At 48.3% G+C, this 57,671-nt stretch carries 44 protein-coding genes (1 of these 44 running past the window's edge); 17 read left to right on the forward strand and 27 right to left on the reverse strand.

What is annotated here, in order from left to right; genetic code table 11:
• Positions 1–149: 149 nt before the first annotated feature.
• Positions 150–860, reverse strand: a complete 711-nt coding sequence (locus tag QUB64_RS17205; protein ID WP_333271957.1) for a phosphatase PAP2 family protein — start codon at positions 858–860, stop codon at positions 150–152.
• Between the two features lie 159 nt (positions 861–1,019).
• On the opposite strand from QUB64_RS17205, the gene QUB64_RS17210 reads away from it, so the two are divergent.
• Positions 1,020–2,099, forward strand: coding sequence for a M23 family metallopeptidase (locus QUB64_RS17210; RefSeq protein ID WP_442921670.1), 1,080 nt, complete (start codon positions 1,020–1,022; stop codon positions 2,097–2,099).
• A gap of 267 nt (positions 2,100–2,366) precedes the next feature.
• Here QUB64_RS17210 and QUB64_RS17215 read toward each other — a convergent pair whose 3' ends face one another.
• On the reverse strand, positions 2,367–2,513 hold the full coding sequence (locus QUB64_RS17215; protein ID WP_333271963.1) for a hypothetical protein: 147 nt from the start codon (positions 2,511–2,513) through the stop codon (positions 2,367–2,369).
• A gap of 1 nt (position 2,514) precedes the next feature.
• A complete protein-coding gene (locus QUB64_RS17220; RefSeq protein WP_293124983.1) occupies positions 2,515–2,748 on the reverse strand; it encodes a hypothetical protein in 234 nt (77 codons plus the stop codon).
• A 180-nt stretch (positions 2,749–2,928) separates the two neighbouring features.
• On the opposite strand from QUB64_RS17220, the gene QUB64_RS17225 reads away from it, so the two are divergent.
• Positions 2,929–5,130 (forward strand): NAD(P)/FAD-dependent oxidoreductase, encoded by a 2,202-nt coding sequence (locus QUB64_RS17225; protein WP_333271968.1) that lies wholly within the window; start codon positions 2,929–2,931, stop codon positions 5,128–5,130.
• Between the two features lie 181 nt (positions 5,131–5,311).
• Here the strand turns inward: QUB64_RS17225 and QUB64_RS17230 are convergent, their stop codons facing one another.
• The 3 genes from QUB64_RS17230 to QUB64_RS17240 all read right to left on the reverse strand — a co-directional run bounded on the left by QUB64_RS17230 (position 5,312) and on the right by QUB64_RS17240 (position 7,862).
• Complete coding sequence (locus tag QUB64_RS17230) at positions 5,312–6,640, reverse strand: hypothetical protein (protein WP_333271970.1); 1,329 nt, start codon at positions 6,638–6,640, stop codon at positions 5,312–5,314.
• Positions 6,641–6,870: 230 nt separating this feature from the next.
• On the reverse strand, positions 6,871–7,536 hold the full coding sequence (locus QUB64_RS17235; protein ID WP_333271972.1) for a (2Fe-2S) ferredoxin domain-containing protein: 666 nt from the start codon (positions 7,534–7,536) through the stop codon (positions 6,871–6,873).
• Between the two features lie 80 nt (positions 7,537–7,616).
• The gene (locus QUB64_RS17240) at positions 7,617–7,862 is read right to left on the reverse strand and encodes an Asr1405/Asl0597 family protein (RefSeq protein WP_333271975.1); all 246 of its coding nucleotides are present in this window, start codon (positions 7,860–7,862) and stop codon (positions 7,617–7,619) included.
• A gap of 355 nt (positions 7,863–8,217) precedes the next feature.
• On the opposite strand from QUB64_RS17240, the gene QUB64_RS17245 reads away from it, so the two are divergent.
• The gene (locus QUB64_RS17245) at positions 8,218–8,760 is read left to right on the forward strand and encodes a Dps family protein (protein ID WP_333271978.1); all 543 of its coding nucleotides are present in this window, start codon (positions 8,218–8,220) and stop codon (positions 8,758–8,760) included.
• A gap of 213 nt (positions 8,761–8,973) precedes the next feature.
• Here the strand turns inward: QUB64_RS17245 and chlP are convergent, their stop codons facing one another.
• The gene (gene chlP, locus QUB64_RS17250) at positions 8,974–10,194 is read right to left on the reverse strand and encodes a geranylgeranyl reductase (protein ID WP_333271981.1); all 1,221 of its coding nucleotides are present in this window, start codon (positions 10,192–10,194) and stop codon (positions 8,974–8,976) included.
• A gap of 600 nt (positions 10,195–10,794) precedes the next feature.
• Between chlP and QUB64_RS17255 the strand changes: the two genes are divergently transcribed.
• Complete coding sequence (locus tag QUB64_RS17255) at positions 10,795–11,187, forward strand: hypothetical protein (protein ID WP_333271983.1); 393 nt, start codon at positions 10,795–10,797, stop codon at positions 11,185–11,187.
• 411 nt (positions 11,188–11,598) lie between these two features.
• On the opposite strand, the gene QUB64_RS17260 is transcribed toward QUB64_RS17255, so the two are convergent.
• Positions 11,599–12,000, reverse strand: coding sequence for a type IV pilin protein (locus QUB64_RS17260; protein ID WP_333271986.1), 402 nt, complete (start codon positions 11,998–12,000; stop codon positions 11,599–11,601).
• 77 nt (positions 12,001–12,077) lie between these two features.
• Positions 12,078–12,239, reverse strand: a complete 162-nt coding sequence (locus QUB64_RS17265) for a hypothetical protein (protein ID WP_333394144.1) — start codon at positions 12,237–12,239, stop codon at positions 12,078–12,080.
• Between the two features lie 440 nt (positions 12,240–12,679).
• On the opposite strand from QUB64_RS17265, the gene QUB64_RS17270 reads away from it, so the two are divergent.
• Positions 12,680–14,098 carry an NB-ARC domain-containing protein gene (locus QUB64_RS17270; protein WP_333271991.1) on the forward strand — a complete coding sequence of 473 codons (1,419 nt, stop codon included), beginning with the start codon at positions 12,680–12,682 and terminating at the stop codon, positions 14,096–14,098.
• A 378-nt stretch (positions 14,099–14,476) separates the two neighbouring features.
• On the opposite strand, the gene QUB64_RS17275 is transcribed toward QUB64_RS17270, so the two are convergent.
• Together QUB64_RS17275 and hisD are read right to left on the reverse strand one after the other, a co-directional pair.
• Complete coding sequence (locus QUB64_RS17275) at positions 14,477–14,902, reverse strand: universal stress protein (RefSeq protein WP_333272169.1); 426 nt, start codon at positions 14,900–14,902, stop codon at positions 14,477–14,479.
• Between the two features lie 196 nt (positions 14,903–15,098).
• On the reverse strand, positions 15,099–16,412 hold the full coding sequence (gene hisD, locus QUB64_RS17280; protein WP_333271994.1) for a histidinol dehydrogenase: 1,314 nt from the start codon (positions 16,410–16,412) through the stop codon (positions 15,099–15,101).
• Between the two features lie 837 nt (positions 16,413–17,249).
• On the opposite strand from hisD, the gene rpsT reads away from it, so the two are divergent.
• Positions 17,250–17,549, forward strand: a complete 300-nt coding sequence (gene rpsT / locus QUB64_RS17285; protein ID WP_333271997.1) for a 30S ribosomal protein S20 — start codon at positions 17,250–17,252, stop codon at positions 17,547–17,549.
• Between the two features lie 236 nt (positions 17,550–17,785).
• Positions 17,786–18,565, forward strand: coding sequence for a TatD family hydrolase (locus QUB64_RS17290; protein WP_333272000.1), 780 nt, complete (start codon positions 17,786–17,788; stop codon positions 18,563–18,565).
• Positions 18,566–18,916: 351 nt separating this feature from the next.
• Here the strand turns inward: QUB64_RS17290 and QUB64_RS17295 are convergent, their stop codons facing one another.
• Positions 18,917–19,060: a hypothetical protein gene (locus QUB64_RS17295; RefSeq protein WP_333272002.1), complete on the reverse strand. Its 144-nt coding sequence runs from the start codon at positions 19,058–19,060 to the stop codon at positions 18,917–18,919.
• A gap of 102 nt (positions 19,061–19,162) precedes the next feature.
• On the opposite strand from QUB64_RS17295, the gene rpoB reads away from it, so the two are divergent.
• The 3 genes from rpoB to QUB64_RS17310 all read left to right on the forward strand — a co-directional run bounded on the left by rpoB (position 19,163) and on the right by QUB64_RS17310 (position 25,731).
• Entirely contained in the window at positions 19,163–22,546 is a 3,384-nt protein-coding gene (gene rpoB / locus QUB64_RS17300; RefSeq protein WP_333272004.1) for a DNA-directed RNA polymerase subunit beta, read from the forward strand.
• 133 nt (positions 22,547–22,679) lie between these two features.
• Positions 22,680–23,768: an HNH endonuclease gene (locus tag QUB64_RS17305; RefSeq protein ID WP_333272006.1), complete on the forward strand. Its 1,089-nt coding sequence runs from the start codon at positions 22,680–22,682 to the stop codon at positions 23,766–23,768.
• Positions 23,769–23,856: 88 nt separating this feature from the next.
• Positions 23,857–25,731: a DNA-directed RNA polymerase subunit gamma gene (locus QUB64_RS17310; protein WP_333272008.1), complete on the forward strand. Its 1,875-nt coding sequence runs from the start codon at positions 23,857–23,859 to the stop codon at positions 25,729–25,731.
• A 133-nt stretch (positions 25,732–25,864) separates the two neighbouring features.
• Here the strand turns inward: QUB64_RS17310 and QUB64_RS17315 are convergent, their stop codons facing one another.
• Positions 25,865–26,062 carry a hypothetical protein gene (locus QUB64_RS17315; protein ID WP_333272011.1) on the reverse strand — a complete coding sequence of 66 codons (198 nt, stop codon included), beginning with the start codon at positions 26,060–26,062 and terminating at the stop codon, positions 25,865–25,867.
• Between the two features lie 164 nt (positions 26,063–26,226).
• Here QUB64_RS17315 and QUB64_RS17320 point away from each other — a divergent pair, with 164 nt between their 5' ends.
• Complete coding sequence (locus QUB64_RS17320) at positions 26,227–30,363, forward strand: DNA-directed RNA polymerase subunit beta'' (protein ID WP_333272172.1); 4,137 nt, start codon at positions 26,227–26,229, stop codon at positions 30,361–30,363.
• Positions 30,364–30,748: 385 nt separating this feature from the next.
• On the opposite strand, the gene QUB64_RS17325 is transcribed toward QUB64_RS17320, so the two are convergent.
• Positions 30,749–31,144, reverse strand: a complete 396-nt coding sequence (locus QUB64_RS17325; protein WP_333272013.1) for a response regulator — start codon at positions 31,142–31,144, stop codon at positions 30,749–30,751.
• Positions 31,145–31,976: 832 nt separating this feature from the next.
• Positions 31,977–32,168 (reverse strand): hypothetical protein, encoded by a 192-nt coding sequence (locus tag QUB64_RS17330; protein WP_333272016.1) that lies wholly within the window; start codon positions 32,166–32,168, stop codon positions 31,977–31,979.
• Positions 32,169–32,589: 421 nt separating this feature from the next.
• Here QUB64_RS17330 and QUB64_RS17335 point away from each other — a divergent pair, with 421 nt between their 5' ends.
• Positions 32,590–35,142, forward strand: coding sequence for a DNA gyrase/topoisomerase IV subunit A (locus QUB64_RS17335; RefSeq protein WP_333272018.1), 2,553 nt, complete (start codon positions 32,590–32,592; stop codon positions 35,140–35,142).
• A 254-nt stretch (positions 35,143–35,396) separates the two neighbouring features.
• Here the strand turns inward: QUB64_RS17335 and QUB64_RS17340 are convergent, their stop codons facing one another.
• Complete coding sequence (locus QUB64_RS17340) at positions 35,397–35,639, reverse strand: hypothetical protein (RefSeq protein WP_333272021.1); 243 nt, start codon at positions 35,637–35,639, stop codon at positions 35,397–35,399.
• Here QUB64_RS17340 and QUB64_RS17345 point away from each other — a divergent pair.
• Both QUB64_RS17345 and QUB64_RS17350 read left to right on the forward strand, forming a co-directional pair.
• Entirely contained in the window at positions 35,631–37,073 is a 1,443-nt protein-coding gene (locus QUB64_RS17345; RefSeq protein ID WP_333272024.1) for an ABC transporter ATP-binding protein, read from the forward strand. The two genes, QUB64_RS17340 and QUB64_RS17345, sit on opposite strands and share 9 nt — an antisense overlap.
• 117 nt (positions 37,074–37,190) lie before the next feature.
• Positions 37,191–37,343 (forward strand): chlorophyll A-B binding protein, encoded by a 153-nt coding sequence (locus tag QUB64_RS17350; protein ID WP_333272027.1) that lies wholly within the window; start codon positions 37,191–37,193, stop codon positions 37,341–37,343.
• Between the two features lie 643 nt (positions 37,344–37,986).
• Here QUB64_RS17350 and rpoD read toward each other — a convergent pair.
• The 6 genes from rpoD to trxB all read right to left on the reverse strand — a co-directional run bounded on the left by rpoD (position 37,987) and on the right by trxB (position 45,272).
• The gene (gene rpoD / locus QUB64_RS17355) at positions 37,987–39,156 is read right to left on the reverse strand and encodes an RNA polymerase sigma factor RpoD (RefSeq protein ID WP_333272030.1); all 1,170 of its coding nucleotides are present in this window, start codon (positions 39,154–39,156) and stop codon (positions 37,987–37,989) included.
• 689 nt (positions 39,157–39,845) lie between these two features.
• Entirely contained in the window at positions 39,846–40,007 is a 162-nt protein-coding gene (locus QUB64_RS17360; protein ID WP_333272032.1) for a hypothetical protein, read from the reverse strand.
• Positions 40,008–41,019: 1,012 nt separating this feature from the next.
• Positions 41,020–41,904, reverse strand: a complete 885-nt coding sequence (locus tag QUB64_RS17365) for an ABC transporter permease (RefSeq protein WP_333272035.1) — start codon at positions 41,902–41,904, stop codon at positions 41,020–41,022.
• A 10-nt stretch (positions 41,905–41,914) separates the two neighbouring features.
• Positions 41,915–43,072, reverse strand: a complete 1,158-nt coding sequence (locus QUB64_RS17370; protein ID WP_333272037.1) for a glycosyltransferase — start codon at positions 43,070–43,072, stop codon at positions 41,915–41,917.
• 32 nt (positions 43,073–43,104) lie between these two features.
• The gene (locus QUB64_RS17375) at positions 43,105–43,707 is read right to left on the reverse strand and encodes a class I SAM-dependent methyltransferase (protein ID WP_333272039.1); all 603 of its coding nucleotides are present in this window, start codon (positions 43,705–43,707) and stop codon (positions 43,105–43,107) included.
• A gap of 197 nt (positions 43,708–43,904) precedes the next feature.
• On the reverse strand, positions 43,905–45,272 hold the full coding sequence (gene trxB, locus QUB64_RS17380; protein WP_333272042.1) for a thioredoxin-disulfide reductase: 1,368 nt from the start codon (positions 45,270–45,272) through the stop codon (positions 43,905–43,907).
• Between the two features lie 657 nt (positions 45,273–45,929).
• On the opposite strand from trxB, the gene QUB64_RS17385 reads away from it, so the two are divergent.
• Positions 45,930–46,937: a methyltransferase domain-containing protein gene (locus QUB64_RS17385; RefSeq protein WP_333272045.1), complete on the forward strand. Its 1,008-nt coding sequence runs from the start codon at positions 45,930–45,932 to the stop codon at positions 46,935–46,937.
• A gap of 299 nt (positions 46,938–47,236) precedes the next feature.
• On the opposite strand, the gene QUB64_RS17390 is transcribed toward QUB64_RS17385, so the two are convergent.
• The 3 genes from QUB64_RS17390 to QUB64_RS17400 all read right to left on the reverse strand — a co-directional run bounded on the left by QUB64_RS17390 (position 47,237) and on the right by QUB64_RS17400 (position 50,130).
• Positions 47,237–47,845 carry a diguanylate cyclase gene (locus tag QUB64_RS17390; protein ID WP_333272047.1) on the reverse strand — a complete coding sequence of 203 codons (609 nt, stop codon included), beginning with the start codon at positions 47,843–47,845 and terminating at the stop codon, positions 47,237–47,239.
• 127 nt (positions 47,846–47,972) lie between these two features.
• Positions 47,973–49,004, reverse strand: coding sequence for a GGDEF domain-containing protein (locus QUB64_RS17395; protein ID WP_333272049.1), 1,032 nt, complete (start codon positions 49,002–49,004; stop codon positions 47,973–47,975).
• A gap of 631 nt (positions 49,005–49,635) precedes the next feature.
• A complete protein-coding gene (locus tag QUB64_RS17400; protein WP_333272176.1) occupies positions 49,636–50,130 on the reverse strand; it encodes a DUF427 domain-containing protein in 495 nt (164 codons plus the stop codon).
• A 111-nt stretch (positions 50,131–50,241) separates the two neighbouring features.
• Between QUB64_RS17400 and QUB64_RS17405 the strand changes: the two genes are divergently transcribed.
• Positions 50,242–51,534, forward strand: coding sequence for a GH25 family lysozyme (locus QUB64_RS17405; protein WP_333272052.1), 1,293 nt, complete (start codon positions 50,242–50,244; stop codon positions 51,532–51,534).
• A gap of 423 nt (positions 51,535–51,957) precedes the next feature.
• Complete coding sequence (locus QUB64_RS17410; protein WP_333272054.1) at positions 51,958–53,916, forward strand: cation:proton antiporter; 1,959 nt, start codon at positions 51,958–51,960, stop codon at positions 53,914–53,916.
• Positions 53,917–53,964: 48 nt separating this feature from the next.
• On the opposite strand, the gene QUB64_RS17415 is transcribed toward QUB64_RS17410, so the two are convergent.
• Together QUB64_RS17415 and QUB64_RS17420 are read right to left on the reverse strand one after the other, a co-directional pair.
• Complete coding sequence (locus tag QUB64_RS17415) at positions 53,965–56,064, reverse strand: CHAT domain-containing protein (RefSeq protein ID WP_333394146.1); 2,100 nt, start codon at positions 56,062–56,064, stop codon at positions 53,965–53,967.
• Positions 56,065–56,215: 151 nt separating this feature from the next.
• Positions 56,216–57,671 carry the 3' portion of a S8 family serine peptidase gene (locus QUB64_RS17420; RefSeq protein ID WP_333272058.1) on the reverse strand. The gene runs 566 nt beyond the window's last position, so the window shows 1,456 of its 2,022 coding nt (coding positions 567–2,022); its start codon lies off the right edge, out of view; its stop codon occupies positions 56,216–56,218.

Here is a 57,671-nt window from a genome sequence, read left to right on the forward strand (position 1 = left end):
GAACCTTTTTTCTAGTTTGTAGTGAGGACTTTAGTCCTTCTTATTGCGGACTGAAGTCTTCACTACGAACCTTTTTTATGGTTTGTAGTCAGGAATGCAATCCCTCTGAAAATGCGGACTGAAGTCCTCACTACGAACCTTTTTTTTGGTTAGTTATCGAGCGTATTCTGGGATTCAGGTGACAAAAACTTTTCTTCCGCAACAGGACGAGAATCATGAAAATGCTTCCAAACTTCCAAACTTAAAATGCACGCAAGTAACCATACAAAACCCGCAATATAACCAGCAATAACATCCGTAGGCCAGTGAACTCCGAGATAAAGTCGGCTCAAACCAATACCAGCAATTAATACAACTGTCAAGCCGTAAATCAACCAGCGCTGTCTGGGAAAGCGCGCACCCAAAAAATATCCTAGCAAACCGTAAACAACCATTGAAATCATCGCGTGTCCGCTAGGAAAACTGTAAAACTTTACCTCAACCGCGCGCTCCCAAAGTTGAGGCCGATCGCGCGCAAAGATTTGTTTTAAGAGCATATTTAAACCAACCGCCCCAGCGCCTGTAATTGCGATCGTTGTAGCTTCCGATCGATGTTTCCGCACCCACAACATAATACCTAAACTCACGCTCAGCATCAGCAGCAAATTTGGTTCCCCAAAAAATGTCAAGGCGAGCATGATGCGATCGCGCACCGGATCGTGCAGGCTCCTCAGATCTAGTAAAATAGATTTATCGAAAGCGTAGGTTTCTTTTTCCAAAACCTCACGGGCAATGGTGGCAAATGCCCACATCGCCAAAGCAGCAACAGCCAGCCCGCCAAGCCGAATTATCGAAATTAGCGATCGAATTTTAGAGAGCATTTTTTAAGTAATTAACAATTAATTATCAAAAACAGACAATAATACAACAAATCTAGGAAACGAAAACGCCCGATCGCTCGTCGAGATTCCTGAGCAAGTATATTTTGAATGATTAATCGATTTTTCACTACCCACCTCAGCTTTACATCCCACCGGCGAATGATTTTACTATCAAAAAAACAGATTTCTACAATTTTGTTGACCGTGGGGTTGACAAGTATTTCAAGTTGTGGTAAAAACACGGGAGTTAATGCGCCGATCGCCCAAGCCAACACGATCGCCCAACGCCTCGTCTCCTCAGCAGTCGCCCAACAGCCCAACAGCCCCAAATTCGGTCAGCCGATCGCCTGTACGCTAGGAAAAGACTGTTTTGTGATGCACTATTTCGATCGCGATCCCAGCCCTGGCGCCGTTGAATTCGGCTGCGGGCGACAAACCTACGACGGGCACAACGGTATAGACTTCGCCATTCCCGACGCGAAAGCTATGGCGAAAGGAGTCCCAGTTATCGCTTCCGCTGCGGGCAAAGTTTTGCGAGTGCGAGATGGTGTAGTCGATCGACGCTTGCAAAACCAGACAGACAAAGCCAACGTCGCAGGTACAGAATGCGGTAACGGCATGGTAATCGATCACGGCGCAGGCTGGGAAGCCCAATATTGCCACCTCCGCCAAAACAGCGTTGTGGTGAAGCCGGGAATGCAGGTAGAAAAAGGCACTGTTTTGGGCATGGTGGGCAACTCTGGCTTAGCCTCTTTCCCCCACGTACACGTCACTTTTCGGTACCAAGGTAAGCCCGTAGATCCGTTTGTCGGGCCCGATGCCAAATTAGGCTGCAACACCGCCCGCAATCCAATTTGGGACAAGCCGATCGACTATATTTCTACAGGTTTAATCCGCGCTGGTTTTGCCAACAAGCCACCAGACGAGAACACTGTTTGGGCCGGACAATTCTCAGAGACTCAACTACCTGTCAATAGTCAAGTTTTGTTGTTTTGGGTGCAAAGTTACGGAGTCCTCAAGGGCGATCGCGAACAATACAAAATCTTGGCACCCAACGGTGAAACCATCGCCAACGACACTCAGGAAATTCCAGCCTCCAACCGCACTTGGTTGCGTTATGTTGGCAAAAAAAACAGCACAAATTCTCCTCTGACTCCCGGAGTGTGGCGGGCAGAATATCGGTTGACGCGGGGCGATAGGGTTGTGGAAGAAGTCAAGCGAGAAGTCGAATTGCGTTAGCGGCTAAATTATACAATAGACAAGATTACATAAATCTTTGATAGATTGAGCGACCGCAGATTTAAGACCCATTTACACAGATTAACGCAGATGCTTTTCAAGATAGGCGGGAAATTATTACGGCTTAGTAATCAAATCATGGAAGTCAATTTAAATGATTACTTCATTGATAATATTAGTCAAATTATTGGCCTCTTAAAATATTTGATAAACGCAGCTAACCTGTGAAACTCAAACTATATTGAAAGGTATCTGCGTTAATCTGCGTTAATCTGCGGTTTCCCGATCGCTCAAAAATTTATGCCATAAGTCTATAATTTTTACACGAGCGCAAATGCTACCGGACAATGTAGCTGTCATCAGCTTGTTGTTGCCGGCTCGATCGCACTTGCAGAATGTTTCAGATTGTGACAATTTAGGGCAAATTTTCCCAAGCTTGAGCCACAATCTCGCTCAGCCAGCGCCTTTGAGCCAAATCGAGCAGATTGTCGTCGGCGAGTACCTCAGCCTTTAACTCATCCAAAGACTGAGATCGCGATCGAGCTATTTGAATCACACCTGCGATCGCCGACGCCACCAATTCTTCATTCAGCGGCTGCTGTCGCAGAGCAATCATTTCTTGAGGATTCGTAGGAATGGGATAATTCATGAGATTGCATACCGAAGGGAGTAGATATTCAGCCACTGCGGGGCTTCCGGCGAATTAGCTAAAAATCTGAGAACACTGTAAACTTATTTAAAACTAAATAAGTATTCGGGAGTATAGCCTACTTTGCTCCCTTGTCAACTCCCCCATCTTTATGAATTTATTCAACATTGAGACCGTAAAATGCAAGAAATTCTTTATTTAGAAGTCCCGACACCGGATACAGCAGCCGTCTGCACTTGGTTACAACAGGAATTCGATCCCGGAATCGGAGAAAAAATTATTACTCCTGACGGTTTTCGCCTGATTTCCAACGTAACAGCAGCGGAGTTTGTCAAATCAGGAGTTCAAAATGCTAATCTAAAACCGAAATTCACTGATACCAATTCCGAAAATCATAATTCGCGATCGACTGAACTTTCCACTTTTGTCTGGTCAGTCCAGCGCACCACTTATTTAAAAGTCTTTCGTCTAGAAGACGCGCCCGCTGGAGAAAGGAAGTTCCTGGAAGCTCTGAATCTGGCTGTGAGAAACAAGTTTCCCGAAAACTACCCCGAACCCCCTGTCATAGACCTCTCCAAACAGTCAATTTTTGAAGCTCTTGCCCCCTATTACCCCCTCACCGTCAAATACTTCCAAAAAATGCCCAAAGGCGAATACGACCTCCAGCGCGTCTACTGGTGGGAGCAGCGCTGGCGTGAAGGCACTCGCAATCCTCAACAGCCAAAGCAAGTAGTGTTTTTGAAGGAAGAAGGAAGAAGGAAGAAGGAAGAAGGAAGAAGGAAGAGGGAAGAAGGCACTGTTTTGGTATCCGATTCTGGGAATACTTTTAAGGAAGAAGGAAGAGGGGAGAAGAAAGAAAGCACAGTTTCGGTGTCGGATGTTGGGGATACTGTTTACGACTTGATTTATATTGGCGGGGCTTTGGGGGTAATTCACGCCGCAGTCATGGCGAGATTGGGCTACCGAGTGCTGCTGCTGGAAAGAATGCCTTTCGGGCGGATGAATCGCGAGTGGAATATTTCGCGGGATGAAATTCAAAGCTTAGTTGATTTGGGTTTGTTTACGGCTGCGGAAATCGAAACTTTGATTGCGCGAGAATATAAAGATGGCTATAACAAGTTTTTTGATGCTAACAATCCAACCGTTGCTCAAGCCCCAATCCTGCACACGCCGAAGGTGCTGAATATAGCTTTAGATGGCGAGAAATTGCTGTATTTGGCGGGAGTTAAGCTAACAGAAGCTGGTGGGGAAATTTGGGACGAAACTGAGTTTGTTAGAGCCGATGTTGAAGCGAAAAAAGTAGTGGTTCAGGCCAGCCACTTGCCGACAAAAGCCGATCGCACAACCTCTGCTAGACTGCTCGTCGATGCCATGGGTTCAGCCTCTCCCATCGCTTGGCAATTGAACGGAGGGCGGGCGTTTGACAGCGTTTGCCCCACCGTCGGAGCTGTCATTGATGGAGGATTTGAGCCTGGAGTTTGGGATTCCGACTACGGGGATGTTCTTTACAGTCACGGCGACATTTCCCGGGGACGACAGCTCATTTGGGAGCTGTTTCCCGTTGCTGGGGAAGAACTGACAGTTTATCTATTTCACTACCACCAAGTCAATCCCGAGAATCCCGGTTCTTTGCTGGAACTGTACGAGGACTTTTTCACAATTTTGCCGGAGTACCGCCGCTGCGATCTCGATAAATTGGTGTGGAAAAAACCGACTTTTGGTTATATCCCCGGGCATTTTAGCAGCAACAGCAGCGATCGCGCGGTGGCGATCGATCGCCTAATTGCGATCGGCGACGCAGCATCTTTGCAATCTCCCTTAGTATTCACCGGTTTTGGCTCCCTCGTCCGCAATCTTTTCCGCCTAACAGACCTTTTGGATACAGCCCTAAAACACGATTTATTAAGTGCCAATCACTTAAACCAAATTCGCGCTTACCAGAGCAATGTGTCAGTAACTTGGCTATTTTCTAAAGGGATGATGGTGCCCACCGGACGCAGTTTGCCGCCCCAGAGAATTAATTCAATTCTCAATACCTTTTTCGGTATTTTGGCAGAACAAGAACTTACCGTAGCCGAAACTTTTATTAAAGATAGAGTCGATTGGCTAACTTTCAATCGCTTGGCTATTCAAGCAGCCGGAAAAAATCCTTCTCTCCTGCTGTGGATTTTAGATTTTGTCACCTTGGGGGATGTTTGGCGCTGGTTGGGGAGTTACTTAACTTTTACTCTCTTGGCTGTAGCAAGTTGGCTGTTCGGATGGCTGCCCAGTTTCGCCCGCAAGGTACAACCTTGGTTGGAACCCCGGTATCCGGGTATTTGGCTGTGGCTGTTGGCTACCAGCTATGCTCTCACCTACGGCATGGGAAAGGGGAGACAATAGTTTTGAGTTGATAGCTGAGTGCGAGCGTCTCGCTCGCGCGTTCAACGCGAGCGAGACACTCGCACTGCACTTGGAATAATATTTTTCCGGTCGAAAGGCAAACGATATAATCTGTCTTTTTGGTAATTGGTAAATCTGTGCAATTACCAATTACCAATTACCAATTACCAAATTGAATTCACTATCGAAAACTCGGCAATTCAATTTCAGCTAGCGATCGACGTTTTTTAGAAGACCGCAACGGACTAGCAATCAAGCCCAGCCAGTCGGGTTGTGCGGCTGCTGTAGATTGGGTTCCGCTCGATCGCGCTTCTTGAATGCCAAAGGTTTCAACAGAATTCAAAATTTGAACGGCCCTGGCCAATTCTTGGCTGCCTAATGTGGCAGCAGTTTCGGCAACTGACTGGGCCGCCGGCAGTTGAGATTCCGCCACCGCAAGGGCCGAGTCAGTTTCCGGCTCAAACGGCTGGTAGGTTTCGCTCGAATGCAATTGAATGCCTGATGCTGGAGCTAATTGGTTGAGTTCCAGATTGGCTATGGATTCAGGGTCGATCGCATATTCAGCAAGCGCTGCCTCTAGATGCTCGGGGGGTTCTGACCAAGCTTTGACAGGGGCAGCGTTGAAGGCTGGCGGCAGCGGGATCTGAGAGCTTTTGACCGCCGCGAGCAAGGATTCTAATTGCTTGTGGGCGCTATCCTCCGCATCGTCAGGTGGCTCGATAATTGGAGACTTCTGTGGCATCTCCAAACTTTTTTCCAAAGCAGCTTTGAATTGCAAAGTGTGGCGCTGCTGGCGGTGCAAGCGCGATCGCAATTCTCTGCAAACATTTTCTGTAGCTGCTAAGGAGTGAAACTGTTCGTTGTAGCGCTGCACAGTAGACGCACATTCTCGCTCCACAATCGCCAACCTGGTTTGACTGGTTGCCAACTTACTCCTTAAACTCTCCACTAAAATTTCTTGACTTTGGAGAGTTTGATGGGAAACTTCCACTTTGGCAAACAGCCTCGTCAATTGTTCTTGAGTATTTTCGAGTTCAGCAGTCCGCTGTTCTAGCAAAGTTTCGCGATCTTGCAAGGTTTTTTGGGATTCTTCGAGCGCTGTTTCTAGCTGGGCGATGCGCTGCAAAAGGTCGCGGTTGCATTCGTGCAGCGCTTGCATCAGGGTGACTGGGGTCGATCCTTTGCCCTTGGCCTGTTCGACATTGCCAAGCAGATTTTTGAGATTATCTGAAATCGCGGGCGAGTCCGCCTCTAGCTGCTGTGTCTGAGATTGAAAATTTTTCGCCGAGGGTGTTGTGGGAATTGCATCTACGCCGATCGCGTTGGGAAAATCTACTGTTTGCCAGTCTTCTTCTGGCTGTTGGAAAACCCTTGCGGGGGTGTCTGTCTGGTGGGGGGCGATCGGCTCAACACCCCCAGCAGCAGCAAAATTTGACTGCAATCGTTCGTTATCCGATTGAACAGCAGGGTGCGATTGATGCTGATTGGCTCGAAGATCAGCTTCTGACATGGCTTTTTATCCCAATAGTCACAGAGTCTCAGATACAGTCTATCCTGAGAGATTCTCTAAAAGGAAGCCCCTAGTTAGTAGTCAGTTGTCAGTTGTCAGTTGTCAGTTGTCAGTTGTCATCTTGTCCCCTCGCGTAGCCTTGAGTGCAGTCTTTCATGAACCTGAGTCATTGCTCGTGAGTCACAAGGAAAATTTTCCCACTGGGACACTCAGACATTCCGTGCGATCGGCTAAACTTTAACAACTGCAAAATGTTTGTCAACAATCGCGGGAATTTCAGCAGGTTTGATGCGACTGTAGCGAGTTTTGTCCGGCATCACCACTATATTTGGCCCTGCTTTGCACTGTTTGAGACATCCGGTTCCCTGAACAGTCACTTGCTCTTCTAAACCCCGCGCATTCAAAGCATTTTCTAAAGCTTTACAGACTGCTGCGCCGCCCCGCTTCTGGCAGTCGGATTTTTGACATACTAATATTTTGGTTTGAGTTTTTGCCGCAGCTTTGACAGTTTGAGCTGCTGTCGGAGAGCTGACTTCGGTTTTGCCGATCGCGCGATCCTCTTCGAGGGCTTCGCCAACGGACATCAATACCCCAGCAGGTACACTGGTAGAGTCGAGCTGTTCGGGCGATCGAGCCAGCGTGAGGCTGCGAGCTTTCAGTTTTATTTTACCGTTTTTCAAATTGAGTTCTTTCTCACCTGAAACTTGAACTCTCAAACCCGGCGTCAAAACAGGCGCTAAAAATGACCGCAATTCCTTGGAAAGTTTAACCAGATATTCTACTTTGCGATCGCTGCTAATCCGCAAATATTTAAGTTTGTAACCATCTTCAACAATCAGGCTGAGGATTTCTCCCTCTAAACTGAATTCAGAAACTTGCTTGTCAGACTTATACATTGTCATAACTCCGTTACATCCGTTACATCCGTTACATCCGTTACGAAATCCGTTGCCGAACTTCCTTCTTCCTTCGGGCTTTACCCGATGTGCCAGCAGCACTCCAGCAACTGCACCAGTTCGCGCCGAGGGGCACTAACTTGCCTCAACACGCTCATTAACTGAGCAGCTTGTCTGACAGTGTTGACTTTTGCCCGCAAAGGTTGGTTAACCCCGCACCAGCAGGGAATTTCGAGTTCTTGCAAGCGTTTGTAAACTTGCCACCTGTCCAGCCAACTAACTTGCACAATCTCACAAACTTCTAACTCTTGCTCTGCTGGATTCATCTTGTGACAACAATAATAATTTGCATTAATTTTTACCCGGACTGATAGCAGGCAGAAGTTAAAAGCCAGATTTCAGAAGAGAACCAAGGATTGTCAAAAGCCCTTCCCGAACAATTCTGCCTTTTGCCTGCTGCCTTCTGCCTTCGGAAGATTCGCCCCACTTTCAGGAAGCGTTCAGAACGAGCATCTTTTTCCAGCATAACCCAACTGCTAATAATTCTCAATAGGTTTACAAAAAATTTTTCCTACTCTATAAAATCTTCTACTATCGAGGCAGACCCTGCTTGACGGGCAAATCTGGGATGCTAAACTAACTCTATTGGCAACAAAACTGCCTATTGAGAGGAGAACACACATGGCTGAGACTCAGAGTGCATTGAGACCGTTTGGCCACATAGCTGAAAACCCTGTTCTACTGGAACATTCAGTCACAGCACCGATTTGTGAAGGGATGAACGCGCTGCTGGCTAGTTTTCAGGCTCTATACCTGCAATATCAAAAACATCATTTTGTGGTGGAAGGGGCAGAATTTTACTCCTTGCACAAATTCTTTGAAGAAAGCTACGGAGAAGCTCAAGATAGCGTCCACGAATTGGGCGAACGGTTGAACGGGTTGGGCGGTATACCCGCAGCTAGCTTTAGCAAGTTAGCCGAGATGTGCTGTTTCGCTCCCGAAGCCGACGGCGTATATTCCTGCCGCCAAATGCTGGAACACGATTTGACTGCGGAACAAGCTATTATAGGTTTGCTGCGCCGTCAAGCAGGACAAGCAGAAAGTTTGGGCGATCGAGCTACGCGCTACCTCTACGAAAAAATCCTGCTCAAAACAGAAGAGCGAGCTTATCACATTTCCCACTTCCTCGCCCCCGACACCTTAGTGCAGTTCAACTTGAACTAACTAAAGGTTCGATCGTTCGGACTTCAGTCCTTCTTAATCTTAATCAAGAAGGACTAAAGTCCTCACTACAAGCCAGGTTCGATCGTTCGGACTTCAGTCCTTCTTAATCTTAATCAAGAAGGACTAAAGTCCTCACTACAAACCAGATCGAAAAAGCGAGCAGTTTTTTGAACTGCCCGCTTTTTTATACAAAGTGCGATAAGCCGCCAGAAATTAAGGAGCTAAAGCACTGCCGCGCAACAAGCTACCAATGGTTTTCGCGGTAATCTTCATTTGAATCAACGGATTGGCCGGCACCACAGTCTTATACAAATAGCTATCGAATGTGAGTTTCTGCACGTCGCGATCGGCACACATTTCCACAAAAGCTTCGCGAGTAGCATCGGAACGGTAGAACACGCGCTGCAAAATGTCAAGCACCTTGTAGGTAATACCGTAGGCCTTATCCCACCGCTTCAGATACAGCTTAATTTCTTGTTCAGTCGGAATCCGCGCGCCCTTATTGGAAATTTCCACAATAGTTTCAGCGCACATCCGGCCAGACTTAGCCGCAAAATAGATACCTTCGCCCGAAGACTTGGTAACATAACCGGCGGCGTCGCCGACGAGAGCAACTCGGCCGACAACCCGGCGGGGACGCGGATGTTCTGGGATGGGGTGAGCTTCCACTCTGATGATCTCACCGCCCATGAGTTTTTTGGCAGCGCGGGCGCGGACTCCGGCTTGCAGCTTTTTGATATCGGCTTGATTGACTTTCATCGTGCCGGTACCGACGGCTACGTGGTCGTATTTGGGGAACACCCAAGCGTAGAAGTCGGTGGAAACGTCGTCGCCGACGTACATTTCGGCTAGACCTTCGTAGTAAGCCATTTTATCTTCTGGCAGGCGGATGCGTTCTTGGAAGGCGATCGCATAATTGTAGTCGCCAGCATCAATCGCCTTGGCTACGCGGGAGTTAGCACCATCAGCACCGATGACCAAATCCACTTTCAGAGTTTTCTGAGTTCCCACAGCGGTGCCGTTGGAGTGGTCGGCGTAGTGGAGAATGTAGGGGTCGGTGTTGTTGCCAGGAATTTCTAAGGTATGAACGGTACCGTTAATCAGTTTGGCACCTAAGGAAGCGGCCCGATCGCGCAAAAAGCCATCGAGCACTTCGCGGCGGCACATACCGATGTATTCGTGTTCGTTTTCGATATTGATGTCCACCTCTACATTGGAGGGGGAAATCATCTTCATTTTTCTGACTTGGCGATCGATAATACTTTGTGGCAAGTCAAATTCTTCAACCATGCACAGAGGAATTGCCCCACCGCAGGGTTTAGCGTTGTCTAATTTGCGCTCAAATAAATAAGTTTCGATGCCTGCTTTTACCAATGTTTCGGCGGCGCAAGAACCCGCCGGCCCCGATCCAACAACTGCAACCCGTAGTGTCAAAGCTTTTCTCCCAATTTTTTCTATAAGTCTTTACTCAGATGTGATGGTATCACGGAGTTTCTTGGCTGTGGGGTGAGAATGGGAGATTTAAATGAAATGAAACAGAGCTTAACAATTGGATACAAAAATCGGGTTTCAGGTGCTGATTTCTATCGAAAATCTTAAATCTTTAATGGTAGATGAATGCGGATTGACGCTGATGTGCGATCGAATGTTTAGCACCATTTTAAGAACAGGCAAGATGCCTATTCCACAACAAATCAATTAACTGGTTCCCAGGCTCCAGCCTGGGAACCGAGATCTAGAGGCTCTGCCTCGTCAGTGTATAAAATGGAGGCAGAGCCTCCGGATCTACGTTACCAGGCCAGAGCCTGGTAACGAGTAACTGAAGAAAACAACGTAATTTTCACCGTCGGTTCTTCAACCCGCGCACCATCCGGGTTTTGTTTGTGTAGACGCGGTTTCAACCGCCGTGTGTATTTGGCCGCCGTGTCCTGGCCCCGATATCTCGGTTGTAAACTATAGATGGGGGCGATCGAACTCCGTGCAATAAGTTACAGTTAAGTTAAGTAAAGTTCCTATATAAAATTTCAAATTGCTATGCTAGGTAATTTTCAACAAAGCCAACTGCGGATTGAGGTGGAAGCTTCGGAGACCGCGATTCGGGACAGTTTGGTGCGTCCCGTGCAGTTGGAGCAGTGGCTGTGGCCTCAGCAGTTTTCTAAGGGTTTGCCGGAAATGCTCGATCGAGAATTGACATTCACGAGTTGGATTGGCCCCGTAGCGGTGCAGCACTATGTGGAGATTGCCGAGTCAAATTGTCTGCGGCTGTTGTTGAGTCAGGGAATTGACGGGTTTCACGAGTGGTATTGGGGCGACGGTTGGGTGCAGTCCCGGTTGGAGGGAGTGTCGCTGCTACCGCTGAATTTGGGACAAACCGCTAGTTTGTTGCGTTTGCGGGAGTTTTTGGCGGGGAAGGGAAAGGGGAAGTAGGGCTAGGGAAATCGATCGCCCGATCGACTCTGCACAGATGGGATGAATCAAAGCAATTTCTTCGTAAAACTTATTATTGTTGCTATCCCGGTAGCCCAGTATTTTGTAATTACAGGATTCTAAATGTTGGGTTGCGAGGTGATTTATATGAATAGGTTCTAAGATTTTAGCAAGTTCATCCCAATTATTGGGTAGAGATTCCATTGGGTTGTGTGCGATCGGGATTCTTTGATTATACCAAATATCGCACTCCGATTTTCTCCTACTGATTATAGCTTGTCTTATGAATGGTTGTCAAAGCGGTAAAAATCTTCTATGGTGTTGGAGAAACAGAATTAGTGATAGTCAAAAAAAAGAGCGGCTGCCCCTCAATAATATAAGGGCGATCGCTCCTATTATATTACAAGCACTTTAGCCATCAGATGATGCACACATAAACACCATATCGCTACCGCCTCCCTTCTGTGCAGCCATACAACAAGCTAATGTTTGATTACCATCTTCAGGCTTGGTGGGAGGGGATATTTCTAGCTTGAACATATAATAGTTCGTTTCATTTGGCAATCCCAGTAGTTCTAGGGACTCTGCAAACTTAGTATTTTCAGCATAGTAAGCTAGTTGTTTTTTCTTACAGGTATTAACGTAAGTAATTCCCTCTACTTGTTTAGCTTTATTTATGAAATTCAACATTGCCCCCAGAGAGATAGTAGAAAGAATACCTATCATGACAATAACTACTAACAGTTCTACTAGGGTAAAGCCTGAGTTATTCTTGCGATCAAATGTATAAAAAAGCCTAAAAATATATTTCATTGATTTCCCTAATTAAATTCTTAAGCACTTTTCGTGTCTACTACAAGCCTATGTTCGTAGCAGACACGAAGAGTGCCTTATTGATATTGGTGTTTATCCCGATCGACTAACAACCATAAGAATGTGAACCGCGACAAGATGACGGTGAAATTACTGCCAAAACCATCGCCAGCGGTAACAATCTGTCTGAAAAACACCCGCGCCGAACCAACTAACACTCTTCCCCCATACATTGTCATTACCATACTTCCATTGACACAACTTATTCCGATCACTAGGAGGTGCAGCAACAGGCACTCTTCCCTGTGCTCGCCAATAATTAATAATGTCTCTATCTGAACTAATGCGGCCCAGATAATTGTCTTTTCTAAACCAGGCAGCATCCGCTGGCTGAGTGTGAGAAAAAAGAACTACACTACCAACTAAGGCAGCCGCCGCTATTTTACTAAACTGTGCTGGTTTTACCATCAATTATTGTCTCCTATTTAAACAACTAACTTTTGAACACCTTATATTAAGATTATTCAACTAAAATATGATAAATGCAAATTACAATGTGTCAGAATAAGTAACTAATTTAGTCAGGCAAAATGTCAGCCAATGTCATCTACTGTTGCTAATGTCATCAAATGTCAGATATTTGTGATAATATGATATAAATCATTGACAAATCAAAGCAATGGACGTAAAAGATATATTGCAGTTTACAGATAGTCTATTTTTTTCCGAGACTGGTAAACATATAGATCGTCTGCAAGAGACCATTGTGAAAGGAACCTGGGATGGTCAGAAATATAGCGACATTGCAGAAGAAGAACATTGTACCGAAGGTCATGTAAGAAATGTTGCCTCAGAATTATGGCAAATTCTTTCCAATGCTTTAGATCGAGAAGTTAATAAATCTAATTTTCGACGTACATTACAAAAATCTTATTTATCTATTAGTTCATCCAACTTTACAAAAGAATTTATAAATGTTAGTAATGTTAATTTTTGCAATAGTAATATACAAAACTCAGAAGTTATGAATAATCGATCGCCCTCCTCTCTCCAAAACCCCCAACAAACCCCCAAACAACCCCATATAGACTTAAGCGACGCACCCAAAATCTTCACCTTTTACGATCGCACATCCGAACTCACCACCCTCAAACAATGGATTCTCCAGGAAAACACCCGCCTACTCGCCATACTAGGCATAGTCGGCATTGGCAAAACAGCACTCGCCGCCGAACTTGTCGAACAAATCAAACATGAATTCGATTTCATCATCTGGGGAAGTCTCGCCACATCTCCACCCCTGTCAATACTTCAAACAAATATAATTCAATTCCTCCGTAGGGGCGATGCCCCCGTGTCCGCCCCAGAGGAAAAAGCAACCACAGGGGGATTGCCCCTACTGGACTACTTGCAAAAATACCGCTGTCTGCTGATACTCGATGACGTACAAATGGTGAATAGCAGCGGACAACTTGCTGGCAATTATCAACCTGGATATGAAGATTACGGCACACTATTCAGACAAGTAGGAGAATTATCTCACAATAGTTGTTTGCTCCTACTCAGTTGGGAAAAACCCAGAGAAATCGCCGCATTAGAAGGCAAAAATCAACCCATTCGCTCTTTACAACTCAATGGTTTAGGTGCGGGCGCGCGGGAAATCCTCAGAGAAAAAGGTTTAGCAGAAGATGAAAACTGGTCAGAATTAATTGAACAATACAGAGGCAATCCCTTGTGGTTAAAAATAGTGGCGACAATGATTCAAGATTTATTTAACGGCAACATCTCTGAACTTTTGTCGGACGATTCACTATTTTTAGGTGATTTAGAATCTTTACTGGATCAGCCATTTAATCGTTTATCCGAGCCAGAAAAACAGGTAATGTCATCGCTAGCAAGTGAAACCGCGCCAGTTTCCATCGCGAAACTGCGAGAAAATATGCAATTATCTCGATCGCAATTGTTGAAAATTATGCAATCCTTGGGACGGCGTTCACTAATTGAAAAAATCCAGGAGGGCGCTCTCATATTTTTCACTCTTGAACCCGTACTCAAAGAGTATGTGAAAACTCAATATTCCCGCCCCAATTGTGAGTAAGAAAAAAGGCGTTCCCCAACCTGCGTAGGCAGGTTTTGTTTGTGTAGCGGCGATTTCAATCGCTGTGGCTTCGATCGCACTTTGACTCAAGAAACCGGGTTTTTACCAAGTTAAACGCATTAACGCAGAAATTTGGGAAAAAACCCGGTTTCTGCCTCAGCGCCAGATCGCCATTTACGCACTTTGACTCAAGAAACCGGGTTTTTACCAAAGTTAAACGCATTAACGCAGAAATTTGGGAAAAAACCCGGTTTCTGCCTCAGCGCCAGATCGCCATTTACGCACTTCTACCAAAGTAGTACGGTGCGTCAGATCGCGTTATATTGTATGCGGATTCAATAACTCTTGGCTGACGCACCCTACAATTAATTCCCCTACCTACTTCGCCCGCACAACCAACACCGAACAAGAAGCCTCAGCCACAACCTCAGCGCTTACCGAACCCTCCAAAATCCGCTTCAAACCAGTCAAACCCCGACAGCCGATCGCAATTAAGTCTACTTTATAAATATTAGCCAAACGCAAAATCTCCTGCGCCGGTTCCCCCGCAACAATCTCCAACTCACTCTCGCAAGGCAAAGTTTCCTGATAAGATTGCAATAACTTCTCTACTTCTCGGTAAGCAATCTCATTTCCCTGAGCGTGAGGTCGATCGACCACCGCGTCAAAATCCAACGTACCAGAACTCACGACGTGAACTAAAATCACCTTCGCCGTCGGTTCTAGCTTAAACTGCGCCACAGCTTGCAAAACCTGTGCTGCAAACTCTGAATTGTCGATCGCCACCAAAACAGTATTCAAAATAATGCACCTTTAAATCTCAGATATTAGACTTTAAACTTCTCGTTGATACTCGCCTACTTCCCACCAACAATATCATTAACTATACAGAAACCCGGCTTCTTAACATAATTGCGTAATTTAAGCAAGATATGGGAAGAAACCGGGTTTCTTAAGCCCGAAGTGCCTAAATCTCGATCGCCAACCTCAAATCTACCATCTAAAACTTATCATCCCCCTCACGATCAGTCCGCAAGCGCACCGAATCAGCATGAGAAGGTAAACCCTCAGCTTCCGCCAAAACATTAATCGCCCTACTCACCTTCTTAAGTGCAGCCGGCGAATATTGAATCAAACTCGAATGCTTCATAAAAGTTTCCACCCCCAGCGGCGAAGCATAGCGGGGCGCGCCAGAAGTCGGCAAAGTATGATTCGGGCCAGCCAAATAATCGCCCACAGCTTCGGGCGTCGATAAGCCCAAGAAAATCGCCCCAGCGTGCCGAATTTGGTCTAGCAAAGCCCAGGGATCTGCCACTTGCAATTCCAAGTGTTCGGGAGCAAACTCGTTAGAGAGTTCCGCAGCCGCTTTCAGAGAATCCACCACTACTACTAAACCGTAATTGACGATCGCCTTTTCCGTCAAAGTCCGGCGCGGGTGATTTGTCAACTGTCTGTCAACCTCAGCCACCACCTTCCTCGCCAACACCGAATCCGCCGTCAGCAAAATCGCCGAAGCCATGGAATCGTGCTCGGCTTGCGCCAACATATCCGCAGCTACGTGTACGGGATTCGCCGTAGCATCAGCAATAATTAGCACCTCCGAGGGCCCCGCGAGAGAATCGATCCCTACAGTTCCGTAAACCAGTTTTTTCGCCAGCGTTACGTAAATATTCCCCGGCCCGGTAATTAAATCTACCTTGGGAATACTTTCGGTACCGTAGGCCAAAGCTGCGATCGCCTGCGCCCCGCCGACTCGATAAATCTCATCAACTCCCGCCTCCTGAGCCGCTACCAGCACCGCAGGATTCATTTTCTTTTCCTGTCCGGGGGGAGTACACATAACCAGTTTCGGAACCTTGGCGACCGAAGCCGGCACCGCATTCATGATTACCGAGCTGGGATAGGACGCTTGACCGCCGGGGATATAAATGCCCGCGCGATCGACTGGCGTGTAGCGCTTGCCCAAAACAATCTCGTCATCACCAAACTGCACCCAAGATTTGGGGACGCGCTGTCGGTGAAACGCTTCTACCTGTTTGCAAGCAAGCCGGATGGCATTTAATAATTCTTTCGATATTTGCTGATAAGCAGCATCCAATTCGGCGCCACTCACGCGCAAATCTGTCGCATTTAGGGTGATGCGGTCAAATTCAGCAGTATATTGCAGCACAGCCTGATCGCCTTTGCGTCTTACAGCTTGCAGCACCTCGCGCACGGTGGCTTCTTTGTGAATAACAAGTTCGTCGTGGGTGCGATCGCAGATTCGTCGCAGTTCAGCTTGTGCCTCAACCCACTGAGTAATAATTCGCAGCATGGAGATTAGGAATGCCGTCAATAATTCACGCTTGATTTGCTTACAAGAAGAAATTTTCTTGCTTTATTCTGGGGAAGTCGGCGACCACCAGTCCACCAGCTTCAACCGCGAGACTCGCGGGATTTTCAAAGGCATCAGTGCAGCGTTTACTCTGTCGAGGATTTTGCAACACTGAGGACAAGTCACAATTTTCCTTGAGGAATTGCCCCCCAGAGAATCCGGTGTGGACGCAGAGGGTGTCGAGTGAGGGAGGGGAGAGTGTCTGAGGCCGAGAGTGTCCGAGGGGGAGAATTTTGATTCTGCCTTCAGCTCCGGCTGCCTTCTACCTTCTGCCTTCTACCTTCTGCCAGTGCTTCTTGCCGAAGCCCAAATAACCCGTACTCTTTGTTATAGCTTAACTTGGATTTTTCCGGGAATGGGATTTTGAGCAGAATAGATGCTATATTTGTTTTTCTAACACCCGATCATTTTTTTATAAAAAAACGCCAACTTATTGTATACTTGAAAATTGCGCGCAAGAAACCGTTACTTTAAGTCGTAATGGTCGAAACCCCGCAACGCCGACTCCGTAACACCCGTCTCATACCTTTGGGTATCGTCAGGGGTAGAAAATGGGCAGTTACATGGGTCAATTAAAAATTATTGCGCGATCGTCGCCAAAAGTAGCCGCCGACTCAGCTCAAATTGAGCTCTCTTCTAGTGGCTGTCTGACTCTGCCTTTAAAAATCAAGCTTTTTGTGGCTCGCTCCCGAAAAAGTTGTCCTGCAAAACCCCCTGTCTTTAGACTATCTTGAGGCTAGGGCGTATCAATCAATACCTACTTCCACAAACTGAACTATGGCAAATATTAAGTCCGCCGTCAAACGAGTCAAAATCGCAGAGCGCAACCGCTTGTACAACAAGTCTTACAAGTCAGCGGTAAAAACTTTGATGAAAAAGTATTTTGCAGCCGTTGACAAGTACGCCGCAGCTCCAACACCTGAATTAATGCAAGAAGTCCAGCAACGTATGTCTGAGGCGTACAGCAAAATTGACAAAGCTGTGAAAAAAGGTGTACTCCACCGTAACAACGGCGATCGCAAAAAGTCCCGCTTGGCAAGAACCCTCAAGCCACACGAAACACAAGTAGCATCCTAAGAGAGAAGGAAGTTCGGCAACGGATTTAACGGATTTAACGGATTTAACGGATGGATGTTGAGGGAAAAAGGAAAAGGCAAGTTCGGTGTACTCGCAGTGTAGGGGATTTGACCGATATAACCGATGGATGTTGAGGAAAAAAAGGAACAGGGAAGATTTTTTTGACTCCCCGCACTCCCCCACTCTCGCCCTCTCCCCCTTCTACCTCCCCCACTCTCCCACTCTCCCATTCGCCCATGCAGCTCATCGACACTCACGTTCATATCAACTTTGAGACTTTCAAGTCAGAGTTAGAAGCCATTCGAGAACGCTGGCGCGAAGCTGGTGTAGTTCGGCTGGTTCATTCTTGTGTAGAGCCTGAAGAGTTTGCCTCAATTCAAGCAATTGCTAATCAGTTTGCAGAAGTCTCCTTTGCGGTAGGGCTTCACCCCCTAGATGCCGACAAGTGGAAAGACGAGACTGCAAGCCTGATTAGGGAACTAGCGATTTCTGACTCTCGGGTAGTGGCGATCGGCGAAACCGGACTAGACTTTTTTAAAGCTGACGATCGCGAACACCAGTTTAAAGTGTTTGAGGCACAGCTTGCCATTGCCCAGGAACTTGACAAACCAGTGATTATTCACTGTCGCGACGCCGCCGCCCCAATGGCCCAAATGCTGCGGAACTTTTGGGAAACACGCGGCCCGGTGCGCGGCGTGATGCACTGCTGGGGAGGTACACCCGAAGAAACCCAGTGGTTTTTAGACCTGGGTTTCTACATCAGTTTTAGCGGCACAGTCACCTTTAAAAAAGCCTTGCAAATACAAGCATCAGCTTGTATGGTAAATAGCGATCGCATCCTAGTCGAGACAGATTGTCCTTTTCTCGCCCCCGTACCCCAGCGGGGAAAACGCAACGAACCAGCTTACGTCTATTACGTAGCCGAGCAAGTTGCTAAATTGAGAGGAGTTTCTCTCTTAACTTTGTCTCAGCAGACAACCGAAAATGCCTGTCAGCTATTCGGGTTGTCACTTTAGCTAGTAGCGTAGAGAAATGAGGAAAACAGTTTGAGTTCGGGGCAAAAGATCGGAAAAATCCCATCTATAATCCTGCCACAAAAACCGGATTCATCCTTAATCTCAGATTCTTTGGGAGTTGCCTGCGGCGATCGGATTTGCGTCCTATAATTAAAAGAACCGACCGATCGGGCGATCGCTTGCTATCAGAGCCATCGCAGTCGCCGAACAGCTAGCTTGGGCGATCGCGCGCTAACCTGACGGGCAGACAAAAACTTCAAGCAATACCTCAAACTTACACTCAATTTTACACATCGCAAGCAACTTGGAACCTCAACAATTTGGCAATAGCTGTCAAGTCAATTTTAGGAGTCAAATGTGTAAGGGATTTACCCGGGAGTACCAAGAGATCGGAGCTAAAAGCATATCGATCGCAGCCAGAATCCGCACAAAAATAATGCGAGCAACCAATAAAAATAACCGTTGCAGCAGTTGGTAGGCGATCGAAAACATCATATAAATTCTCTCACACAATCCATCAAAAAAACGCAAAAAGGTAAAAACGCCAAGCCTTGGCGCCATGTAAAAAGCTAGAGCCACTGCGGAAAAAGGACACCCATGACCACTAAAGATTACACAGAATTCGCCTTCACGCTGCCCGACCTGATCGAAATCCAGCGGGCAAGTTTTCGCTGGTTTCTAGAAGCCGGACTGATCGAAGAACTCGACAGCTTCTCCCCAATTACAGACTACACGGGGAAGCTGGAACTCCACTTCATGGGCAAAGACTTCAAACTCAAGCGCCCGAAATACGACGTAGACGAAGCCAAGCGCCGGGACAGCACCTACTCGGTGCAAATGTACGTCCCCACCCGCCTGATTAACAAAGAAACAGGCGAAATCAAAGAACAAGAAGTCTTCATCGGCGACTTGCCCTTGATGACCGAGCGCGGCACTTTCATCATCAACGGCGCCGAACGAGTAATCGTCAACCAAATCGTGCGATCGCCCGGCGTATACTACAAATCAGAAACCGACAAAAACGGCCGCCGTTCCTACAACGCCAGCCTCATCCCCAACCGCGGCGCGTGGCTCAAGTTTGAAACAGACAAAAACGATTTAGTCTGGGTGAGAATCGACAAAACCCGCAAACTCTCAGCCCAAGTGCTGCTCAAAGCCCTAGGCTTGACAGACGGCGAAATCTACGACAGTTTGCGCCACCCGGAATACTTCCAAAAAACGATCGAAAAAGAAGGACAGTTCGGCGAAGAAGAAGCCCTGATGGAGCTCTACCGCAAACTGCGTCCGGGCGAACCCCCCACCGTAGCCGGAGGCGAACAGCTCCTCAACTCGCGCTTTTTCGACCCCAAACGCTACGATTTGGGTCGGGTAGGCCGGTACAAACTCAACAAAAAACTGCGGCTGACAGTCCCCGATACCATGCGGGTGCTGACATCCCAAGATATCTTGACCGCGATCGACTACCTGATCAACCTCGAATTCGACATCGGCTCCACCGACGACATCGACCACTTAGGCAACCGTCGCGTCCGCAGTGTCGGAGAACTGCTGCAAAACCAAGTCCGCGTCGGACTCAACCGCTTAGAACGGATTATCCGCGAACGGATGACCGTTTCCGATGCCGACTCCCTCAGCCCCGCTTCCCTGGTCAACCCGAAACCGCTGGTAGCCGCAATCAAGGAATTCTTCGGTTCCTCCCAGTTGTCCCAGTTCATGGATCAAACCAATCCCCTAGCAGAACTGACCCACAAACGCCGGCTGTCCGCCCTCGGCCCCGGAGGCTTGACTCGCGAACGCGCCGGATTTGCGGTGCGGGACATTCACCCGTCCCACTACGGCCGGATTTGCCCGATCGAAACACCAGAAGGCCCCAACGCCGGACTGATCGGTTCCTTAGCAACCCACGCCCGCGTCAACCCCTACGGCTTCATCGAAACCCCATTCTACCCAGTAGAAAAAGGGCGGGTACTGCGCGACAAAGCCCCCGTATACATGACAGCCGATGAAGAAGACGACTTGCGCGTCGCCCCCGGAGACATCAGCCTCGACGAAAACAACAACCTCTTGGGCGAAACCGTAGCCGTCCGCTACCGCCAAGAATTCACCACCACCACCCCAATGCAGGTGGACTACATGGCGATTTCGCCAGTCCAAATCGTCTCAGTGGCGACATCGCTGATTCCGTTCTTGGAACACGACGACGCCAACCGAGCACTGATGGGCTCCAATATGCAGCGACAAGCCGTGCCGCTGCTCAAACCCGAACGCCCTCTCGTAGGTACGGGCTTAGAAGCTCAAGCCGCCCGAGATTCCGGGATGGTTGTGGTTTCCCGCATCAACGGCGAGGTGATTTACATAGATGCAACCCGGATTATTGTCAAGCCCCTGGCGGTAGATGCCGAGTCGAATTCCAGCGAAGAACATTTCATGATTCGGGAATACGACGACCTCAAAGCCAAGCAGCCCTCGGTTTGGAAGCAAAAATATGCCGGCTGCATCGAACACGAACTGCAAAAATATCAGCGTTCCAACCAAGATACCTGCTTGAACCAGCGCCCGCTGATCTATGAGGGCGATCGCGTCGTAGCCGGTCAAGTCCTCGCCGACGGTTCCTCCACCGAAGGCGCCGAACTCGCCCTCGGACACAACATCTTGGTAGCTTATATGCCCTGGGAGGGATACAACTACGAAGACGCCATGCTCATTAGCGAGCGTTTGGTGTACGAAGACGTATACACCTCGATTCACATCGAGAAATACGAAATCGAAGCCCGCCAAACCAAACTCGGCCCCGAAGAAATCACCCGGGAAATTCCCAACGTCGGGGAAGACGCACTGCGCCAGCTAGACGAACAGGGCATCATCCGCAAAGGTGCTTGGGTAGAAGCCAGCGACATTTTGGTAGGGAAGGTGACTCCCAAAGGCGAATCCGACCAACCCCCCGAAGAAAAACTGCTCAGAGCAATCTTCGGCGAAAAAGCCCGAGACGTGCGCGATAACTCCCTCCGCGTACCCAACGGCGAAAAAGGCCGCGTCGTGGACGTGCGCGTTTTTACCCGCGAACAGGGCGACGAACTGCCCCCAGGCGCCAACATGGTAGTCCGCGTCTACGTAGCCCAAAAGCGCAAGATTCAAGTCGGCGACAAAATGGCCGGCCGCCACGGTAACAAAGGTATCGTGTCCCGGATTCTGCCGATGGAAGATATGCCCTACCTGCCCGACGGCACCCCGGTTGACATCGTGCTCAACCCCTTGGGCGTACCGTCGCGGATGAACGTGGGTCAGATTTTCGAGTGCTTGCTGGGCTGGGCCGGCGAAAACCTGTCGATGCGGTTCAAGATGGTGCCGTTTGACGAAATGCACGGCGCTGAAAAGTCGCGGGAAACCGTTCACGGCAAGTTAGAGGAGGCACGGGAAAAAACTGGCAAACCGTGGGTATTTGACGAAAAACACCCAGGCAAGACTATAGTTTACGACGGCCGCACCGGCGAACCGTTCGATCGCCCTGTGACAGTCGGCATCGCCTATATGCTCAAACTCGTCCACTTGGTAGACGACAAAATCCACGCCCGCAGCACGGGCCCTTACTCGCTGGTAACGCAGCAGCCTTTGGGCGGCAAAGCGCAGCAGGGCGGACAACGGTTCGGGGAAATGGAAGTTTGGGCTCTCGAAGCGTTCGGCGCAGCTTATACTTTGCAAGAGTTGCTGACTGTCAAGTCGGACGATATGCAGGGTAGAAATGAGGCTTTGAATGCCATTGTGAAGGGCAAAGCTATCCCGCGCCCCGGTACGCCGGAATCCTTCAAAGTGCTGATGCGGGAGTTGCAATCTTTGTGCTTGGATATTGCCGTGCACAAGGTGAATACGAACGACGATGGCAGCGAACACGTAGAGGTCGATTTGATGGCTGATGCTGGCGGCAGGCGATCGCCCTCCAGGCCTACCTACGAATCGCTTTCTCGCGACGAAGACGAAGATTAGGGATTACAGATTTTAGATTTTTTGGTAACATTCAATCTAAAATCTTTAATCGATACTCTCAAATGAAAATGCCTCAACAGTGTTCGTACCACTGAGGAGGCGAATCAACGCTCTAAGAAGGAGAGACGCTGACATGATTATTTTAACAGTTATCCCCGGAATTGAAGGAGAATTCGATCGGGAGACAGGCTGTATTAACTGGCAAGGCAGTAAATTTGGTAACGGTTACGGGCTCAAGTGGATCGATGGCAAAACGGTATTAGTCCACCGATTAGTCCTAGAATCGAAAATAGCAGGATTCCTCGATTCTGGTTGTTTTGCTTGCCACACCTGTGACAATCGAAGCTGCATCAACCCAGCACATCTGGTAGCAGGGTCTGCTGCTGAGAATACGGGACAGATGATGGGGCGCGATCGCAAAACTCCCAGACGCAAAAGTATTCCGGGAATTGATAAATTGTCGATCGCACAACTGCGAGAAATTCAGACTAAATATTTATCTGGAGCAGTCAAGAACCACCTAGCAAGAGAGTATGGGGTACAACATGAAACTATTACTAAGATACTTCAGACAAATATTCCCGATAACTTCATCACAGTTTCCCCACGTTTTTTAGGAGAAATTCAAGACAATGGCTGCATAATTTTCCAAGGCGCAAAAGATGGCTCAGGCTATGGCAGGTACTGGAAAAATGGAAAACAGGCATCAGTTACTCGTGCTGTTTTAGCCGAGAAATTAGGATATGAACTTCCTACCTATATGGATGCTTGTCATACCTGTGATACGCCCAGTTGTATCAATCCAGAACATCTTTGGGCTGGTACTCGCACTCAGAATTTATTAGATGCTTCCAAAAAAGGACGCACCCAAGGAAAAAGTCATCCCCTTTCCAATGCCAAATTAGACTGGGAGAAGGTGCGAGAAATCCGGCAAAAACTAGCAGCAGGAGAGAGAATGAAGGATCTAGCTGAAGAATACAGCGTAAATCCCGCAACTATACACACTATTAAGTATCACCTGACTTGGAAGGAAGAAGGCGAAGAGGTTCCGATGCCTCGCATGGGCGGATATCTCGATCGCAAGCTGACATTTGCTCAAGCACAGGATGTGCGAGAACGAATTAAAGGTGGAGAATCCATTGCTAAAATTGCTGGGGAATTTGCAGTCTCAACAAGTGTCATTTATGACATTAAAAACAATGTCACATATAAAGGACTCTGAAATTGATTTAATTGCCAAACAATTAATCAATCGAAACAGATAAATTACAGCAAATTATTTCAAGTAAAATCATTAATTGGAGTCAAGAATGGCTAAGATAGAACAACGATTTGATTATGTAAAGATTGGGTTAGCTTCACCAGAAAGAATTCGACAATGGGGAGAAAGAACTTTACCCAATGGTCAGCTAACTGGCGAAATTGTAAAACCAGAAACTATTAATTACAGGACATTAAAGCCTGAAATGGACGGGTTGTTTTGTGAGCGAATTTTTGGGCCTGCAAAAGATTGGGAATGTCATTGTGGCAAGTACAAAAGAGTTCGTCATAGAGGCATTGTTTGCGAGAGATGCGGTGTTGAAGTTACTGAATCTCGCGTCCGCCGCCACCGGATGGGCTTTATCAAATTAGCGGCTCCAGTAGCTCATGTTTGGTATCTCAAAGGCATCCCCAGTTACATGGCAATTCTGTTAGATATGCCCCTGCGAGATGTCGAACAAATTGTTTATTTCAATGCCTATGTTGTGTTGAATGCTGGTAATGCTGAAAAGCTGCAATACAAGCAATTGCTTACAGAAGATGCTTGGCTGGAAATAGAAGATGAACTTTACAGCGAAGATTCCACCCTGACGGGAGTAGAAGTAGGCATCGGTGCTGAAGCTTTGCAAGTTTTGCTGCAAAATATTCCGCTCGAAAGTGAAGCGGAAAAGCTGCGGGAAGATATTGCTAATGCTAAAGGTCAAAAACGGGCGAAGTTGATTAAACGCTTGCGGGTAATTGACAACTTTATCGCTACGGGTTCTCATCCGGATTGGATGGTGCTCAATGTGATTCCGGTGATTCCGCCCGACTTACGGCCGATGGTACAGCTAGACGGCGGACGTTTTGCGACGAGCGACCTCAACGACCTTTATCGAAGAGTTATTAATCGCAATAACCGCTTGGCGAGACTGCAAGAAATTCTGGCGCCGGAAATTATCATTCGCAACGAAAAGCGGATGCTGCAAGAAGCTGTGGATGCGCTGATTGATAACGGCCGCCGGGGCCGGACTGTGGTGGGCGCAAACAACCGTCCGCTGAAGTCGCTGTCGGACATTATTGAAGGGAAACAAGGTCGTTTCCGGCAAAACTTGCTCGGGAAACGGGTTGACTATTCTGGACGTTCGGTAATTGTGGTGGGGCCGAAACTGAAGATTCATCAGTGCGGTTTACCGAGGGAAATGGCGATCGAGCTTTTCCAGCCCTTCGTTATCCACCGCCTGATCCGCCAAGGATTGGTCAACAACATCAAAGCAGCCAAAAAACTCATCCAGCGCAACGATCCCAGCGTTTGGGACGTACTGCAAGAGGTAATTGAAGGACACCCTGTCATGCTGAACCGGGCTCCTACGCTGCACCGTTTGGGGATTCAAGCCTTTGAGCCGATTTTGGTAGATGGAAGGGCGATTCAGCTTCACCCGCTAGTCTGTCCGGCTTTTAACGCTGACTTTGACGGCGACCAAATGGCTGTTCACGTACCTTTGTCTCTGGAATCTCAGGCGGAAGCGCGCTTGCTGATGCTGGCTTCTAATAACATTATGTCGCCAGCAACCGGAAGACCGATCGTCACTCCTTCTCAAGATATGGTGCTCGGTTGCTATTACTTGACAGCCGACAATCCTCACGGTCAAAAAGGAGCAGGTAATTATTTCTCCAACCTTACCGACGCGGTTGTAGCTTACGAACAAGGAGTCGTGGACTTGCACTCATACGTGTGGGTGAGGTTTCAAGGCGCCATAGAAAACACAGAACCCGAAGGTGAACCGCTGAAGGTGGAAACCTCCGCCGACGGTACTGTGACGAAAGAATACAAGTTCCGCCGGATTCGGGAAGACGCAGAGGGTAAGCCGATCAATCAGTTTATTCGCACTACTCCGGGCCGGATTATCTATCACCAAACGATCGAATCGGTAATTAACAATTAGGGAATGGGGCATGGGGCATGGGGCATGAGGGATGGGGCATGGGGAATCGGGCATGGGGCATGGGGCATGGGGCATGGGGAATCGGGCATGGGGCATGACCAATGACCAATGACCAATTCCCAATTCCCTATTACTAATTCCCTATTACTAATCCGTAATGACCTGTTTGGCCTGTTTGGCCTGTTTGGCCAATGACCTGTTTGGCCTGTTTGCCCAATGACCAATGACCTGTTTGGCCTGTTTGGCCAATGACCTGTTTGGCCAATGACCTGTTTGGCCAATGACCTGTTTGGCCTGTTTGGCCAATGACCTGTTTGGCCTGTTTGGCCAATGCTCAATGACCTGTTTGGCCAATGACCTGTTTGGCCAATGACCTGTTTGGCCAATGACCTGTTTGGCCAATGACCTGTTTGGCCTGTTTGGCCTGTTTGGCCTGTTTGGCCAATGACTAATGACTAATGACTAATGACTAATGACCAAATTACTAGCAGAAAAATGACAGAAAATAAGGAAAAAAAAGAAATTGTTTTTCGCAATCGAGTTGTAGACAAAGGTCAGCTCAAAAAATTAATCTCTTGGTCATTCATGAACTATGGAACAGCCCGCACGGCGCAAATGGCCGACAAACTCAAAGACTTGGGTTTTCGGTTTGCGACGAGAGCGGGAGTTTCAATTAGCGTAGACGACCTGCAAGTACCCCCCATCAAACGACAACTGCTCGATGCAGCCGAAGAAGAAATCCGGATTACGGAACAGAAATACACCAGAGGCGAAATCACCGAAGTCGAACGCTTCCAGAAAGTAATCGACACCTGGAACAGCACCTCAGAAGACCTCAAAGACGAAGTGGTCAAGAACTTCCGAGCTACAGACCCGCTGAACTCGGTGTACATGATGGCATTCTCCGGGGCGCGCGGAAACATCTCCCAAGTGCGGCAATTAGTCGGAATGCGGGGATTGATGGCAGACCCCCAAGGCGAAATCATCGACTTGCCGATCAAAACCAACTTCCGGGAAGGACTGACAGTCACCGAGTACATCATTTCCTCCTACGGAGCGCGCAAAGGCTTAGTAGATACCGCCCTCCGCACCGCCGACTCCGGCTACTTAACACGCCGACTGGTGGACGTAGCCCAAGACGTGATTGTGCGAGAAACAGACTGTGGCACCCAGCGTGGCATCCGCGTGCGGCCCATGACCGACGGAGCAACCGTGCTGATTCCCCTGAAAGATCGGCTGCTGGGGCGGGTGTTTGCCCGAGATGTGGTGCACCCCAAAACCGGAGAAATCGTGACTTTTGGGAACGAAAGAGCGGTCCGAAATCAGCCAATTACTGAGGAGCTGGCAGGGGAAGTTGGTAAGGCCGGGGTGGCGGAGGTTTATTTGCGATCGCCCCTGACTTGCGAAGCCACGCGCTCGGTATGTCAGTGCTGCTACGGTTGGAGTCTCGCCCACTTGAAAATGGTGGACATGGGAGAGGCGATCGGGATTATTGCCGCTCAGTCGATCGGCGAACCAGGAACCCAGCTCACCATGCGCACCTTCCACACAGGCGGCGTATTTACCGGAGAAGTCGCAAAACAAGAACGCGCGCCTTTCCCGGGCGTAGCAAAGTTCAAGAATTTGCGCACCCGCTCTTTCCGCACCAGACACGGCGAAGAAGCTCTGGTAGCTGAAAACAACGGCAAACTCGTATTTGAGGGCGACGGCTTTGAAGAAGGCAAATCGGGGACGAAGAATCAGAAGCTGAAGATTGAACTGGCGATCGTCCAAGGTTCGACCCTGATGGTCAAAGACGGACAGCGCGCCGTCCCCGGTCAAGTTTTGGCAGAAGTGCCGATCGTCGGACGCGCCGCCCGCAAAACTACGGAAAAAGTCACAACGGACGTAGCATCCGACTTGGCGGGTGAGGCTAAGTTTGCCGACTTGGTGCCCGAAGAAAAAACCGACCGTCAAGGTAACACCACCCGCACCGCCAGCAGGGGCGGACTGATTTGGATTCTTTCGGGAGAAGTCTACAACTTGCTCCCGGGTGCCGAACCGGCAGTCAAAAATGGCGATCGCATCGCAGCCAACAGCGTCATCGCCGAAACCAAACTCGTCTCCGAACACGGCGGCGTAGTCCGCATCGCCGACGAGCGAGAAATCGAAATCATCACAGCTCAAGTGCTGCTAGACCAAGCAATCGTCCGCGCCGAAAGCGCAGGCGGCCGCGACCACTACATCATCGAAACCGCTTCTAACCAACGGTTTTCCCTGAAAACAGCACCAGGGAGCAAAGTCATCAACGGCGAAGTCGTAGCCGAACTGCTCGACGACAGCTACCGCACCGCCACCGGAGGCATAGTCAAATACGCCGGAGTCGAAGTCCACAAGCGCGGCAAAGCCAAACTCGGCTACGAAGTAGTCAAAGGCGGCACCCTGCTGTGGATACCAGAAGAGTGCCACGAAGTCAACAAAGACATCTCCCTGCTGCTGGTAGAAGACGGCCAGTACGTCGAAGCCGGTACCGAAGTCGTCAAAGATATTTTCTGCCAAACCAGCGGCGCGGTAGAAGTAACTCAGAAAAACGACATCCTCCGGGAAATTGTGATCAAGCCCGGGACAATGCACGCAGTCGATCGCCCGCCGCTGACTTTGGGCGAGGGTCAAATAGTCAGCGCTGGTCAAGAAATCTTCCCGGGCTTGGTTGCCGAAGAACTCGGCTATGCCGAATACATCGAAACCCCCGAAGGCCCGGCCTTGCTGCTGCGGCCCGTCGTCGAGTTCCCAGTGCCCGACAAGCCGCCCGTGCCTTCCCAAACAGCGCTCAACGAGTCGATCGCCCTCAAAGCAGTCCAGCGGCTGCCCTACAAAGATGGAGAGCGCGTCAAATCCGTCGAAGGACTGGAACTGCTGCGGACTCAGCTTATTTTAGAAATCGGTTCCGGGGCGCCGCAATTGGCAGCCGATATCGAACTGCTCCCAGATGAGGATGACGCTTTAGCTTTTGGCGCCGACAATTCCGGCCCGGCTTGGGGCTTGTCTGATGCGATCGTGCAGTCGCAAGAACTGGCGCTGCAAGAAGGCGATGAGGTCTCAGTACCTTCTCGGATTTTCCGCTTGCAGTTGGTGATTTTGGAGTCGCTGGTGATTCGGCGGGACGTATCGGCAGATCCCACCCAGGGCAGCACCCACACGCGGCTGTTGGTGGAAGACGGACTGTCGATCGCCCCCGGCGCAGTGGTAGCCCGCACCGAGATTCTCTGCAAGGAAGCGGGGATTGTCCGGGGTATCCGCGAGGGACTCAACGAACCGGTGCGCCGGCTGTTGGTGATGCGGGATGCGGATTCTGTGTCAATCTCTGTGGCGGGTACGCCGGAGGTGAGTCCTGGTCAGTTGCTGGTGGCTGGTACAGAAGTAGCACCTGGAGTGATTCTGGAAGAATCCGGTCAGGTGGTGAAGGTTGTACCTGCGTCGGGATCGGAACAGGCAAAAATTGTGCTGCGGGTGGCTCGCCCTTACCGGGTTTCCGGGGGTGCTGTGCTGCACGTAGACGATGGGGATTTGGTGCAACGGGGCGACAACTTAGTCATCCTGGTGTTCGAGCGAGCCAAGACAGGAGACATCATTCAGGGTTTGCCCCGGATTGAGGAACTGCTTGAAGGGCGGAAGCCGAAGGAGGCTTGTATTTTAGCCAAGCGCCCGGGGACGGCTCAGGTAGTCACCGACGACGATATTGTGGAATTGGCGGTGGTTGAGGATGATGGCCGGATCGAGCAGTATCCTTTGTTACCGGGTCAAAACCCGATCGTCTCTGACGGCCAGCGCGTCGGCGTCGCCGAAGCCTTGACCGACGGGCCCGCCAACCCCCACGAAATTCTGGAAGTATTTTTCCAGGTACTCAAAGAGCGCCAGCCGACTTTTGAGGCGGCTTTGGAAAGTTTCCAGCAGGTGCAGACTTTCTTGGTCAACGAGGTGCAGTCTGTCTATCAGTCTCAAGGCGTAGATATTTCCGACAAGCACATCGAAGTGATTGTCCGCCAGATGACCAACAAAGTACGGATGGAAGACGGTGGCGATACTACCATGCTCCCGGGCGAGTTAGTCGAACTGCGGCAAGTCGAGCAGGTGAATGAGGCGATGTCGATTACTGGCGGGGCGCCGGCGGACTACACTCCGGTGTTGCTGGGGATTACTAAGGCTTCGCTCAATACCGACAGCTTTATTTCCGCAGCTTCCTTCCAAGAAACAACCAGGGTGCTGACAGAAGCTGCGATCGAGGGCAAATCCGACTGGCTGCGCGGCCTCAAGGAAAACGTGATCATCGGCCGCTTGATTCCAGCCGGGACTGGGTTCAATGCTTATGAGGATGCTAGCGTTCAGGATGCCGGTTTTGACGGTGCTGTGTTTGATGACGAGATCCAGGATTTGCAGGAGGATGTGGTTCTCGACGATCGCACGGCGCGTCGCAAGTACACGATCGAGAGCGGTTTTGATGTCGGCCGCGGTTCTGACGAGGCTGATGATGATTTTGAGGAAGTTGAGGTTGATGAGGACGATTTTGTCCCTGATACTGATGATGATTCCTTAGGGGCGATCGCCGATGAGGATGATGATATCGGTTACGACTTCGACGAGGACGAAGACTAATAGGGTGTGCGCGATCTTGCCGTGCAGCCTGTTCCAAGCGCTGCGCGGCAATTGCTTAATTCCTCGCAACGTACGCGCCGCTAGGCACTCGTCGAAAAAAATATTTTTTTTACTCACAGCGCGAGAACTCAAAACCGATCGCGTTGTGCGGGCACCAAAGTAGGTCGGAAGAAGGCCGAAGATATGCGTCAGAAGGGATAAATCCGAATTCAAGAAGGTTTGAAAATCAAGGGTTTTAATTGTTTGAACTTGGCCAAACAATTAAGACTCTTTCTTGTTTCTGCTTTTTCTCGCGACGATAACTCAAACGTTTTTCCTGACCTCCATTGCATCCCACGAGTGCGCATCTGTTGCGGAACTTGCGCCAGCACAGAAAAGTGTTCGCTCAGTCAGGGAGCAAAGCCTTGATTTGATCGACAAACTCTTGATGGTCTACTACTGGTTTGGAGATGTAACCATTGGCACCGCTTTGATTCAGAAAGGTTTCTTTATCACCGGCCATGGCGTGAGCAGTCACCAAAATAATCGGCAGCGAGGCTGTTTGTGGGTCTGCTTTGAGTAGTTGAGTAATCTTAATGCCGTCAACAGATTTTCCCTGGTACACGCTCCGCGAAAGAGACACGTCCATTAAAATCAAATCAGCTTCGCCTGCTGCCGCAATCTGCATCACCTCTTCAACATTTTCCGTGTGCTTGACAGCTAAGCCCCCCCGCTTAGTCAGTATTTTGGAAAAAACCCGAGCATTGACCAAATCGTCCTCTACAATCAGAACGGTTTTCATAAATAAATATGGGAAGTATGGAAACTTTGCGACTTGAGTCGAAAGAGGAACACGGGACGGGGATTACATTCCCCGTCAAAAATGCAGAGTTTTTAGCGCCATCAGCCGGGAACCCTGCAAAACCCTCATATATATCCTTGAGCCACTAACTGTGAGAGGGTGTACAGATACCCAGAAGCATCCATTACCATCATTTAGACTACTACATACAGACAGTTTAGTTGTTTTTTAGAACTAGACCTGACACTGACGATCGTCTTAAGATTCCCCGGTAGCAAGTTTCTAGTAACCTGTTGTGGATTTAAATTGTATATTTGAATTCCCTATTCCCCTTGATAGTCACATCCTCTCCTCCACGAGCGAGCATCTCCCTCTACCCCTCGAACATAACAGACAATCTCTCGCTTAGCTGCTGCTTATCCTCTCTTGCGGTCAAGCCTCCGACTTGTAGCATTTGAGATTTTCCATTTTTCGATTTGAGATTGGGGATGATTGATCGGATAGGGGTTTGGAGCAAGGGGCTACAGTTGCATTACTTTTTGTAACTGGTATGAGAGTCCCGGAGGTGTGACAATTATTTTCTTTCTGGCTCTTAGAGTCATATCGTGTCCGGTCGATCGACCGCGATCGGATTCGTTCGATCGTGCGGACTTGGGTCCGCTCTCTGGTCGCGGACTCAAGTCCAAACGATCGAACCTTTTCGTTCGATCGTGCGGACTTGGGTCCGCTCTCTGGTCGCGGACTCAAGTCCAAACGATCGAACCTTTTTTGTTATGGTAATCGACCGGACATGATATCAAGCCATGTTTATTCACATACTCGGGCCGAAGCATTAGGAGTAGCGAATATCGCGGGGATTGTTGGGGATTCCCAATTCTGTGTTTTGAGCGATCGAGACTGCTGAAAAGATCGACTCTTTGGTGTATCGAGCTGCTGTCAGACGCTTGAGAGCTCGCGAGGAGAGCTTTTGAGGGCGCTGAATTTTCAACGATCGGCATTTGTGAGCGATTATAAGTAAAAGCATGACTGTGAATCAACCTTCTCGCGGCGAGCGGTAAATAGACAGATCGGCGCTCCTGTCGGCAACATAGAGGTTAGTGTAAGAGTGGAGAGTAAGAGGCAAGTGTTGCCCGTCTTCGGCACTCTGATTCTGGTTTCACCTGTTAAATTTATTTTGCTCCTTCGGCTGGGCGGTTTTGTCGAACTTTCGATTCGCCGCCAAAGCAAACGCTTTTCATTCGAGACAGGCAACCTGAGCATTATTGACCCCGCCCAAAAACGGGTAGCGTACCACGTACCATCGTCGTGGAGATCCCAAAATTTTAGACTAAGAGTTCCTACTCCCTGATTCAAAGCTGCGAGTAAATCTCAAATCGAAAAATGGAAAATCTCAAATCGACTGACAGAGGCTGTCTTAACTCAGGAATTAACGGACACAAGGACTCATGGCTAAACAACTCAACCTACTTTCCGGGCAAGTAATTTCTACGCCTCTGCACGCCGAGATGCAGCAATCGTACCTCGAATATGCCATGAGTGTGATCGTCGGGCGAGCTTTGCCTGATGTCCGCGACGGTTTAAAACCCGTGCACCGTCGAATTTTGTACGCGATGCACGAACTCGGTTTGACGCCAGACCGACCTTACCGCAAGTGCGCCCGGGTAGTTGGAGATGTTTTGGGAAAATATCACCCCCACGGCGACCAATCGGTTTACGACGCTCTGGTGCGCATGGTTCAGGAGTTTTCGAGCCGCTATCCTTTGCTGGCGGGTCACGGCAATTTCGGTTCGGTGGACAATGACCCGGCTGCTGCGATGCGCTACACGGAAACTAGACTGGCATCGATCGCCCACGAAGCCATGCTAACCCAAGTCGGCGACGCAACTGTTGATTTTACTGGTAACTTTGACAGTTCGCAGCAGGAACCGACGGCGCTCCCTGCTCAGTTGCCGTTTCTGCTGCTCAACGGCTGTACCGGCATTGCTGTCGGGATGGCTACTAATATCCCGCCGCACAATTTGGGCGAGGTGGTAGATGGTTTAATTGCTTTGATTGAAAATCCGGAACTCTCGGACGAGAAGTTGATCGAACTAATTCCTGGCCCGGATTTCCCGACCGGAGGGGAAATCGTCTCTACAGAGGGCATTTTTGACGCCTACACTAAGGGTAGAGGTAGCATTGCGGTCAGGGGTGTGGCTGGGGTAGAAGAGGTGCCTGGTAATCGCAAGGTGCGCACTAAAACGGCGATCGTCGTGACGGAGTTTCCGTTTCAGGTAAATAAGGCGGCTTGGATTGAAAAGGTGGCGGAGTTGGTGAATGCCGGCCGCCTCGACGGTATTTCTGATTTGCGCGACGAGAGCGATCGCGATGGCATTCGTGTTGTAATTGAACTGAAGCGGGAATTTACCCCAGAAGCAGTTCTAGCTCGTCTTTACCAACAAACTGACCTGCAAACAAATTTTGGCGCGATTTTGTTGGCAATTGTCAACGGTCAACCCCGACAGTTGACGCTGAGACAATTGTTGCAGGAATTTCTGGATTTCCGAGAATTAACTCTTACCCGCCGCTACAATTACGAATTGCAGGCCGCAGAACGCCGCTGTCATATTGTTCAAGGCTTAATGTTGGCTTTGACAAATCTCGATACTGCGATCGACATTCTCAGAAATGCTCCTGACGGTACTACTGCTAAGCAAACTTTCCAAGTTCGCCTCAATTTGAGCGAAAGTCAAGCTGATGCAATTTTGGCGATGCCGATGCGCAGGCTGACTGGTTTGGAAAGGCAAAATTTGCAGTCAGAGTTGGATGAGTTGATGGCGAACATTCAAGAATTGCAGCGGTTGTTGAGCGACAGACGCGAATTTTTGAAGGCTTTGAAGAAGGAATTGCGATCGCTCAAACGCAAGTACGCTGACGAACGCCGCACTAAATTTGCCAATGGAACCGGACGCAAAGCCAACGCCGAGCCACAAGTTTCTAGTAAGAAAAATGCTGGTGTGAAGCCGTTGTTACCGGCAACGATTCAGCCTAACTTATTGCCCGTTCTAGAGGCAGAAGAAACTATTGTTGAATTTTCGCACAAGCAGTACGTGCGCCGCGTACCGGCTGGGGAACGTCCGCGATCGAAAACTCGCGAAAAATCGGTTTCAGCTTTAGAAAAAAATGAAGATTTTCTTGTGACGGCAAACCTGACAAAAACCGATCGCACTTTGGTCGTCCTAACTCCTAACGGCAAAGCTTACCCGCTGAAAGTCGCCGATATTCCTAGCAGCAGCCAAAAAGACCGGGGAACCCCGATTGTCAGCTTGTTGTCGCCGAGTGCTACTAAAGAAAGTGCCGGTCGCGCTTTTTCTGACATCACAGTCGCACACTTTATTTTGCCGGAAAATTCCGAAGTGGCGGATTTAGTAACTCTGACTCAACAAGGCAAAATTAAGCGCTTGCCGATGCAGGAATTTGCTGAGTTGACTAATCGCGGCGTGACTGTTGTTAAACTCAAGGAGGACGATCGACTGCGCAATGCTAGTCTCAGCAAAGTTGGCGACCAAGTGGTCGTCGCAACTTCGGGGGGCCGAGTCCTCCGGTTTGATGTTGATGACGAACAACTGCCGCCCATGGGCCGCACCGCCCAGGGTTCTCAAGTCACCAGGTTGCGGAAGCAGGAACAGTTGGTGGGTTGTATTACGATCGACCCGGAGGACAGTCTGGTGCTATTTTCGGAGTTGGGTTGGGCGAAACGAATGCCTGCGGGTTCTGTCAGGCTTACTAACCGCGGCGAAATCGGCACTCAAGCTTTTCGCTTTGCAGAGCCTAAAGATGCTTTGGTTGGATTGCTGCGGGCTGTTTCGGGTACGGATGTTAAACTTTTTACGACCGCTGGCCGCTTGCTGCGATCGACTACTGATGCTATAGCTTTTTGGGGGAAAGATGCTCCGGGCGATCGGGTTTTTGACCTCAATCCTGGTGAAAGAATTATCAAGGTTATCAGTAGTCAGTAGTCAGTTGTCATTGGTAATGGGCATGGGGCATGGGGCATGGGGCATGGGGCATGGGGCATGGGGAATTGGGAATTGGTAATCGGTAATCGGTAATCGATAATCGGTAATCGGTAATCGGTAATCGGTAATCGATAATCGGTAATCGGTAATCGGTAATCGGTAATCGGTAATCGGTAATCGGTAATCGGTAATCGATAATGAGTAATCGGTCATTTAACTCGTTACCAGTAATGGCTTGGTAAAGAATAACGACTCTAAAAGCGAGATTTTTTAATTCCCAATTCCCAATTCCCAATTACCAATTCCCAATTCCCAATTCCCATGCCCAATTCTCTATGTCCCATGCCCCATGACCTGTTTGGCCCATGCCCAATTCCCAATGCCCGATGCCCCATGAGCAATGCCCAATGCCCAATGCCCAATGACCTGTTTGGCCCATGCCCAATGCCCCATGCCCCATGCCCCATGCCCAATTCTAAAATCGTTTGATGGCGCAAGTTGTATTAGAAAATATCTACAAAAGTTTTCCCCTCCGCCAAGGAGAACAGGAAAAAATAGCAAACAACGTCGCAGAAAGTGTCTCAACAGAGACTCCTAGCTCTTCGTCTAACACTGTTTTGCGGCGGATTAACCTGACCGTCCTCGACGGGGAATTCATGGTGTTGGTGGGGCCTTCGGGCTGCGGAAAAAGCACTTTGCTGCGATCGATCGCCGGTTTGGAAGTTTTGACAGGCGGCAATATCTGGATTGGCGATCGGCTCGTTAACGATTTGCCTCCAAAAGACCGAGATATCGCTATGGTATTTCAAAATTATGCTCTCTATCCTCACTTAACTGTTTACGATAATCTCGCCTTTGGATTGCGCCGATCGCAGAAGGAAGAAGGCGGAGGGAAGAAGGCAGAAGGCAGAGGGAAGAGGGAAGAAGGCAGAAGGAAGAGGGAAGAAGGAAAAAGGAAGAGGGAAGCAGAGACAGTGACAGTGACAGAAAAAGGAAGAAGGGAGAAGGGAGAACTAATCAGGAATAAGATAGAAGAGGTTATTAATTATTTAGCTTATAATACTGTAAATAAAGAGCAAATATATACTTTAGGGGAGGACTTTTTAGTTGGAGCAACTCGCAAGCTTCCTCGGGGTTTGCGCTATTTGTCGGAACGGGAAAAGGCGGTAGGAGAACGAGTTATGAAGGTAGCTCAATTATTGCAGATAGAACCGCTTTTAAGTCGCTTGCCGAAACAACTTTCGGGAGGACAAAAGCAGCGGGTGGCTTTGGGTAGGGCGATGGCTCGAAATCCTGAAGTGTTTTTGATGGATGAACCTCTATCGAATCTTGATGCGAAATTGAGGGCCCAAACGAGATCGCAAATTGTGCAGTTACAGCGACAGTTGGGCACTACCACTATTTATGTGACTCACGACCAAACTGAGGCGATGACTATGGGCGATCGCATTGCGATTATGAATGCTGGCCAGCTTCAACAAGTCGCTAAGCCTCTGGAGCTTTACAACAAGCCGGCTAATCTGTTTGTGGCTGAGTTTATCGGTTCTCCGCCGATGAATTTTTTGCCGGTGCAGTTTACCGCCCCGCTGTTGATTTCTCACCCGCAGTTTCGCTTTACTTTACCCGATATTTGGGCGAAAAATCTACAAAAATACGACGGGCGAGACCTAATTTTGGGCATCCGCCCGGAACATCTCAGCATTAACCCTCCTGCTACTAAAAATCTGTCGGTACAAGTGGAAATTGTGGAGGCTTTGGGACACGAAACTTATTTGCGGGTGTGTTTGACTGGTGATCCGGCCGTGCGGATGCAGGTGCGGGTTCCTCCTGAGCGATCGATCCGTGTTGGCGAGGAGCTTTGGCTGGCGATCGCCCATGACAAAATTCACTTGTTCGATCCTGATACCGAATTGGCGATTTTTCCTCGGTAGGGAACGGGAGAAAGGTCTATCCTGGCGCTCCAATATCACAAATTTGCCATTTTGTCAAGTCACTGTTATATTAATTTATATAAGCCTGAGAAAAGTTAACGAAGGGAGATCATAACTATGCAAGAACCAAAACGCAACGCTTGGAAGTGGGGCTTCAGCGAAGGAGCTGAAAATTGGAACGGTCGTTTAGCAATGATTGGTGTCTCTGCGGCTGTCATGATTGAATTGGTTTCCGGTCAAGGCTTGCTTCACTTCTGGGGTCTGATGTAATAGCATTTGAGAATTTTCCATTTTTCGATTTGAGATTGGGAATGCTTTTGATCGGGGTTGAGAACTTAGGAATGAGAATTAAATAACTTACAATTTTTATGCTTCTTGTGGGATAGGCGTCCCGCCCGTCCAGAAAGGGCCCCAATACCTCTTTTATGCTTATTGTGGGATGGGCCAGAAGAGCCCGTCCAGAAAGGGCCCCAATACCTCTGAGTTAAGCACAAAATTGTAGGATTTAATCTCCTGAAATGCTTGTAAACTCGGAGCGCGATTGTTAAGCAAAGTTCCTTAACGGAGAGGTATTGGAAAGGGCCTGCGGGCGGGACGCCCCACAAACTTGTGTAAATTATTGAATTCGCGATCCTTACCTACAGTTGCATTCTTTTCTGGAAACCGATCTAATTTTCTAGTTAAAACTTTTCAGACACTGCAAAGCTTGGGAGTTCCTTTGGGGACTCCCTAAATTTTCCCATGCGCTTTAAGCAGCGCAATTTTTGCCGGGATTTACCGGCGCAGCAAATAGTTACTTGCTCGCCCTGAAGTTAGCAACAAAAAATGTAACAGCGATCGCTCTTTTGGGGTCGGGGGGGTTCCCCCCCAAAAGAGTGGAAATCACTCTTTTGGGTGATGCCAGACAAATACTCTAGCGGATATATTCTTTTAAGATGCTGTTGCGGTTGGGATGGCGCAACTTCCGCAGGGCTTTAGCTTCAATTTGGCGAATTCGCTCGCGAGTGACGTTAAAGATTTGACCAATTTCCTCCAAGGTCTTCATCCGTCCGTCGTCTAAGCCGTAACGCAACCTCAGTACATCCCGTTCTCGGGGGCTGAGAGTGTCCAAAACGCTTTCCAAATCTTCCCTTAACAAGTTCTTTGAGACTTGATCTTCTGGCGTTTCCCCGTCAGATTCAATAAAGTCTCCCAGACGCGAGTCTTCCTCTTTGCCGATCGGAGTTTCTAAAGAAATAGGCAACTGTGCGGATTTAGCAATGAACCGCAATTTCTCGATCGTCATCTCCATCTTAGTGGCGATTTCTTCTTCCGTAGGCTTGCGGCCCATTTCTTGAGAAAGCAGTTTGGTAGTTTTCTTGATCCGCGAGATGGTTTCGTAAAGGTGAACCGGGAGGCGGATAGTCCGGGATTGATCGGCGATTGCTCTGGTGATGGCTTGACGTATCCACCAAGTTGCGTAGGTGGAAAACTTGTAGCCTTTTTCGTGATCGAATTTTTCAGCGGCTCGGATCAGACCCAAAGAGCCTTCTTGAATCAAATCTTGGAAAGACAAACCGCGATTCATGTACTTTTTGGCGATCGACACCACCAAACGCAGGTTTGATTGCACCATCTTCTCCTTAGCGCGCCGGCCGACATGGAGTCGGTGACGGAATGCAGGTAGTGCCATCTCTACAGCAGTAGCCCATTCGTTGTCTTTGGGTTCGCGGTCTAACTCTTCCAGCAGTTGTTCTCGAACTCGCTCTAATTCCAGCAAATCTGCAATCTTGCGGGCGAGTTCAATCTCTTCGTCGGCTCGCAACAGTCGAATCCGACCGATTTCTTGCAGGTAGAGACGAATAGAGTCTTCTGTATAATGCTTTTTCTTTGCCTGAGCCCGACGGCGGGCTTTGGCGCCTTTGCCAGCTTTAGTGTCGTCCTCCTCCGATTGAGAGTCTAGAAAATCTTCTCGATCATCTTCTTCGTCGATAAAAAGTTCCAACTCGCTATCAGGTAGAACGCTTTCGGCGTTCCGAAGCAACTCGATTGTTTCCATTTTGGGTTTGATTTTGGTTTCGAGTACGGTGTTAGCCTGGATCATGCCGCCTTCCTCATGCTCCTGAATTAAAGAATAAATAACAGTGGAATAGTGTCTGTTTGTAGTTTAGACAACTTAGTCAGTATTGACATTCCCGCAGGAAGAAATAGTGGGATTTTCGGTCTGCTCAGTGAAGCAGTGACCGAACTGCACCAGTTTGATCGGTCCTAGTTCGAGTTCTGGGAAAGAAGTAGCCAGCGCATGCAATCGATCGCACACTTTAACGTCGCCACCTCGGATTGAGCGTGCGGCTTTTTCTTTCGCAGCTATTTATCGCTGCATCTGCGATACCTTGCCAGGAGAAGCAAACCCAGAGATGGGTTCGAGCGCACCTCAAAAAATACTGGCTTTTTTTTACTAGGTACTTCGATTTTTTACCCGTACAAGTTTGTCGCCCTCGAACCCTCTAACTTTTGTGTTCGAGGTGTCCAACTTTTGACTTGCTTGCTGCTTTCACGATGTTGTCAGACATCACCGTTCCACGGCAAATTTTCGCCACCGAGTATGCGGGTCTGCTGCCTAAAATGCAACAGCAGAGGGTCGAAGCACCAAACAGTGAGAATCGGATCTTACAAAGACCCTTCCGATTGTAGCCTTTCTCACAAAAAATGGAAGTTGTTTTCCATTTTTTGTCAAGAACTAGGAAAACTCTGTCAGCTTAGCTTGACAATACGGACTAATGCCTGACTCTGCTAAATCCTGAGAATGGGCCGCAAAAACTTGGGCACGATCGAACGGCGCTGTTTTCTGCGAAGATCTGGGTGAACGGCTGCGGCGTAGTCGGCCAGACAGTTAGCAGACAATTTTTGACTTGCCGTAATTGGAACCAATACAATCCGTATAGATGCACCCATCTTTACCCTGTTTCCCTGAATTGAATCATACGCAATCTGCGATTGAATAAAGCTTACGAGCTTTAGTTGTAAGCCGGCAACTCTGGATGAGAGACCGACGATCACCCCAAATGAAGCGTTGCGGGTTTAGTAGTGCAACAGGGGCTTTCATTGTTAAGTTAGCTCAAATCTCAGAAATTGGGTTTAATTTCGACGTTAAATCACATTAAGTTATTAACGTCACATTCTCATTTAAGCAGTTCTACACGAGTTTGTCTCGTCAGTGGCAAAAACCACCAGGATAAATTTTACTGAGAGTTAACCCGCCGCGCAACTCCCGGCTGCAAACTGCTCTAAAATTTGTGGGCTTTCGGCTCGCACTGGCGCGATCGCGCCTTCGGGGAAGCAACACAATTCGCTATCTTCCGGAAGCACAACTTCACGCTTCCTTTAAATATATCGTGACAGTGTGAAGATTGGATAAAGCGATTAAATCAATTTTAGGTAAAATTTCCTAATTGTCTGGATGATTTCAAGCAGACAGAACAAATACCCAGCAGAGGTTGCTGCAACGGAGGACTCAGGAACACTTCAAAAAAACAGGAAACTTACCAGTTAGCGATGTGCTTGCTGTTGTACGATCGGGCATAAGCTGCTCGATGGGCTTAAAAATGTGGAAATATGACGCTGGTGCGATCGCTCTAATTTCTCGACTGATTGATTGAGTCCAGAACCACTTAAATAATAGCTATAGCCTTTCTGAGATAGATGAGGTACAAGTTGAGATTTTAGATTCTTCGACTTCGCGAGCGAACAAGTTTGAGATTGAAGAATTTGAGATTGGGGGATTGGAGGATTGAAAGATTGGGGGATTGGGGGATTCGGAGATTCGGAGATTTTGTAATTGTTAATTAATTGGTGAATACCTCATCTTTTCGAGAACCGCTATATTTAACGAAACCGCGAAGACGCTTTCATGCGCGAAGGAAGAAAAGAGCAGAAGGAAAGACTAAATTCTTGATTGCGAGACATATTACTGCTGGTTGCGCAGCCGGGGATTGACAAATTCGTTTAATCCTTCTCCTACCAAAGACAGCCCAACTACCATTAAAGTCATTGCCAAACCGGGAAACAAGGCTGTCCACCAAATACCGGTAGGTAGCGCATCTAAAGCTAAACGCAAATCGTGTCCCCATTCCGGAGTTTCTTCGGGAAGTCCCAAACCGAGAAATCCTAAGCCTCCTAATGTTAGAATTGCGTCAGCGGCGTTGAGCGCGAACAGCACTGGTACGCTCTGAATGACGTTGAGAAACAAGTAGCGCGACAGCACTGTCCAAGTGTCAGCACCCATTGCTCGGGCGGCTTCGACAAATAGTTCGGTTTTGACGCTGGCGGTGTGATTCCTGACGACGCGGTAGTATTGAGGGATGTAGGAAATGCTCAGGGCGATCGCAGCATTGAGAACTCCTTTTCCCACGACAAATGCTAAAGTTAAGGACAGCAGCAACCCCGGCAACGTATAAATTGTATCCATTAAAAATAACAGCACGCGATCGAGCTTGCCACCCAAATAACCGCTAACCAAACCCAGCGGCACTCCGACAAACAAACTCAACGCTGTTGCTAAAATCACGACTTGCCAAGCCGCCCGCGAAGCAAACAGCGTCCGGGAAAAAACATCGTAGCCACTGCGGCTAGTCCCGAACCAATAATTCGCCGACGGCGGTTCGTGAATCGGGTTAATCAAAGCATCGGTAGGATTTTGCAGCCATCCCCAAGCTTGCATTGCGGGAGACAAGGTTGCTACTATGATAAATAAGGCAGTTATTGCCAAACCCGCCCACATCATCTTCATTGACAGGCTTGACGGTGAGGCAATGTTGAGAAATCGCGGTAACTGAACTTTGTTTAGTGTCATTTTTAGCCGTTTACTCTGTGAAGCTTTGTCGGATTTTTGCTAAATTTTCTTTGGCCGCTGTGCAATTTTCATCGAAAGTCAGCGCTAATTCAAATGCCGATACTGCATCCGGCCAGCGCTTCAGGTGAATATAAGCTAGACCCAAACAGCAAGCCGGGTCGGTGGTGGTGAAACTTGGCTCGAAAGGTTCTCCTTTATAGTAGCTGCCATCTTTACCCAGTTGCAGACAATTCTCAAAGTAAGCAACGGCACCTAACGGAAATCCTATATTAATTAATGTCATGCCAGCTATATAATTTAGAGGAGGATAGTTGGGACACCATTCCAGACCTCGCTGACAAAGTAACACGGTTGTTTCATAATCTCGATTTTGGAGCGATCGCCCTGCTAAAGTAAAAACTAAGGAGGGAATGAAACCAAATTCTTCTGGAGGGTTGCCGTCTATCAAATGCGGAAACAATCTTTCTAATACTTCCTCCCAGCAGTCTCGAGCTTTCTGTTCTTCCCCCGCTGAGCCGTACATCCCAGCTAGGGAGTACAATAACATGAGACTAAGCCCTTCTTCTTGTCGAGCCAGTTCTAAGATGGGAATATTGCGGTTGACAACTTTGGCGGCGAGTTGTTGGTGGCTGTTGGGGTGATGCAATACTCTGACACTATCTAAGTCCCAGACTTCACTGTCGCTAAAACTGCGGTTTTGATGCTGGATTTGCTCGTGAAAACGACCGAGATATCTAATTTCTGGGAGATTGCGAAACAAACGGGTCATGTGTAGCGGAGTCATTCCCGATTTATGCTTGGCTTCTGTTCTAACGATCGAATAAGCCAGGGCTTCAGGTTGGGATTTGAGCGTTTCTCTAAAATCAGCCGATCGCACAACTAACTCTTCATCTGCATCCAGCACTAAAATCCACTCACCCGTCACTAAAGATAAAGCATAATTCCGCGCCGCCGCAAAATCGTCGCACCACTCAAAATATCCGACTTTTGCTCCGTACTGACTGGCAATTTCCGGCGTACCGTCCTCAGAGCCGGTATCGACTACAATTATTTCATCAACGTATGGTTGAACGCTGGCCAAACAGCGCCCTAAATTCTCGCTTTCATTTTTAACGATCGCACAAAGAGATAAAAATGGTTGAGAGCTAAGTGCTGCATTAATACTCATTTTTGCTGCTATATCTGGGAATGTAACAAAAATCAGTCGTCGCTGGCAAGATAAAGTACGGCTAAAATACTTGGGAGAGCAACGAAATCTCGATCGCCAACACTGAACTCATCAATAAATGTTTCGCTAAAAACGTCGCCGTAAGGCAAAAGTAAATCTGTTAAGCTCTCTTGAGTGTACTTGCGAACGTGCTCTGGTTCTTCATCGGGGCCGAGGCAATTGTTGGGTACGGCAAAAAAAGCTCTGCCGGACGATCGCAACACCCTAACTACTTCTTTGACACAAGCTCGATCGTCGTCGAGATGCTCTAAAACTTCTGTGGCTACTACAACATCAAAACTGCGATCGGGAAAAGGAATGGACGGTAAAATAGAAACTACGCCCGGGATATGTTTGGGAAGTTGGGCGATCGCGCTTTCAGAAATATCCAAGCCAGTTACCGAATTGCCAAACTCTAACAACTGGCTGGCGAGGACACCAGTACCGCATCCGATTTCCAAGACTTCCAGTCCGTGTCCGACGCCCCAACAAATTCTGCCGAAACAGCCGGGATATCGACGCCAAGTTCCGGCGCCTTCTTGTTGCCAAATTTGATTCCAGTAGTCTGGCTGGAGATTCAAGTTAGTTTGTGTCATGCGATCGGCTTTCGTTCCCCAAGCTTACTTTTTTTGAGCGCTCCGAACCCAGTGCCATCAACCAGGTTTCTGTGGGACGAGGGTCAGTCTCATGTTATCAAACATTATCGCAGGCGATCGGTCAGGTTTGTAGTGAGGACTTCAGTCCGCGCCAAAGAAGGACTGAAGTCCTCACTACAAACCAATGTGGCGCAAGCCTACAAATTACTGGCAATTAACTCGCGGTACTGGCTTTTCGGCTTAACTCCCTTGAGTTCAGTCACCAAAGCTTTGTCTTTAAAATACTGAATCGTCGGCGTACCAATCACGCCAGCATTTTCAGCAATTTCGGGATCTTCTTCGATGTCGATTTCCACGTAGTGGATTTTGCCCTCGAACTCATCTACCACTTTGCTCAAAATCGGTTTGAGGCTGTGGCAAGGGCCGCAACTCGGAGCCGAGTATTTGACCACAATCAGTCGATCGCTATCGTGGAACAACTTCCGCAGAGCATAACCTCCTTCGTGGCGGGTGTCGTTGATATCAAAGTTCTCGCTGGTTTTGCGAACTTTGGGAGCCGACGGCTCAGCGGGTGACTGGGACTCTTCGGCTTGATGGAATTCTTGCATTAAACCGTTGGAAGACAGCCACCGCTCTGCGAGCATCGCCCCCATGCAGCCACTACCTGCTGCGGTGATAGCTTGGCGAAACTCGTGGTCTTGCACGTCGCCAACAGCATAAACTCCATCGACACTGGTTTCTACCGAACCGTGTTTGGTGGCGATATAGCTTAGTTCGTCGAGTTCTAGCTGACCTTGGAAAAGTTGGGTGTTGGGAGTGTGACCGATCGCGTAAAACAAACCCTTCACCAGCAAATCGCTCTCGGCGCCGGTCTCAATATTTCTCAGTCTCACCCCATCCATTTTGCCTCCTGGCTCTCCCAAAATATCCAGCGCTTCGGTGTTCCAGTGCACGGTAATTTTAGGATTGCTCAGCACTCGGTCTTGCATGGCTTTGCTAGCGCGCATCTGACCGCGCCGCACCAACATGTGGACGTGAGATCCGTATTTTGTCAGATAAATAGATTCTTCCGCTGCGGTGTCGCCCGCGCCGATGACAGCTAAATCTACTCCTTTAAAAATTGGGGTGGCGCCGTCGCAAATCGCACAGGCAGAAATGCCGTGACTCCAAAATATGTGTTCGCTAGGCAAACCCAATCTTTTGGCAGTCGCGCCTGTGGCAATTACTATGGTGTGGGTTTTGATTTCCCTGTCGTCCGATCGCACTGTAAACGGACGCTGGGTTAAATCAACGTAAGTTACATCTTCTGTATATAACTCCGCACCCCAGCGCACTGCTTGAGCTTTCATCCGATCCATCAGTTGCGGCCCGGTGATGCCTTCGGGAAAGCCGGGGAAGTTTTCGACTTCTGTGGTGGTCATCAGTTGACCGCCGGGAATGCCTCCGGTTTGGTAGCCTTCAAAGACTACTGGTTTCAGATTGGCTCTCCCGGCGTAGATGGCTGCGGTGTAGCCTGCTGGGCCTGAGCCGATAATTACTAGGTTTTCTACGGTTTCGTTGCTCATAGTTATTTAATTGAACTCATAACGACTTCGTTTTACTTCAATGATAGCAAATGCGGGACAAGTTGGATCGAGTATATCTACTATTTTTCCGGGAATCAGGGCGATCGGCACAACTAAAACTAATTAGATAAGTAAACAGGATGGAATAATTTATTTTATTTTAAATGTTCAATCAATCGCCGAAAAATCTGAAAATAGGCCCCCCTCACTATTGATTCTATTCTCATTTATTTGACGAATTTGCGCTGTTTCAGCTACAATAGGATTTTGATACTCAAGGGGTGCTATGACTATTTTTGGTTTTTTAGCCTGAAACCCTTTAAACTCGTCAAATAAACGAACTCAGCAAATTTAAAAAATCCAAATTTTTGTGCAAAATAGGCAGTTTATAGGTTAAGAATTGTAACGGAAATTTGGTCGATTTGACAAAATAGCCTATTTGTGGTATTAAAGGTGCGTCGGGAGCAATGGAATTGAGATTTTCAACCAAAGCACATGGGATTTAAGCCCCCACCTTGAGGTGGATTGTTTTTAGGCAGGGGCTTAAATCCCCTGCCTAAAAACTTCGCACTCAACTGTCAACCCCTCGACTTCGCTCGGGGCAAGCTGTCAACTGTCAACTGTTAACGCAGATGTACGCGGATTAACGCAGATAAAATGGATGGAACAAAGATATTGTTTGTGTGCAGTCAGAATAAGTGGCGCAGTTTAACGGCCGAGAAGATCTGCGAGAAAATTAGCGGGTACAGCGTGCGATCGGCTGGAACCGAAAAAGGTGCGAGAATTAGAGTAACTGAAGGTTTGCTCGGTTGGGCCGATACGATCTTTGTGATGGAAAAGAAGCATGGATCTCGACTTCGCAGCAAATTTCCCGAGAGTATTCAGGGCAAGCAAGTTATTTGCCTGCAAATTCCCGATAATTATAGATATATGGAACCGGAGCTAGTCGAGCTTTTGCAGGCGAAACTCGGCTTGTATATGGAAATGCCAGATAACGACATAAATTTTATGGAGCGAGTGTTGGAACCGGAGGTGATGGATTCTTGGGAAGAGGCGATCGAATACGATGCGATGGACTTTACTGAGGTTAATGCTGCGTTTGCCAAGAGTGCGGCTGCTTTGGGGCCGGTTTTTGGAAACGTTTTGGACGCGGGGACGGGTACGGCGCGAATTCCGATCGCCCTCATTCAACTGCGGCCGGAATGGAAATTGACCTGTATTGACTTGTCTGCAAATATGCTGAAAGTTGCAGCGCACAATGTCGAACAGGCCCGAGTGCGATCGCAGATTAATCTCGAATTAATTGATGCTAAAGCCATGCCCTATCCTGAGAATTGTTTTGACATGGTGATTTCCAACAGCATTATCCACCATTTGCCCGACCCTCTACCATTTTTGCAAGAAGTCAAGCGAGTCTTAAAACCGAACGGAGCAATATTTTTGCGGGATTTACTCCGGCCTCTGAATGAGATAACCAGGGATAATTTAGTTCAGATGTATGCGGGAGATTGCAACTCCCATCAGAAACAATTGTTCGGCGATTCCCTACAAGCGGCTTTTACCCTGGATGAGGTTGAGACCATGGTGGAAAGTGCGGGATTGGAGGGGTTGAGGATTTATGAATCTTCCGACAGGCACTGGACGGCGGAGCGAGCTTGGAGGTAAAGTGCGATCGGGCGATCGAACTAAATTTTTCCTGTTCTATCCTGAATTATCTCATATCCCCTCAAAGTTGTTCGATCGTTCGGAATGCAAGTCCTCGAATTTTGATGAGGACTTGCATTCCGAACGATCGAACCGATTTTTGTCGCTTATCTACTTAATCTAACTTTTGAAATTTTGATCGGGACTTGCATTCCGAACGATCGAACCGATTTTTGCCACTTATCTACTTAATCTAACTTTTGAAATTTTGATGAGGACTTGCATTCCTGACTGCGAACCGATTTTTGCCACTTATCTACTTAATCTAACTTTACAGTATCGAATATGACCCGATCGCGCCCTGCGTCTTTAGCTTGATACAGCCAACCGTCTGCTGCGTCAATCAAGCTTTCTTTTAGAATTTCCGGTCGAGGAACCGTACTCGCTACTCCCAAACTCAGTGTAACACAAGCAGACACTGGTGAGTTAATATTTTCAATTGCCAGTTTTTTCACACAGGCTCGAATGCGCTCTGCAATCGCAACAGCAATCTCGGGTGAAGTTCGAGGCCAAATTACCGCAAATTCATCACCTCCGTAACGAGCTAGCAGCGTCTCCCCTGAAACTTCGCCTGCTGAATATTTTACAGCCTCAACAATTGTTTTTGCTACCTGTTGCAAACAAGCATCTCCCGCATTATATCCGTAAGTATCGTTATATTTCTTAAACCTGTCAATATTGCATAAAATCAAAGATAGCTGTGCTGTTTCTTCTCCCAATTTCTGCCATGTTTTCTCTAAGTGTTTGTCAACAAGTAGGCGGTTAGCCACCTGAGTTAATTCATCTGATTTAGCAAAGCGAGACAATTTGGCATTAGCTGCTTCTAACTCAGCTTGTGTGACAGATAATTTGTCATAAAGTTCGCTCATATAACAAGTAGTTTATTGGTGGATTTGGGATCGAGCTACCAATACTTTATGCACGTCTAAGGGTGTCATTTTCTCTCCCTCATCTTTTATTGGGGTTTTGACTAGCTTTTTAATTTTAGTCATTTTTTCAGAAATTTGCCAAACAGAAATGCACTCGATCGCGCCCTGCGTCTTTAGCTTGATAAAGCGAACGGTCTGCTGCTGCAATCAAATCTTTTTTGGAAATTTCTAGTCCAGGAACCGTGCTTGCTACTCCCAAACTCAGTGTAACACAAGCAGACACTGCCGAGTTAATATTTTCAATTTCCAGTTTTTTCACCCAAACTCTAATTTGCTCTCCAATCGCAACAGCAATCTCGGGTGAAGTTCGAGGCAAAATTACCGCAAACTCCTCGCCTCCGTAACGAGCTACCAGCGCCTCTTCCGAAACTTCTCCTGCTGAGTTTTTGACAGCATCAACAATAGCTTGGGCTACTTGTTGCAAACAAGCATCTCCCGCCTGATGTCCGTAAGTATCGTTATATTTCTTGAAAAAGTCAATATCGCATAAAATCAAAGATATTTCTGCTGTTTGTTCTCCCAATTCCTGCCATGTTTTCTCTAAGTATTGGTTAAAACAGCGGCGGTTTGCTACCTGAGTTAAGCCATCGGAGTTAGCAAGGCGATACAATTCGGAATTAGCTGTTTTTAATTGAGAATTCGCTGCTTCTAGCTCAGATTGTGTCACCGATAAATTGTAGTAAAGTTCGCTAATATACCAAGTAGCTTGTTGGTGAATTTGGGATAAAGCTACCAATACTTGATGCACGTCTAACAGTCGGTAAACTTGAGGTGCTAACTGCACAACAATCGGCTCGTAAAGCTGTTCCGGCGGGCGCTGCACGGCTCGCTGAGCTGCCATGACAATTAAGGCTACTCCTGGTAAAATCAAAATATCGGTTTGAGCTATTTGATACAAAGCCATAATCGGTCTGCAAGCAAATATATCTACTCCGTAAGGGCGGCTCATCCTTTCCATAAATCGCCTGCGCGATATCATCCCTAAAAAATCGCCATTTACGGTCAAGATGACTCCCGGAAGCAGTGGGTGAGATTGAAACAACCGAGCTACGTCTTTGGCTAGAGATGAAGCTTCAATTTGAAAATTCAAGACAGCCATATCCTTAAGAGTAGACTCTAAAGTTAAATTTTCAGGTGGTTTTTCAGGCGAGTTAGATGGCGCGATAAATTCCACAGAAACAACCCTGATCCGAATGAACAATACAACAGTAACAAACCTAGTCTCAGCTCTTAACTTATATTAACATTTCTTGGTTGGCAGTGGCTGTACTCTTGACTACAGTGTTTGTTTGAGGAGCGGCTGATTCGTTAGCTTCGGCAGTGTGGATTGCATTGGTTCATCCTCAGTTAATAATAGACTTATAGTATTCTTGATTTTTTTACTGTTGGCTTGTTGTCGGGGAAAAAAACGGTTTCTGCGCCAGTCCTTAACTCATGTAGGGCGCAGACTAACTCAACAAAATCAGTTTTTAAGCCGAGCCGAGGTCGTAACTAAGTTGTGCGCAAAAAAACGCGGTTTCTTGGCCTGTCCTCAAATCAAAACCCAAAACCGCGAAGGGTGGCGAGAAACTAAGCAATTTCACAATTACCAGAAAGAATTAGTTGAAAGCCGGAACCCTTTGAGGGAGAAATTAAAATCAGACTATTAATTACTCCAATCCTCGGACTTAAGGGTAGAGGTCACTCTCAAACTGTCAAGCGGTCAACTGTCAAGCGGTCAACTGTTGAACTCACCAACCCCAAGTTCCGATTCCTCCCTTAAACGGGCCGACAATATCTTTGGTAATCCAACCTCCGTAAAAATCCCCTGGTTGAGATTCCACTAATTCCCCGTCCACATAACAAGCATCCATCTGGCTCGGATAAAAAGCCACATAATCTTTAATAGCTGCAAAAACCTGATTGGGATGGGGATAAAACCAAGCAGCATTTACAACTTCCTTCGACCCTACCGTCACAGTGTAATAACCGGCTTGTCCCTTCCATTCGCACCAAGATCCCCGTGAAGTTTTATGCAAATATTCCATTTGGATGTCCTCGGGAGAGATATAGTAGGCTGGAGGGTGACTTGTCTCCAATACCCGAAACGGGCGACGCGTGTCGGCGATCGCCATTCCGTTAAAAATAATCTGTACGTGTTTAGTCGATTCCTCAAGACGAGGGGGACGCGGGTAATCCCAAACCGACTCTTGACCGGGGCCTGGCTCTATGCGATCGAGGTTCACTGACACAATCTCCCTTACAAAAAACAATTAGCGACTTAGCATTACAATTTAATGTAGCCTTAATCTAGTCCCTGCTTCAGACAAAGCCAGCTTTTCTCAAATCTCCCTCCTATGAGCATTCGCGGTATAGATGTTTCCGACTACCAGCCCAATGTCAATTGGTCAGCAGTTGCCAAGGGAGGCATTCTCTTCGCATTTGTCAAATCGACCGAAGGTACAACATTGGTCTCCCAAACTTTCGCCGGCAATTGGGCCCGAATGAAAGCTGCGGGGATTCAACGCGGTGCTTACCACTTTTTTCGACCGGAAAGCAGCGTTCAAGGACAAATAGATTTGTTCCTCAAAACTGTCAAACTCGAAGCGGGGGATTTGCCGGCAGTCTTGGATTTGGAAACTACGGGTGGTTTGAGTGCGGACGAATTGTGCGATCGCGCGACAATTTGGCTCGAAGCAGTTGAAAAAGCCACCTTGATGCGACCAATTATCTACACTTTCCCCGGATTCTGGGACAACCTCGGGACACAGCGCTTGGCCGATTATCCGCTATGGATTGCTCACTATACCAGTGCTGAGGAACCTTGGGTGCCCGGCGGCTGGAAGACTTGGACTTTTTGGCAGTACAGCGACACCGACAGCGTGTCGGGCGTCTCGGGCAATGTAGACGGCAATATTTTTGAAAGCGTCCGAGAAGGCGCCGTCAATTATAAAGTTGCAGACATCCAGAAGCAATTAAGAATTAAAGGTTTCTATCAAGGCGCGATGGACGGCAAATTAGGAGCTACCACCACAGCCGCGCTCATCTCGTTTCAGAAATCTCAAGGTCTCAATGCAGACGGCCTCGCAGGCATCAAAACCTGGGCCGCTTTGATGAGAAAATCTCCCAAAGTAATTGTCCCCCCTCCAGCGCCGACACCAACTCCGAAACCAACTCCGAAACCCACTCCGACACCCACTCCAGTACCAGCCGCGCGGCTGACTGAGCTATTCTCATCTTATCAAGCTAGCGCTAGCCAAGATACTGCCTTAATTTGGCTGCAAAGTCAAGTTTCTACCTTTGTTTTAGGGGAATTTGCTCAAAAGTGGCGGACAACTGCTGTACCTGGCGACACTAATTTGCGATTAATAGATGTCGGCAAATTTTATCGCGGTTTGGCAGAACAAGACCAAGCTTTAGATTGGCTGCAAAAACAAATTTCTCCGGCTGTGATTGCCGAGTTTGCGCAAAAGTGGCGTTCTCAATCTAATGCTACAAATTCTCCGATTCGGCTGATAGATTCCTGCAAGTTTTATCGGGCTGCACCAAACCAAAACCAGGCTTTGGATTGGCTGGAAGGGAAAATTTCGCCGGCAATTCTCTCGGAGTTTTTTCGCAGGTGGCAGAATGCTGGCCGTGATGGCAAGTAATATTATTGGGGGGAAAATAACCCTGGTCGGTTCGATCGTTCGGACTTCAGTCCTCAAAGTTTTTAAGAGGACTGAAGTCCGAACGATCGAACCAATCTCATTTGTGTGAGGTACAGATTGGTAATTAGTAATAGTTAGCAATTATCAAAATATTTGCCCAAATATGACCAACTTCTAGTCATTGGGCCTAAAAGCGTTCAGCCTTCAGCCTTCTAGCGTGTACTTTCAGAAAGGGGCTACTCCATCTTTGACGCCAAGAGAATTATCTGATAAAGTTATAGCCAATATCAACGTTTTTTAATCTTATTCAGAAAAATCCAGGGCCCTGCCGAGTTTGTATCAGCGCCAAATATAGCGCCTGCACTCTAATCACCCGCGATCGCACTTGTAAAAGCCAGCGGGCAGCCTGTAACAATTGTATCTATGGAAATCCCCTTTAACATCACCCTGTTGATGGTCATGACCGTCACCTGTGGTATCAGCGCTCAAGTTCTGGCCGCTTATCTGAAAGTTCCGGCGATCGTATTTTTGCTGCTATTCGGTATTTTAGCAGGCCCCGATTGCTTGGGACTGTTGCACCCCAATCTGTTGGGCAGCGGCTTAGAAGTTATGGTATCCCTTTCAGTAGCCTTAATTTTGTTTGAAGGCGGCTTGAATTTGGAATTGCGAGATTTAGGCAAAGTTTCCGGTAGCATCCGCAATTTAGTTACTTTCGGCACTTTAATTACCCTCATTGGCGGCGGAATGGCCGCACACTGGTTGGGAGAATTTCCCTGGCCGATCGCATTTCTGTATGCTTCCCTAGTAGTCGTCACAGGCCCGACAGTAATCGGCCCCTTGCTCAAACAAGTATCCGTTGACAAACAAGTCGCCGCCTTGCTAGAAGCCGAAGGCGTTTTAATCGATCCCGTCGGGGCAATTCTGGCGGTATTGGTACTGAATATTATTTTAAACGGCAATGCTGATTTATTTGTCTTGTTCCGAGATTTAATCGTGCGGCTTTTAGTTGGCGCAGTCGTCGGAGTTGCGGGAGGTAGGCTGCTGGGATTCATTCTCAAGCGATCGCAATTTCTCTCAGAAGACTTGAAAAACTTAGTCGTTTTAGCAGGTTTGTGGGGATTGTTCGGCCTAGCAGAAGAACTCCGCAGCGAATCCGGGCTGATGGCAACTGTCCTCTCCGGCATCGTCCTCAGAGCGGCTGCTGTGCCGGAAGAAAGGCTGCTGCGGAGGTTTAAAGGTCAGCTTACAGTCCTGGCTATATCCGTGCTGTTCGTCCTGCTGGCGGCCGATTTATCCCTCGCCAGTGTAGTCGCCCTCGGTTGGGGAAGTTTGTTTACAGTTTTAGCGTTAATGTGGGTAGTCCGCCCGATCGACGTTTGGCTTTGCACTTGGAACAGCGGGCTGAATTGGCGGCAAAAATTATTTGTTTGTTGGGTAGCACCGAGGGGAATTGTCTCAGCGTCGATCGCATCTTTATTTGCAATTTTGCTCACCCAGCGGGGAATCAACGGCGGCGACTCAATTAAAGCCTTAGTTTTCCTGACAATTATCATGACAGTTTTCGTGCAAGGGCTGACGGCGGGATGGATAGCTCAACTGTTAGGAGTTACCTCAAAATCAGCAACCGGTGCAGCAATTGTCGGGTCAAATCCTTTAAGCAGATTAATTGCTCGCTTATTTCAAGAACGCGGAGAATCTGTGGCAATTATCGACACCAACCCGGAAGCTTGCGCCCAAGCTGAAAGAGAAGGTTTGCGAGTGTTTTTGAGCAGCGCTCTCGATCATAGCGTGTTAGAAGAAGCCGGACTCGATTCGATGGGAACATTTTTGGCAATGACCAACAACGGCGAGGTAAACTTAGTGTTAGCTCAACGAGCAGCGGAGGAGTTTGCACCGCCGAGAGTTTTGGCATTATTCCCCAAAGACCCGCAAGCCAATGCACCTGCAAATAACAGTAAAATCAATCAAGCCTTTGTCTCCGATTTGTCGCTCAAGGATTGGAACGAATATTTGAGCGACAACGAAGTTAAATTGGGCGAAACCGAGTTAAAAAGCGAGGGATTGCAGTTTCAAATTGCTCACTTGCAAGCTTTGGTGCAAGCTGGAGAGTTGGCGCCGCTGTTGCTGGAAAGACAGGGATATTTACAAGTAGTTTCGGCGACCGAAATTTGGCAAGCAGGCGATCGCATTATTTATTTACTGTACGATCCTACACCAAAATTGTTAAAAAGATTGTCGGGTTCGTCGCAGTCTCGCTTGACTTTGGAAAAGCATCAGGTAGTTGAAGAAGTGCCGATTCCTTCTCCGGTTTTAGAGCAGGTTTTGGAGGAAACGGAAATAGCAAAGGATGCTAAAGTTTTGCAGCCGCCAGTTTCGCGGTAGGAGCACTATCCCCGATCGTACTCTGTAACCTGCTTGTCGCGATCGTCCTTACTCTGCTTCCCCAATTAAAGTAAACGCCGCCCAATTTCGCGGCTGGGGATGAGTTTTCATCGTGGTTAACATTGCCTGCCGCAATGCCTGTGCTTTGTCGGGATTATTTTGCAAGTTTTGATAAAATGCTTTCATCAATTCGGATGTCGGCGCATCGGGAACCGCCCATAAAGAAACAATCACACTCGGTACTCCTGCCGAAATCAAAGCGCGCGACAAACCAATCACCCCATCCCCGGTAATTCTGCCGAATCCAGTGTTGCAAGCACTCAAAACGACTAAACTTGCTTGCAGTTTCATGTCGAAAATCTCTTCTGCGGTCAACAAGCCGTCATCGTTACCAGAAGGAGCCAGGGCGATCGCACTTCCCAATCCGCGCAGATCGTCGAGCAATCCGTGGGTTGCTAGGTGAATAATCGATGCTTGGGGCATTTTTTGGACGATCGCAGCTTTTGTACCTTGTGCGCCCGTGATGGCTTGGGTGTTGAGCAGAGGGGCGATCGCGATCACTTCGGCTTCGGCCCCTGGTAGAGGAGACAATTGCCGTTTGGGTTCTCCTGGAGAGGGAGACACACTAGGCATGGTGGGATTGCCCAATACTAGAGCATTACCGCTGTTGGATTGTCGGCTCGATAACTTCTGTCGTTGCTGTCGGGTTAAATCCAATACTTGAATCGAAGGGGCGGTAAGAATCGTGTGTTTTTGGATTAAGTAAGTGCCGCCAGAGTCTTGCAGGGCGGGAAAAGGCACTTGGAACAGGGAACCTTGGGGAATGAAAATGACGCGGGCATTTGGATCTTTGGGTAAGAGGCTGGCAATGGGATCGATCAGCAGTTGATGCAGTGTCGGTAAGTCGGGTTGGGGTTGGGTGGAGCCAAAACTGCTCCGACTGCGGACAGCCAGGAATTCTTGATTGCCAACGATCAAGTTGGCTAGAGAGGCGTTGTGCTTCTGCCAGAGGGGTTTGAGGTCAACTTGGCGAAACGCGATTTCGCCCGTGGGTTGAATCACCCAAATGTAGAGAGCGGATTCACGCCCTACTTGTTTGCCCTGAATCTGGAAGCTGTCATAGACGATCGAATACTGCACCAAAGTGGCGTTCTGTGCTTTGGCAATTTGGTGGATTTGCTCTCGATCGGGAGAAGTGTTAATAACCGGATTGGTAGAACCTGAAGATAACCGTTCACTCAGGAGATCGACAAAGGCGCGGGCACGTCCCCGTTCGGAAATTTCTAACGCTGCGATCGGGTTGTTCTGAGCCACCCGGACTTGTTGTAAAGTCCGATAGGTGTTGGCTTGTCCTTCAAAGATGGAGACTTTATTCGCGTCGTTGGAACCGAGCATTTGACGCATCGATTCCCAAACTTGAATCCCATCAATCAGCATTTTTTCAGATTCTATTGGGTTGCCAGCTTTCAAGAACGCCAATCCCAGGTTGTTGAGCGCCCCACCCTCCCCCTCGCGGTATTTAATGGAGCGGGCGATGGTTAAATGTTGCTGTGAATACTTAATGGCTTTGGTATAGTCGCCCAAATAGAGGTAAGCGACTCCCAAAGTGCCCAGTGCTGTACCTTCCTCCTGGCGGTTTTTAATGGAGCGGGCGATGGCTAAAGATTGCTGTGAATACTCAATGGCTTTGGTATAGTTGCCCAAATAGAGGTAAGCGACTCCTAAATTGCCCAGTGCTGTACCTTCCCCCTCGCGGTTTTTAATGGAGCGGGCAATGGCTAAAGATTGCTGTGAATACTCAATGGCTTTGGTATAGTCGCCTAGAGAGCGGTAAGCACCTCCCAAAGTGCCGAGTGCTGTACCTTCCCCAAGGCGGTTTTTGAGGGCGCGATAAATTTGGAGTGCCTGTTGCCAGGAATTCAGCGCTGCTTGGAATTGGCTAGCCCGATATTGTTGGTTGCCCTGCTGCATTAGCCGATCGCCCTCTGCTTGACGAGCATTCGTAGTTTGAGCGATCGCTGGGAAGAGAGAGTCAGGAGTAGTTAATAGCGGGATAGTAGCAAGCAGGAACAGGGAAATGGAAGCTAGGAAAACATTAGTGAGCCTAGAGTGGGTCGATTTGAGTCGCTTAAATGGGGAATACAGCATAGGATTCTAGAGTTGGAATTTAGAGAATTAGCCCGATCGCTCTTTCTGCCCTCGTCGTGCGATCGCCTCAATCTGCCACAGGCGATCGACCTTCATAGAACCTTACTCTGTCTCCCCGAGCTCGCGGCAGGGATGGGGACTCTAATCTGAATTAGACGACAATTTTAGCGATCGCCCGATCGGCTTGAATCAAACCAGATCCACTAGCATAGTCAAATCCAACATCAAAACCGGGCGTGTTTGGATCGTCCATCTCCAGAGCCGTCTGCTCTAGTGCTCGATTAATATCCGCAGGACTTAAGCGGGGATTTGCTTGCAGCATCAAAGCCGCAACTGCCGCTACATGAGGAGCCGCTGCCGATGTGCCCCTAAAGTTGGGGAAACCGTCAGCATCTTGAGGAATGTCTGTGCCAAAGAACGTCGTATTGGTGTTGTCAGGCCCGACAAACTTCGGCTGCGGGCGAAACTCAGGTTTGGGTAGACGATTACCCCTCTCGTCAAACAGAATCGGAGTGCCGCCAGCCGAAGAAAAGTCTTCTAATCTTGCAGGATTTACACCGTAAGCAGGGGTGAGAAAGTAAGGGGCGGCTCCGACTGCTGCAACTCCTCTGGCATTACCGTGTCCATATACAGTTGAACTATTGGTGTTGTAATTGTTGATTTTGAAGGTAGAGGAAGCGCTCGCCACGTACTTCATCAAACCGGGAGCAGAACCCGATCGCTTGCCAATCATGAGATTGAACTGATCCGAGCCAAACGAACCATTATTGCGGAATGTGAGATTCTCGATCGGATCTCCTCCCACATTTGACAGTTGGCTGCTAGCCAAGATTTTTTGTTTTGTATTGTCAACCAGGTAAATATCGAGGTCGTTGGTTGAACGATCGAGCGGCGAGTCCCATTGGAATGAGATCGCGAAAGAATCATTTTTCGCCAGTGTGATGCTTTGATAGAAATCGACCCCAGTTCCTGGATCGAAGTCGTGAAGTTCTCCATAATTCGCGAAGAACCCAGCCGACTTGAAATCACTTTGATAGCTATCGCGAGCCGAGTTACCCGCAGAAGTATAGTAGGGAATACCCTTTTTGACGACCTCCTCGATCGCTTGGGCAATGATGCCATCCTGAAACATCGGTTCAGATGGGAAGCCCAGGTCGTCTACAATGATTTGCGCTCCCTGGGCTGCCAATGCGCGAATGCCATCAGCCATAGCCCTTTCACTTGCTTTGTAGAATTCTAGCGGGCTGTTAAACTGACCGCTGGCATAGCCTGTATGAAACAACAAATCGGCTCCAGGAGCAACATCGTGAATAAGTTGCTGCATGGCTCTGCCTTCATCGGTCGGCGTAAAAAAGTTATTTCCCAAATTTTCTGCCAACACCTTGCCTTTTACGGGCAAGTCACCACTTGCAATGTCTTGGGCCACCCCACCCAGCCTGTTGAAACTATTAGATAAAACCCCGATTTTGATGCCCGTGCCGTCTACCCGAAAGCGATCGCGCGCGACATCCGATCGCATTGCGCGATCGCCCTGGCTGGTGATTAATCCTGGATTCCCCAAGGTGAGAAAGGCTGCATTGCCGATCGTGCTTGCATGGGTGTTGTTC

The sequence above is a fragment of the Microcoleus sp. Aus8_D2 genome, assembly GCF_036702665.1.
In the GTDB taxonomy this organism is placed as follows: Bacteria; Cyanobacteriota; Cyanobacteriia; order Cyanobacteriales; family Microcoleaceae; genus Microcoleus.

Excerpts from the sequence above, each read along its gene's own strand:
- trxB (WP_333272042.1), bottom strand. The coding sequence starts at position 45,272 with ATGAGCAACGAAACCGTAGAAAACCTAGTAATTATCGGCTCAGGCCCA.
- QUB64_RS17240 (WP_333271975.1), bottom strand. The coding sequence starts at position 7,862 with ATGAATCCAGCAGAGCAAGAGTTAGAAGTTTGTGAGATTGTGCAAGTT.
- QUB64_RS17290 (WP_333272000.1), top strand. The coding sequence starts at position 17,786 with ATGCAGCTCATCGACACTCACGTTCATATCAACTTTGAGACTTTCAAG.
- QUB64_RS17265 (WP_333394144.1), bottom strand. The coding sequence starts at position 12,239 with ATGACAATGTATGGGGGAAGAGTGTTAGTTGGTTCGGCGCGGGTGTTT.
- hisD (WP_333271994.1), bottom strand. The coding sequence starts at position 16,412 with ATGCTGCGAATTATTACTCAGTGGGTTGAGGCACAAGCTGAACTGCGA.
- QUB64_RS17395 (WP_333272049.1), bottom strand. The coding sequence starts at position 49,004 with ATGGCTGTCTTGAATTTTCAAATTGAAGCTTCATCTCTAGCCAAAGAC.
- QUB64_RS17350 (WP_333272027.1), top strand. The coding sequence starts at position 37,191 with ATGCAAGAACCAAAACGCAACGCTTGGAAGTGGGGCTTCAGCGAAGGA.
- QUB64_RS17245 (WP_333271978.1), top strand. The coding sequence starts at position 8,218 with ATGGCTGAGACTCAGAGTGCATTGAGACCGTTTGGCCACATAGCTGAA.
- QUB64_RS17230 (WP_333271970.1), bottom strand. The coding sequence starts at position 6,640 with ATGTCAGAAGCTGATCTTCGAGCCAATCAGCATCAATCGCACCCTGCT.
- QUB64_RS17320 (WP_333272172.1), top strand. The coding sequence starts at position 26,227 with ATGACAGAAAATAAGGAAAAAAAAGAAATTGTTTTTCGCAATCGAGTT.
- QUB64_RS17390 (WP_333272047.1), bottom strand. The coding sequence starts at position 47,845 with ATGAGCGAACTTTATGACAAATTATCTGTCACACAAGCTGAGTTAGAA.
- QUB64_RS17410 (WP_333272054.1), top strand. The coding sequence starts at position 51,958 with ATGGAAATCCCCTTTAACATCACCCTGTTGATGGTCATGACCGTCACC.
- QUB64_RS17385 (WP_333272045.1), top strand. The coding sequence starts at position 45,930 with ATGGATGGAACAAAGATATTGTTTGTGTGCAGTCAGAATAAGTGGCGC.
- QUB64_RS17225 (WP_333271968.1), top strand. The coding sequence starts at position 2,929 with ATGCAAGAAATTCTTTATTTAGAAGTCCCGACACCGGATACAGCAGCC.
- QUB64_RS17370 (WP_333272037.1), bottom strand. The coding sequence starts at position 43,072 with ATGAGTATTAATGCAGCACTTAGCTCTCAACCATTTTTATCTCTTTGT.
- QUB64_RS17375 (WP_333272039.1), bottom strand. The coding sequence starts at position 43,707 with ATGACACAAACTAACTTGAATCTCCAGCCAGACTACTGGAATCAAATT.
- QUB64_RS17260 (WP_333271986.1), bottom strand. The coding sequence starts at position 12,000 with ATGAAATATATTTTTAGGCTTTTTTATACATTTGATCGCAAGAATAAC.
- QUB64_RS17365 (WP_333272035.1), bottom strand. The coding sequence starts at position 41,904 with ATGACACTAAACAAAGTTCAGTTACCGCGATTTCTCAACATTGCCTCA.
- QUB64_RS17255 (WP_333271983.1), top strand. The coding sequence starts at position 10,795 with ATGCTAGGTAATTTTCAACAAAGCCAACTGCGGATTGAGGTGGAAGCT.
- QUB64_RS17270 (WP_333271991.1), top strand. The coding sequence starts at position 12,680 with ATGGACGTAAAAGATATATTGCAGTTTACAGATAGTCTATTTTTTTCC.
- QUB64_RS17415 (WP_333394146.1), bottom strand. The coding sequence starts at position 56,064 with ATGCTGTATTCCCCATTTAAGCGACTCAAATCGACCCACTCTAGGCTC.
- QUB64_RS17330 (WP_333272016.1), bottom strand. The coding sequence starts at position 32,168 with ATGCTTTTACTTATAATCGCTCACAAATGCCGATCGTTGAAAATTCAG.
- QUB64_RS17345 (WP_333272024.1), top strand. The coding sequence starts at position 35,631 with ATGGCGCAAGTTGTATTAGAAAATATCTACAAAAGTTTTCCCCTCCGC.
- QUB64_RS17305 (WP_333272006.1), top strand. The coding sequence starts at position 22,680 with ATGATTATTTTAACAGTTATCCCCGGAATTGAAGGAGAATTCGATCGG.
- QUB64_RS17325 (WP_333272013.1), bottom strand. The coding sequence starts at position 31,144 with ATGAAAACCGTTCTGATTGTAGAGGACGATTTGGTCAATGCTCGGGTT.
- QUB64_RS17335 (WP_333272018.1), top strand. The coding sequence starts at position 32,590 with ATGGCTAAACAACTCAACCTACTTTCCGGGCAAGTAATTTCTACGCCT.
- rpoD (WP_333272030.1), bottom strand. The coding sequence starts at position 39,156 with ATGATCCAGGCTAACACCGTACTCGAAACCAAAATCAAACCCAAAATG.
- QUB64_RS17205 (WP_333271957.1), bottom strand. The coding sequence starts at position 860 with ATGCTCTCTAAAATTCGATCGCTAATTTCGATAATTCGGCTTGGCGGG.
- QUB64_RS17220 (WP_293124983.1), bottom strand. The coding sequence starts at position 2,748 with ATGAATTATCCCATTCCTACGAATCCTCAAGAAATGATTGCTCTGCGA.
- QUB64_RS17360 (WP_333272032.1), bottom strand. The coding sequence starts at position 40,007 with ATGGGTGCATCTATACGGATTGTATTGGTTCCAATTACGGCAAGTCAA.
- rpoB (WP_333272004.1), top strand. The coding sequence starts at position 19,163 with ATGACCACTAAAGATTACACAGAATTCGCCTTCACGCTGCCCGACCTG.
- QUB64_RS17405 (WP_333272052.1), top strand. The coding sequence starts at position 50,242 with ATGAGCATTCGCGGTATAGATGTTTCCGACTACCAGCCCAATGTCAAT.
- QUB64_RS17210 (WP_442921670.1), top strand. The coding sequence starts at position 1,020 with ATGATTTTACTATCAAAAAAACAGATTTCTACAATTTTGTTGACCGTG.
- QUB64_RS17235 (WP_333271972.1), bottom strand. The coding sequence starts at position 7,536 with ATGTATAAGTCTGACAAGCAAGTTTCTGAATTCAGTTTAGAGGGAGAA.
- QUB64_RS17310 (WP_333272008.1), top strand. The coding sequence starts at position 23,857 with ATGGCTAAGATAGAACAACGATTTGATTATGTAAAGATTGGGTTAGCT.
- rpsT (WP_333271997.1), top strand. The coding sequence starts at position 17,250 with ATGGCAAATATTAAGTCCGCCGTCAAACGAGTCAAAATCGCAGAGCGC.
- QUB64_RS17295 (WP_333272002.1), bottom strand. The coding sequence starts at position 19,060 with ATGATGTTTTCGATCGCCTACCAACTGCTGCAACGGTTATTTTTATTG.